The sequence below is a fragment of the Ectothiorhodospira marina genome, assembly GCF_900109495.1.
In the GTDB taxonomy this organism is placed as follows: Bacteria; Pseudomonadota; Gammaproteobacteria; order Ectothiorhodospirales; family Ectothiorhodospiraceae; genus Ectothiorhodospira; species Ectothiorhodospira marina.
Genome location: NZ_FOAA01000010.1, coordinates 1 through 56,584, shown reverse-complemented (window position 1 = coordinate 56,584; position 56,584 = coordinate 1). Strand labels below are relative to the sequence as shown.

55 protein-coding genes (1 of these 55 cut by a window edge) are annotated in these 56,584 nt (G+C 61.9%); 36 read left to right on the top strand and 19 right to left on the bottom strand.

Annotation, left to right across the window (positions count from 1 at the left end; genetic code table 11):
- The 23 genes from BMY52_RS09660 to BMY52_RS09550 form a co-directional block, all read left to right on the top strand.
- Positions 1–191, top strand: partial view of a flagellar basal body-associated FliL family protein gene (locus BMY52_RS09660; RefSeq protein WP_090253850.1) — the end only. Its footprint begins 325 nt before the window's first position; 191 of the gene's 516 nt are visible here — the last part of the coding sequence; the start codon falls outside the window, past its left edge; the stop codon is at positions 189–191.
- Between the two features lie 9 nt (positions 192–200).
- Positions 201–1,181: a flagellar motor switch protein FliM gene (gene fliM / locus BMY52_RS09655; RefSeq protein ID WP_090253848.1), complete on the top strand. Its 981-nt coding sequence runs from the start codon at positions 201–203 to the stop codon at positions 1,179–1,181.
- Between the two features lie 16 nt (positions 1,182–1,197).
- Entirely contained in the window at positions 1,198–1,785 is a 588-nt protein-coding gene (gene fliN / locus BMY52_RS09650; RefSeq protein ID WP_090253846.1) for a flagellar motor switch protein FliN, read from the top strand.
- Positions 1,786–1,793: 8 nt separating this feature from the next.
- The gene (gene fliO / locus BMY52_RS09645; RefSeq protein WP_218140418.1) at positions 1,794–2,243 is read left to right on the top strand and encodes a flagellar biosynthetic protein FliO; all 450 of its coding nucleotides are present in this window, start codon (positions 1,794–1,796) and stop codon (positions 2,241–2,243) included.
- Positions 2,240–2,992, top strand: coding sequence for a flagellar type III secretion system pore protein FliP (fliP, locus tag BMY52_RS09640; RefSeq protein ID WP_090253844.1), 753 nt, complete (start codon positions 2,240–2,242; stop codon positions 2,990–2,992). The genes fliO and fliP overlap by 4 nt, the downstream gene beginning before the upstream one ends.
- Before the next feature lie 12 nt (positions 2,993–3,004).
- Positions 3,005–3,274, top strand: coding sequence for a flagellar biosynthesis protein FliQ (gene fliQ, locus BMY52_RS09635; RefSeq protein WP_090253843.1), 270 nt, complete (start codon positions 3,005–3,007; stop codon positions 3,272–3,274).
- Between the two features lie 11 nt (positions 3,275–3,285).
- Positions 3,286–4,062 carry a flagellar biosynthetic protein FliR gene (fliR, locus tag BMY52_RS09630; RefSeq protein ID WP_090253841.1) on the top strand — a complete coding sequence of 259 codons (777 nt, stop codon included), beginning with the start codon at positions 3,286–3,288 and terminating at the stop codon, positions 4,060–4,062.
- A gap of 3 nt (positions 4,063–4,065) precedes the next feature.
- The gene (gene flhB, locus BMY52_RS09625; RefSeq protein WP_090253840.1) at positions 4,066–5,223 is read left to right on the top strand and encodes a flagellar biosynthesis protein FlhB; all 1,158 of its coding nucleotides are present in this window, start codon (positions 4,066–4,068) and stop codon (positions 5,221–5,223) included.
- The gene (gene flhA / locus BMY52_RS09620; RefSeq protein ID WP_090253838.1) at positions 5,224–7,314 is read left to right on the top strand and encodes a flagellar biosynthesis protein FlhA; all 2,091 of its coding nucleotides are present in this window, start codon (positions 5,224–5,226) and stop codon (positions 7,312–7,314) included.
- A 67-nt stretch (positions 7,315–7,381) separates the two neighbouring features.
- Entirely contained in the window at positions 7,382–8,890 is a 1,509-nt protein-coding gene (gene flhF / locus BMY52_RS09615) for a flagellar biosynthesis GTPase FlhF (RefSeq protein WP_090253836.1), read from the top strand.
- Positions 8,874–9,764, top strand: a complete 891-nt coding sequence (locus BMY52_RS09610; protein WP_090253834.1) for a MinD/ParA family protein — start codon at positions 8,874–8,876, stop codon at positions 9,762–9,764. Before flhF ends, BMY52_RS09610 begins: the two co-directional genes overlap by 17 nt.
- Before the next feature lie 11 nt (positions 9,765–9,775).
- A complete protein-coding gene (locus BMY52_RS09605; protein ID WP_177169925.1) occupies positions 9,776–10,498 on the top strand; it encodes an RNA polymerase sigma factor FliA in 723 nt (240 codons plus the stop codon).
- A 102-nt stretch (positions 10,499–10,600) separates the two neighbouring features.
- Positions 10,601–10,981: a chemotaxis response regulator CheY gene (locus BMY52_RS09600; protein WP_063465161.1), complete on the top strand. Its 381-nt coding sequence runs from the start codon at positions 10,601–10,603 to the stop codon at positions 10,979–10,981.
- 9 nt (positions 10,982–10,990) lie between these two features.
- A complete protein-coding gene (locus tag BMY52_RS09595; RefSeq protein ID WP_090253829.1) occupies positions 10,991–11,776 on the top strand; it encodes a protein phosphatase CheZ in 786 nt (261 codons plus the stop codon).
- 108 nt (positions 11,777–11,884) lie between these two features.
- The gene (locus tag BMY52_RS09590) at positions 11,885–14,005 is read left to right on the top strand and encodes a chemotaxis protein CheA (RefSeq protein ID WP_090253827.1); all 2,121 of its coding nucleotides are present in this window, start codon (positions 11,885–11,887) and stop codon (positions 14,003–14,005) included.
- A gap of 63 nt (positions 14,006–14,068) precedes the next feature.
- Entirely contained in the window at positions 14,069–15,193 is a 1,125-nt protein-coding gene (locus BMY52_RS09585; protein ID WP_090253826.1) for a protein-glutamate methylesterase/protein-glutamine glutaminase, read from the top strand.
- A 4-nt stretch (positions 15,194–15,197) separates the two neighbouring features.
- Positions 15,198–15,941, top strand: a complete 744-nt coding sequence (locus tag BMY52_RS09580) for a flagellar motor protein (RefSeq protein ID WP_090253824.1) — start codon at positions 15,198–15,200, stop codon at positions 15,939–15,941.
- Positions 15,942–15,979: 38 nt separating this feature from the next.
- Positions 15,980–16,867 carry a flagellar motor protein MotD gene (gene motD, locus BMY52_RS09575; RefSeq protein WP_090253821.1) on the top strand — a complete coding sequence of 296 codons (888 nt, stop codon included), beginning with the start codon at positions 15,980–15,982 and terminating at the stop codon, positions 16,865–16,867.
- A complete protein-coding gene (locus BMY52_RS09570) occupies positions 16,867–17,670 on the top strand; it encodes a ParA family protein (protein WP_090253820.1) in 804 nt (267 codons plus the stop codon). The genes motD and BMY52_RS09570 overlap by 1 nt, the downstream gene beginning before the upstream one ends.
- The gene (locus BMY52_RS09565; RefSeq protein ID WP_090253818.1) at positions 17,667–18,338 is read left to right on the top strand and encodes a chemotaxis protein CheW; all 672 of its coding nucleotides are present in this window, start codon (positions 17,667–17,669) and stop codon (positions 18,336–18,338) included. The genes BMY52_RS09570 and BMY52_RS09565 overlap by 4 nt, the downstream gene beginning before the upstream one ends.
- A gap of 114 nt (positions 18,339–18,452) precedes the next feature.
- The gene (locus BMY52_RS09560) at positions 18,453–18,932 is read left to right on the top strand and encodes a chemotaxis protein CheW (RefSeq protein ID WP_090253816.1); all 480 of its coding nucleotides are present in this window, start codon (positions 18,453–18,455) and stop codon (positions 18,930–18,932) included.
- A 162-nt stretch (positions 18,933–19,094) separates the two neighbouring features.
- Positions 19,095–19,301: a hypothetical protein gene (locus tag BMY52_RS09555; protein ID WP_090253814.1), complete on the top strand. Its 207-nt coding sequence runs from the start codon at positions 19,095–19,097 to the stop codon at positions 19,299–19,301.
- The gene (locus tag BMY52_RS09550; RefSeq protein WP_090253812.1) at positions 19,298–19,702 is read left to right on the top strand and encodes a DUF2802 domain-containing protein; all 405 of its coding nucleotides are present in this window, start codon (positions 19,298–19,300) and stop codon (positions 19,700–19,702) included. Before BMY52_RS09555 ends, BMY52_RS09550 begins: the two co-directional genes overlap by 4 nt.
- Here the strand turns inward: BMY52_RS09550 and BMY52_RS09545 are convergent.
- Positions 19,687–20,052, bottom strand: coding sequence for an EscU/YscU/HrcU family type III secretion system export apparatus switch protein (locus BMY52_RS09545; RefSeq protein ID WP_090253810.1), 366 nt, complete (start codon positions 20,050–20,052; stop codon positions 19,687–19,689). The two genes, BMY52_RS09550 and BMY52_RS09545, sit on opposite strands and share 16 nt — an antisense overlap.
- Positions 20,049–21,269: a flagellar hook-length control protein FliK gene (gene fliK, locus BMY52_RS09540; RefSeq protein WP_090253808.1), complete on the bottom strand. Its 1,221-nt coding sequence runs from the start codon at positions 21,267–21,269 to the stop codon at positions 20,049–20,051. The genes BMY52_RS09545 and fliK overlap by 4 nt, the downstream gene beginning before the upstream one ends.
- Before the next feature lie 222 nt (positions 21,270–21,491).
- On the opposite strand from fliK, the gene BMY52_RS09535 reads away from it, so the two are divergent.
- Positions 21,492–22,025: a low molecular weight protein-tyrosine-phosphatase gene (locus BMY52_RS09535; RefSeq protein WP_090253806.1), complete on the top strand. Its 534-nt coding sequence runs from the start codon at positions 21,492–21,494 to the stop codon at positions 22,023–22,025.
- Between the two features lie 58 nt (positions 22,026–22,083).
- Here BMY52_RS09535 and BMY52_RS09530 read toward each other — a convergent pair whose 3' ends face one another.
- The gene (locus BMY52_RS09530) at positions 22,084–25,083 is read right to left on the bottom strand and encodes an Rne/Rng family ribonuclease (protein WP_090253948.1); all 3,000 of its coding nucleotides are present in this window, start codon (positions 25,081–25,083) and stop codon (positions 22,084–22,086) included.
- A 426-nt stretch (positions 25,084–25,509) separates the two neighbouring features.
- Here BMY52_RS09530 and BMY52_RS09525 point away from each other — a divergent pair, with 426 nt between their 5' ends.
- From BMY52_RS09525 to BMY52_RS09515, 3 genes are read left to right on the top strand one after another with little or no spacing between them, the layout of a single operon-like run.
- The gene (locus BMY52_RS09525) at positions 25,510–26,463 is read left to right on the top strand and encodes an RluA family pseudouridine synthase (protein ID WP_238626654.1); all 954 of its coding nucleotides are present in this window, start codon (positions 25,510–25,512) and stop codon (positions 26,461–26,463) included.
- A 34-nt stretch (positions 26,464–26,497) separates the two neighbouring features.
- Positions 26,498–27,193, top strand: coding sequence for an HAD-IIIA family hydrolase (locus tag BMY52_RS09520; RefSeq protein ID WP_090253804.1), 696 nt, complete (start codon positions 26,498–26,500; stop codon positions 27,191–27,193).
- Positions 27,190–28,164 (top strand): S49 family peptidase, encoded by a 975-nt coding sequence (locus BMY52_RS09515; RefSeq protein ID WP_090253803.1) that lies wholly within the window; start codon positions 27,190–27,192, stop codon positions 28,162–28,164. Before BMY52_RS09520 ends, BMY52_RS09515 begins: the two co-directional genes overlap by 4 nt.
- 59 nt (positions 28,165–28,223) lie before the next feature.
- On the opposite strand, the gene BMY52_RS09510 is transcribed toward BMY52_RS09515, so the two are convergent.
- A complete protein-coding gene (locus tag BMY52_RS09510; RefSeq protein ID WP_090253801.1) occupies positions 28,224–28,817 on the bottom strand; it encodes a DUF502 domain-containing protein in 594 nt (197 codons plus the stop codon).
- A gap of 219 nt (positions 28,818–29,036) precedes the next feature.
- Here BMY52_RS09510 and BMY52_RS09505 point away from each other — a divergent pair, with 219 nt between their 5' ends.
- Positions 29,037–32,822 (top strand): magnesium chelatase subunit H, encoded by a 3,786-nt coding sequence (locus BMY52_RS09505; RefSeq protein ID WP_090253799.1) that lies wholly within the window; start codon positions 29,037–29,039, stop codon positions 32,820–32,822.
- 90 nt (positions 32,823–32,912) lie between these two features.
- On the opposite strand, the gene nspC is transcribed toward BMY52_RS09505, so the two are convergent.
- The 3 genes from nspC to BMY52_RS09490 form a co-directional block, all read right to left on the bottom strand.
- Positions 32,913–34,082 (bottom strand): carboxynorspermidine decarboxylase, encoded by a 1,170-nt coding sequence (nspC, locus tag BMY52_RS09500; protein ID WP_245740758.1) that lies wholly within the window; start codon positions 34,080–34,082, stop codon positions 32,913–32,915.
- The gene (locus BMY52_RS09495) at positions 34,079–35,278 is read right to left on the bottom strand and encodes a saccharopine dehydrogenase family protein (protein ID WP_090253796.1); all 1,200 of its coding nucleotides are present in this window, start codon (positions 35,276–35,278) and stop codon (positions 34,079–34,081) included. Before BMY52_RS09495 ends, nspC begins: the two co-directional genes overlap by 4 nt.
- A 93-nt stretch (positions 35,279–35,371) precedes the next feature.
- On the bottom strand, positions 35,372–36,067 hold the full coding sequence (locus BMY52_RS09490) for a hypothetical protein (protein WP_090253795.1): 696 nt from the start codon (positions 36,065–36,067) through the stop codon (positions 35,372–35,374).
- A 215-nt stretch (positions 36,068–36,282) separates the two neighbouring features.
- Here BMY52_RS09490 and BMY52_RS09485 point away from each other — a divergent pair, with 215 nt between their 5' ends.
- Entirely contained in the window at positions 36,283–37,119 is an 837-nt protein-coding gene (locus tag BMY52_RS09485; RefSeq protein WP_090253793.1) for an HDOD domain-containing protein, read from the top strand.
- A gap of 27 nt (positions 37,120–37,146) precedes the next feature.
- Here the strand turns inward: BMY52_RS09485 and BMY52_RS09480 are convergent, their stop codons facing one another.
- From BMY52_RS09480 to BMY52_RS09465, 4 genes are all read right to left on the bottom strand, one after another.
- Entirely contained in the window at positions 37,147–38,079 is a 933-nt protein-coding gene (locus tag BMY52_RS09480; RefSeq protein ID WP_090253792.1) for a 1-phosphofructokinase family hexose kinase, read from the bottom strand.
- 60 nt (positions 38,080–38,139) lie between these two features.
- Complete coding sequence (locus tag BMY52_RS09475; protein WP_090253789.1) at positions 38,140–39,714, bottom strand: alpha/beta hydrolase; 1,575 nt, start codon at positions 39,712–39,714, stop codon at positions 38,140–38,142.
- 4 nt (positions 39,715–39,718) lie between these two features.
- The gene (gene putP / locus BMY52_RS09470) at positions 39,719–41,203 is read right to left on the bottom strand and encodes a sodium/proline symporter PutP (protein ID WP_255705399.1); all 1,485 of its coding nucleotides are present in this window, start codon (positions 41,201–41,203) and stop codon (positions 39,719–39,721) included.
- Between the two features lie 196 nt (positions 41,204–41,399).
- On the bottom strand, positions 41,400–42,809 hold the full coding sequence (locus tag BMY52_RS09465) for a penicillin-binding protein activator (RefSeq protein ID WP_177169924.1): 1,410 nt from the start codon (positions 42,807–42,809) through the stop codon (positions 41,400–41,402).
- Positions 42,810–43,303: 494 nt separating this feature from the next.
- Here BMY52_RS09465 and BMY52_RS09460 point away from each other — a divergent pair, with 494 nt between their 5' ends.
- From BMY52_RS09460 to BMY52_RS09445, 4 genes are read left to right on the top strand one after another with little or no spacing between them, the layout of a single operon-like run.
- Positions 43,304–43,774, top strand: a complete 471-nt coding sequence (locus BMY52_RS09460) for an LPP20 family lipoprotein (protein ID WP_177169923.1) — start codon at positions 43,304–43,306, stop codon at positions 43,772–43,774.
- Positions 43,775–43,801: 27 nt separating this feature from the next.
- On the top strand, positions 43,802–44,683 hold the full coding sequence (locus BMY52_RS09455) for a flagellar assembly protein T N-terminal domain-containing protein (protein WP_177169922.1): 882 nt from the start codon (positions 43,802–43,804) through the stop codon (positions 44,681–44,683).
- Positions 44,680–45,387, top strand: coding sequence for an SDR family NAD(P)-dependent oxidoreductase (locus tag BMY52_RS09450; RefSeq protein WP_090253782.1), 708 nt, complete (start codon positions 44,680–44,682; stop codon positions 45,385–45,387). Before BMY52_RS09455 ends, BMY52_RS09450 begins: the two co-directional genes overlap by 4 nt.
- A gap of 5 nt (positions 45,388–45,392) precedes the next feature.
- Positions 45,393–46,682, top strand: a complete 1,290-nt coding sequence (locus BMY52_RS09445) for an HD domain-containing protein (RefSeq protein ID WP_090253780.1) — start codon at positions 45,393–45,395, stop codon at positions 46,680–46,682.
- Here the strand turns inward: BMY52_RS09445 and hepT are convergent.
- The 7 genes from hepT to BMY52_RS09410 all read right to left on the bottom strand — a co-directional run bounded on the left by hepT (position 46,675) and on the right by BMY52_RS09410 (position 51,748).
- Positions 46,675–47,088 carry a type VII toxin-antitoxin system HepT family RNase toxin gene (gene hepT / locus BMY52_RS09440; RefSeq protein WP_090253777.1) on the bottom strand — a complete coding sequence of 138 codons (414 nt, stop codon included), beginning with the start codon at positions 47,086–47,088 and terminating at the stop codon, positions 46,675–46,677. The two genes, BMY52_RS09445 and hepT, sit on opposite strands and share 8 nt — an antisense overlap.
- Positions 47,085–47,462, bottom strand: a complete 378-nt coding sequence (locus BMY52_RS09435; protein ID WP_238626730.1) for a nucleotidyltransferase family protein — start codon at positions 47,460–47,462, stop codon at positions 47,085–47,087. Before BMY52_RS09435 ends, hepT begins: the two co-directional genes overlap by 4 nt.
- Positions 47,452–47,955, bottom strand: coding sequence for an acyl-CoA thioesterase (locus BMY52_RS09430; RefSeq protein ID WP_090253773.1), 504 nt, complete (start codon positions 47,953–47,955; stop codon positions 47,452–47,454). The genes BMY52_RS09435 and BMY52_RS09430 overlap by 11 nt, the downstream gene beginning before the upstream one ends.
- Positions 47,956–47,971: 16 nt before the next feature.
- Positions 47,972–48,508 carry a DUF411 domain-containing protein gene (locus BMY52_RS09425; RefSeq protein ID WP_090253771.1) on the bottom strand — a complete coding sequence of 179 codons (537 nt, stop codon included), beginning with the start codon at positions 48,506–48,508 and terminating at the stop codon, positions 47,972–47,974.
- Positions 48,509–48,593: 85 nt separating this feature from the next.
- Positions 48,594–49,616 carry an NAD(P)-dependent oxidoreductase gene (locus tag BMY52_RS09420; protein ID WP_090253769.1) on the bottom strand — a complete coding sequence of 341 codons (1,023 nt, stop codon included), beginning with the start codon at positions 49,614–49,616 and terminating at the stop codon, positions 48,594–48,596.
- A gap of 4 nt (positions 49,617–49,620) precedes the next feature.
- Entirely contained in the window at positions 49,621–50,097 is a 477-nt protein-coding gene (locus tag BMY52_RS09415) for a DUF934 domain-containing protein (RefSeq protein WP_090253940.1), read from the bottom strand.
- Complete coding sequence (locus tag BMY52_RS09410) at positions 50,039–51,748, bottom strand: nitrite/sulfite reductase (protein WP_090253767.1); 1,710 nt, start codon at positions 51,746–51,748, stop codon at positions 50,039–50,041. The genes BMY52_RS09415 and BMY52_RS09410 overlap by 59 nt, the downstream gene beginning before the upstream one ends.
- Positions 51,749–51,987: 239 nt before the next feature.
- On the opposite strand from BMY52_RS09410, the gene BMY52_RS09405 reads away from it, so the two are divergent.
- Together BMY52_RS09405 and rnk are read left to right on the top strand one after the other, a co-directional pair.
- Positions 51,988–52,704, top strand: a complete 717-nt coding sequence (locus tag BMY52_RS09405; protein ID WP_090253937.1) for a phosphoadenylyl-sulfate reductase — start codon at positions 51,988–51,990, stop codon at positions 52,702–52,704.
- 327 nt (positions 52,705–53,031) lie between these two features.
- Entirely contained in the window at positions 53,032–53,445 is a 414-nt protein-coding gene (gene rnk, locus BMY52_RS09400) for a nucleoside diphosphate kinase regulator (RefSeq protein WP_090253935.1), read from the top strand.
- Between the two features lie 55 nt (positions 53,446–53,500).
- Here the strand turns inward: rnk and BMY52_RS09395 are convergent, their stop codons facing one another.
- The gene (locus BMY52_RS09395; protein WP_090253765.1) at positions 53,501–55,420 is read right to left on the bottom strand and encodes an SLC13 family permease; all 1,920 of its coding nucleotides are present in this window, start codon (positions 55,418–55,420) and stop codon (positions 53,501–53,503) included.
- A gap of 176 nt (positions 55,421–55,596) precedes the next feature.
- Here BMY52_RS09395 and BMY52_RS09390 point away from each other — a divergent pair, with 176 nt between their 5' ends.
- On the top strand, positions 55,597–56,502 hold the full coding sequence (locus tag BMY52_RS09390) for a hypothetical protein (protein WP_177169921.1): 906 nt from the start codon (positions 55,597–55,599) through the stop codon (positions 56,500–56,502).
- Positions 56,503–56,584 lie beyond the last annotated feature (82 nt).

Genomic DNA, 56,584 nt, shown 5'->3' with positions numbered 1-56,584 from the left:
GGCACATGCCGGTGATACGCAACAACCTGATGTTGTTGCTGAGCCAGAAGACGTATGACCAATTGGTCACCGCGGAAGGCAAGGAGATTTTACGCCAGGAAGTGCTGGAGGAAATTCGCAGCGTACTTGAGCAGCGCGGTGCGCCCGCGAACGTGGAAGCGATCTATTTCAATAACCTGGTGATGCAGTGAGGCTGGGCCATGCCGACCAATGATGTTCTTTCCCAGGACGAGATTGATGCCCTCTTGCACGGGGTCGATAGCGGGGCGGTGGAAACCGAGGAGGATTTCTTGGCCCATGATGGGGTGGCGCGTGGTTATGATCTGACCACCCAGGACCGCATCGTAAGGGGGCGGATGCCGACCCTGGACATGATCAACGAACGCTTCGCCCGGTATATGCGTATCGGTGTGTTTGAGCTGCTGCGCCGGTCCGCCGAGATTTCGGTGCTCGGATTGAAGATGATGAAGTTCGGTGAGTATGTCCACTCACTGTATCTGCCCACCAGCCTGAACATGGTTCGTGTCAAACCCTTGAGAGGGACAGCCCTGTTCGTGATTGATCCCAAGCTGGTCTTCATCCTGGTGGACAATTTTTTTGGTGGGGATGGACGTTACCCCGCCAAGATCGAAGGCCGGGAGTTCACGCCCACGGAACTGAGAGTGATCCGCATGCTGCTCGAGCAGGCTTTCAAGGATTACCAGCAGGCCTGGGCCCCGGTGATGGATCTGGAATTCGAATACAGCCGCTCGGAAGTCAATCCGCAGTTCGCCAATATCGTCAGTCCCACCGAAGTGGTCGTGGTCTGTTCCTTTCAGGTGGAACTGGATGGCGGTGGTGGGGAGTTCCACATCACCATGCCCTACGCAATGATCGAGCCGATCCGGGATCAGCTGGATACCGGCCTGCAAAGTGACCGCGCCGATGTGGATGATCGCTGGCCCAAGGCTCTTCGGGAAGAATTGAAAATGATCGAGGTGGAGATCAGCGCGACCCTGGCAGAGGCCGAGTTGACCGTGGCGGAGATGATCAACCTCAAGCCCGGTGACGTCATTCCCATCGAGATGCCTGAAAACATCATTCTCCGGGCAGAGGACGTGCCGGTCCTGCGGGGAGAGTTTGGCGTCTCCAATGGACTGAACGCCTTGAAGATTGCAGGGCAAGTGAAGCTCTCTAACTGATTATCAGGAGGCTACCATGAGTGAAAAGAACGATCAGGACAACGCGGCTGATGCCGAGGATCCCTGGGCTGCCGCTCTGGCGGAGCAGGCCGAAGCCGAGAGCAAGGAGCAGCCTGAGGGCAAGGAAGACGACCAGAATGCGCAGGATGATCTGGATCAGCTCCTGGCTGAACAGGAAGCCTCCATGAAGGACGCCGAGGAACAGAAAGCTGATGCCAAGGCGGCCAAAAAGGATGATTTCGAACATGCAGGTGAGAGCTCGGCGGCCATGGGGGCCAAGAAGGTCTCCCGGGCGGAGTTTGAGGATCTCATGGATGAATCCAAGAAAGGCAAAGGGGATCCGGACCTGAATCTGGACGTGATCCTGGACGTGCCGGTCACCATCTCCATGGAGATCGGCCGCACCAAGATACCCATCCGTAACCTCTTGCAATTGAACCAGGGGTCGGTGGTGGAACTGGACCGCCTGGCCGGTGAACCCCTGGATGTCATGGTCAACGGCACATTGGTGGCCCATGGCGAAGTGGTGGTGGTCAACGAGAAATTCGGCATTCGGCTCACTGATGTCATCAGCCCGGCGGAACGGGTGAGAAAGCTCAAGTGAGGTTCACCATGCGCACTGCAACACAAATCGTGATGGCCCTGGGGCTGCTGTGTCTGCCTTGGCTGCTGGCGGCCGAGGAGGCTCCCCGTGGCGCGCCGGGTCTGGGTATGACCGGCGACGGTGGCGCGTATTTACTGCAATTGGTGCTGGGCCTGATGGTGGTGGTGGTGGCCATTGTGGCGCTGGGCTTTGTGCTGCGCCGCATTCATGGTTTGTCCGGTGGACTCTCCAGTGAATTCCGTGTGCTTGGTAGTGTCTCGCTGGGTTCCCGGGAGCGCATGGTGCTGGTGCAGGTTGGTGATGTGCAGATGGTGGTGGGGGTGGCCCCGGGCCGCGTGCAGACGCTGCACGTGCTGGAGCGGCCCATTGAGGTGAACCCCGCGGCGGCCAAGGGCGCCGATCCCTCTTTCGCCCAGCGTTTGCGGACCGCCATGAGCGGTCAGGGGACGTCGTCATGAAACCCCGTGTCGGGTGGGCCCTGTGGTTGCCACTACTGGCCCTGTTGCCCCTGGATACGGCCCTGGCCCAGGCAGGATTCGACATCCTGACCGTGGAGCCTGACGCCAATGGTGGTGAGACCTATTCGGTCACCCTGCAGATCCTGATCCTGATGACCTTGATGAGCCTGCTGCCGGCGGCGCTCATCATGCTGACGTCCTTCACGCGCATCATCATCGTGCTGGGTATTCTGCGTCAGGGCATCGGTACCACCCAGACGCCTTCCAACCAGATCCTCATCGGTCTGGCGCTGTTTCTCACCTTCTTCATCATGGCGCCGGTCTTTCAGGCCGTGAATGAGGAGGCCATCCAGCCCTTCGTGGCAGAAGAAATCTCTCAGGAAGAGCTGGTGCAGCGGGCCTGGGGGCCCATGCGGGACTTCATGCTGGAGCAGACCCGGGAAACGGATATCGCCATGTTTGCCCGGATAGGCGGGTATGAGAGTTTCGAGACACCCGAGGATGTACCGTTCTCGGTGCTGGTGCCCTCATTCGTCACCAGTGAACTCAAGACCGCCTTCCAGATCGGCTTCCTGATCCTGATTCCGTTCCTGATCATAGACCTGGTGGTGGCCAGCGTGCTGATGTCCATGGGGATGATGATGCTCTCGCCACTGATCATCTCGTTGCCCTTCAAGATCATGCTGTTCGTGCTGGTGGACGGTTGGGCCCTGATCATGGGCACCCTGGCGACCAGTTTTTTTGCCTGAGAGGAGGCCGATATGACCCCCGAAACCGTCGTTGAAGTGGGCCAGGAAGCCATTATGACCATCATCATGCTCTCTGCCCCGGTACTTCTTGCCGGGCTGGGTATCGGGTTGTTCATCGGCATGATCCAGGCTGCCACCTCCATCCAGGAGATGACCCTGTCGTTCATTCCCAAGCTATTGGGCATGTTCGCCGCCTTGATCGTCTTTGGAAGCTGGATGCTGGATCTTCTGGTCAATTACGTGACCCGCCTCTACGACGCCATCCCCGGCCTGATCGGATAGGTGGCGGCCCCATGTTCAGTTTCACCGAAACCGAACTCATTGCCCTGGTCGCCGCTTTCGTATGGCCTTTCGTGCGCATCAGCGCCATGTTGCTGGCGGCCCCCATCTTTGGTGCAGGCACGGTCCCGGTCCGGATTCGTATCGTGCTGGCCCTGGTGTTGGCGCTGATGGTGGCCCCCCTGCTGCCCGAACCACCTTCCGTGTCGCCGTTCAGTCTGGAGGGGCTGGTGGTCACCGCCCAACAGGTGCTGATTGGCGTCACCATGGGTTTCATCATGCAGATGGTATTGAGTGCCCTGACCATGGCAGGTGAATCCATCGCCCTGTCCATGGGGCTGGGTTATGCCTCCATGGTGGATCCGGCAATGGGCGTTCAGGTACCGGTGGTGTCGCAGTTCTTCGTGATCATGGGCACTTTGATCTTTCTGGCGATGAATGGTCATCTGGTGATGCTGGAGATGATCGTGCGGAGCTTTGAGTTGATGCCGGTGGCGGTGGACGGCCTGAACCGGGTGGATATGTGGACCGTGGTGCAGTTCGGCTCGACCATGTATGTGGGGGCCCTGCTGGTGGGCCTGCCCATTGTGTCCGCCATGCTCATGGTCAATTTATCCATGGGAGTGATTACCCGTGCCTCGCCGCAGTTGAACATCTTTGCGGTGGGATTCCCCATGATGATCCTGTTGGGGTTCATTCTCATCATGTTCACGTTGCCCGCGCTCATCCCTCGAATCGAGGATCTGGCCATGGCGGCATTCACTGTGATCACACGGATGCTGGGGAGTTAGCTCATGGCTGAAAACGAGACTTCTCAGGAGAAAACCGAAGAACCCACCCCCAAACGTCTGCGTGATGCCCAGGATAAGGGGCAGGTGGCCAGTTCCAAGGAACTCAACACCACCTTGGTGTTGCTGGCGGGTTCGGGGACGCTGCTGATGCTCGGTGGCGACATGCTCAATCGGATTCAGGAACTGATCCGACGCAGCTTCATGGTGGATCGGGCGCGCATCTTTGATCCCGCCTTCATGTTGACAGCCCTTGAGCACCGCATTGCCGAAGCCCTGCTGGTGCTGGCACCCATGATGGTTATCCTGGTGGTGGCGGCCATCGTCGGGCCGGTGGTGATGGGAGGTGGGCGTTTCCGGCCCCAGGGCATGGCGCCCAAGCCGGATAAACTGAGCCCCATCAAGGGTATCAAACGGATCTTTGGCCCCCAGGGCGCCATGGAGCTGGGCAAGACTCTGGCGAAGTTTTCGCTGATCTCTGCCGTGGCCTCCTTGCTGTTGTGGACCCTCTCCGGACGCATCGTCGGCCTGGGCGCCCAAGACATGGTGCCAGGGGTGGTCCATGCCGGTTATCTGATTGCCTGGACCTTTGTGGTCTTGAGTGTCTCGATGATCCTGGTGACGATCATTGATGTGCCGTTTCAGATCTGGAATCACCAGCGGCAATTGCGCATGACCAAGCAGGAGGTCAAGGACGAGTTCAAGGAGACGGAAGGCAAGCCGGAGGTGAAGAGCAAGATCCGCCAGACACAGCAGGAAATCTCCCAGCGGCGCATGATGGGGGAGGTGCCCAAGGCGGATGTGGTGGTGACCAACCCCACCCACTATGCGGTGGCACTGAAGTATGACCAGTCAAAAATGGGCGCGCCCAGGGTGGTGGCCAGGGGCGTGGACGAAGTGGCTGCCGAGATCCGTCAGACGGCGCGGGTGCATCGGGTGCCCCTGTTCTCCGCGCCTCCGCTGGCACGAGCGCTATTTTTTAGCACGCGTCTGGATCAGGAGATCCCGGCGGGACTTTATGTGGCCGTGGCGCAGGTTCTGGCCTATGTCTATCAACTGCGTCATGCCCACCGCCAGGGAGCTGAAGAGCCGCCGCCGCCCGATGATCTGCCGGTGCCCAGTGAATTTCTCAAGCGCGATCCCACACGTGGGGAGGAACAGTAAATGAGTGCCCTGATGGAAGCCCTGCGCAGTATCCGGCAGTCGGGCCTGGGCGCGCCGATGCTGCTGATGGCGCTGCTGACGATGATGGTGATCCCGCTGCCGCCGTTGGCGCTGGATCTGCTGTTCACGTTCAATATCGCCCTGTCATTGGTGGTGATCATGGTGGCCGTTTACACGCCAAGGCCGCTGGAGTTTGCCGTTTTCCCCACGGTGCTGCTGTTGGCCACCCTGCTGCGTCTGGCCCTGAACGTGGCCTCGACCCGGGTGATCCTGCTGGAGGGCCATACCGGCACCGATGCGGCGGGCAATGTCATCGGGGCCTTTGGTGACTTCGTGGTGGGCGGCAACTACGCCGTTGGCCTGGTGGTCTTCGCCATCCTGGTGATCATCAACTTTGTGGTGGTGACCAAGGGCGCGGGGCGCGTCTCGGAGGTGAGTGCCCGTTTCACACTGGATGCCATGCCTGGCAAACAGATGGCCATCGATGCCGATCTCAATTCCGGGCTCATCTCCCAGGATGAGGCCCGCCGCCGACGCGAAGAGGTGTCTCAGGAGGCGGATTTCTATGGTTCCATGGATGGTGCCAGCAAGTTTGTGCGCGGTGATGCCATTGCCGGCATCCTGATCCTGTTTATCAATATCATTGGTGGACTGGTCATTGGCACCCTGCAGCAGGGCATGAGCGTGGGGGATGCCGCCACCAACTATATCCTGCTGACCATCGGTGATGGTCTCGTGGCGCAGATCCCATCGCTGTTGTTGTCCTCGGCCACGGCAATCATCGTTACACGCGTATCGACCGCCCAGGATATGGGCCAGCAGGTGCTCAGCCAGTTGTTTGGCGCACCACGGGCGCTGTATGTGGCAGCGGGCATTGTGGGGGCTTTGGGCATGGTGCCCGGCATGCCCAATATGGTCTTCCTGAGTCTGGCCCTGCTGATGGCGACGAGTGGGTACTTCATGATGCAGCGACGCAAGGCGCTGGAGTTGGCCCAGGCCGACGAACTGGAAACCGAAGCACCGCCGCCGAGCCCGGAGATGAAGGAACTCACCTGGGACGATGTCCCTCCCGTGGATCTGGTCGGGCTGGAGGTGGGCTATCGCCTGATCCCCCTGGTCGATCGCTCCCAGGGAGGGCAGCTCATGGGGCGTATCAAGGGCGTGCGTCGCAAGCTATCCCAGGAACTGGGCTTTCTCATTCAGCCGGTGCACATCCGTGACAATCTGGATCTGGGTCCCAATCACTATCGCATCACCCTGATGGGGGTGACGGTGGGGGAGGGCGAAGTCTTCACTGACCGGGAGATGGCGATCAATCCCGGGCAGGTCTTCGGCGAGGTGAAAGGCACACCCACCAAGGATCCCACCTTCGGTCTGGATGCCCTGTGGATCGATCCCGCGCAGCGGGAAGAGGCCCAGGGACTGGGCTACACCGTGGTGGATGCCGGGACGGTGGTGGCGACCCATCTGTCACAGATCCTCAGGGATCATGCACATGAGTTGCTGGGTCATGAGGAGGTGCAGCACCTCCTGGATACCCTGGGCAAGCATTCGCCCAAGCTGGTGGAGAACCTGGTGCCCAAGACCCTGAACCTGGGCGTGGTGCTCAAGGTCATGCAGAACCTGTTGGCGGAACAGATCCCCATTCGTGACATGCGCACGATCGCCGAAACCTTGGCGGAGCATGGTCCGCGCAGTCAGGATCCCGACGTTCTGACGGCGGCCGTGCGGGTGTCGCTGTCCCGTTCCATCGTGCAGAACATCATCGGAACGGCCTCGGAGTTGCCTTTGCTGGCCATTGATCCTTCGTTGGAACAGATTTTGCAGAAGTCTTCGCAAGGGGCCTCGGGAGCGGGGTTGGGCATCGAGCCGGGGCTGGCTGAACGCCTGCAACGCTCCATCGCCGAGGCCTCCAAGCGCCAGGAAATGTCCGGAGAACCCTCCGTCCTGGTGGTCTCGCCCGACATCCGGCCCTGGATGGCCCGCTGGTTACGCAGTGCTGTACGGGGGCTGAATGTACTGGCCTACACCGAGATACCGGATAACAAGCAGATCCGGGTGGTGGCCACCGTGGGACGGGAAGAGACCTGACGGGTGAAATGCAGACCGGCCTGGGTCATGTGCCGGGGTCGGGATAAAACGGATAACGGGTATCGACATGAAGATTAAACGCTATTTTGCACCCGACATGCGCCAGGCGATTCGTCAGGTGCGTGACAGCCAGGGTCCGGATGCGGTGATCCTCTCAAGTCGCAGCGTGGACGGAGGGATCGAACTGATCGCCGCCATCGATTACGACGAGGACCTGGTGACGGAGATGGCGGATCAGGCAGGTCATGAGGAAGATCCGCGGGCTGCCTCGGGATCTGAATCCTCGCCGCGGGACGATGGGCTCGAGGAGGACCTGCTCTCGTTGAGTGTCGATACGACCTCGACGCCTCGAGGGCGGACCACCCCCTCGCGTCATGGAGACTCCTGGGCCCGTAGACCTCGGGATACGGACTCCCCCGGGAACACGATGGAGTCGTCGGGTGATGACCCCTTGAGCGCGATGATGACACCTCTGGTTGAGCCGCCGGCCAAGGCCAAGGGCCGTCCCTCCCGCAAGACGGAGGCGGGTCCGGCCAAGGCCGGGACAGCAGCTCAGGGTGACCCCGAGGATGCTGCCTTCAAGGCCATGCGCAAGGAAATTCAGGGTTTGCGCGGGTTGTTGCAGGAGCAGCTTTCGGTACTGATGGATCAGGAATTTGCCCGTTCCGAGCCCTGGCGTGCCGCCATTGTTCAGCGCCTGGCCTCCATGGGGGTGGATCACGAAGTCGCCAGGACAGTGGCCAGTGCAGTGGAGTTGGATGAGGCTCCTGGTGCCGGTCGGTTCGAGCCCGTGGAGGGCTGGTCCGAGGCCCTGCGCCAGTTGGCGGCCCTGCTGCCCATCGCGGACGATGATCTGCTGGATCACAATGGTATCATTGCCTTTGTGGGTCCCAGCGGCGTGGGTAAGACCACAACGCTGGCCAAACTGGCGGCGCTGGTCAGCCTGCGGCACGGGCAGGAGTCCATCGCGATCATCACCACCGATGTCTATCGTCTGGGCGCTCATCGTCAGTTGCAGACCATCGGTCAGTTACTGGGAGTGACCGTTCATCTGGCGCAGACAGAGCAGCAACTCAAGGATATGCTTAGGCGGGTGAAGTCCAAAAGGCTTGTATTGATCGACACGACCGGAACCAATCAGCGTGACAAGGACATGCTCGATGAGCTTGCCCGGGTGACGTCGACGTCTGCTGCCCGGGTGATGCTGGTCATGGCGGCCAACGTGCAAAAGGCAGTGGTGGACGAGACCCTGAGCGGATTCAGCGGGTTGCAGCCCCAGGGTTGCATCTTGACCAAGATGGATGAAGCCGCCAGCCTGGGCGAGGTGTTGTCCGCCCTGATCTCATCCCGGCTGCCGCTTAATTTCATCAGTGCAGGCCAGAGGATCCCCGAGGATTTGCTGGCCGCCAGTGCCCCGCGGCTGGTTCAGATGGCGGCGGCGGCGCTTGAGGCCCCGGAGAGGTATTCCGAGCGTCGGCCTCGTTCCCTGTCGCGGGCACGGCAATCGCACGTGACCCCGCGTCCTGACAGTGTCAACGATCTTAGCGCCAGGTTTACCCATGCCTTCACCCAGTGAGAATCAAAGCAGCGCCTCGGGGCGTCGGGATACGTCCCGGCCGGTTCGGGTGATTGCCGTGTCCAGCGGCAAGGGGGGGGTGGGCAAGACCAATGTGTCGGTGAACCTGTGTGCCGCCATGGCGCGTGCAGGCAAGCACGTCATGCTCATGGATGCGGACCTGGGGCTGGCCAATGTGGATCTGCTGTTGGGGTTGCAGCCCAAGAGGAATCTGTCTCACGTACTGGAGGGACATTGTTCTCTGGACGAGGTGGTGGTGGAGGGCCCCAACGGTATACTGATTGTGCCGGCAGCTTCGGGTATCGCCGATATGGCTGACCTGGGTCGCGCTCAGCATGTAGGCATCATCCATGCCTTCAGTGAACTCACTCACCCGCTGGATGTGTTGGTGGTGGATACCGCCGCCGGTCTCCATGACAGCGTGACCAGTTTCTGTCGGGCCGCCCATGAGGTGTTGGTGGTGGTCTGTGATGAACCGGCTTCCATCACGGATGCCTATGCACTGATCAAGGTCCTGTATCGGGACCACGGGGTGATGCGGTTTCGCATCCTGGCCAACATGGTGCGCAATGAGCAGGAAGACGAGGGGCGGAGTCTGTTCCGCAAACTGGTCGCCGTCTGTGACCGTTTTCTCGACGATGTCATGCTCGACTATGTGGGCTCGATTCCTTACGACGATTATCTTCGCAAGGCGGTGCAACGTCGTCAGTCCGTGGTTGAGGCCTTTCCTTCATCACCGGCTGCTCGATCCTTCAGGGCCTTGCCCTCGCGCATTGAGCAGTGGCCCATGCCGCGGGGGGCCCGGGGGGGGATCGAATTTTTCGTGGAACGTCTGATCAATACCGATCAGAGTGACCTGGAGCCAGCGCCATAAGCGGTCTTGCCATGTATGCCAGCCAACAGTTGGACCCCAATACCCTGGTGGATGAGCATGTCACCTTGGTGAAGCGTATTGCCTATCACCTGCTGGCGCGCCTGCCTTCCAATGTTCAGGTCGATGATCTGATTCAGTCAGGCATTATCGGCCTGCTGGAGGCTGCCCGTCAGTATGATCCATCCCAGGGTGCCAGTTTCGAGACCTATGCCGGTATCCGCATTCGCGGCGCCATGCTGGATGAGGTCCGTCGCAGTGACTGGACGCCCCGTTCCGTCCATCGACACTCGCGACGGATCAGCGAGGTGATCCGTCAGATCGAGAATCGGGAGGGACGGGAGGCCTCGGCGGCGGAGATTGCGGAGGCGCTCGGTGTGGACATGACCACCTATCAGGATATGCTCCGCGATGCAGTCTCAAGCCGGGTGCTGGGCTTTGACGACCTGGGGGATGCGGATTCCTCGGTAGACAACCTGCTGACCTCCGATGGGCCGGATCCCCTGATGGATCTGACGCGAACCGATTTCAAGAAGGCCCTGGTGGACAACATCGGCGAGTTGCCGGAACGGGAAAGACTCGTGTTGTCCCTGTATTATGACGAGGAATTGAACCTGCGAGAGATTGGCCAGGTGTTGGGGGTCAGCGAATCCCGGGTTTGCCAACTCCATGGTCAGGCGCTGATGCGACTGAAGGCACGCATGGGCGACTGGGTAGGGGATGGCGTCCGGGTCTGAGACGCCCTCAAGGCTGCCGAAGTCTGGAACACGTATTCATTCTGCGCGGTGGACGCGCAGCTAACGATTTGCGCATCACTGGAGGTTTTTGTGGATAAGAATATGAAGATCCTCATTGTGGATGACTTTTCCACAATGCGTCGCATCATCAAGAACTTGCTGCGGGATCTTGGGTACAACAACACCTCCGAGGCGGATGACGGACATACGGCGTTACCCATGCTGCAAAATGGTAACTTCGATTTTCTGGTCACCGATTGGAACATGCCCATCATGCCCGGTATTGATCTGCTACGGGCGGTCCGGGCGGATCCCCGCATCAAGGACATGCCGGTGCTCATGGTGACCGCGGAAGCCAAGCGTGAACAGATCGTGGAGGCGGCCCAGGCGGGCGTGAACGGCTACATCGTCAAGCCGTTCACGGCCGAAACCCTGCGGGAAAAGATCGACAGGATCTTCGAACGCCTCGAGCAAAACGGTTGATCATTCCCCATGGATACTCGCCAAGACAGTGACAAAGAGGCCCTGTTCAGGAAGGAACAACTGGAACGGGCCCGGGAACTGGTTCAGATGATGGAAGCCGGTCACGAAGACAAGGCCGGCCATCTGATCGAGGAACTGGGCCGCATGCACGAGAGCATGCTGTTCCAGGAACTGGGCAAACTGACCCGTGATCTGCATGAGGCGCTTAACAGCTTCCGCCTGGATACTCGCCTGTCTGAACTCACTCATCAGGACATTCCCGATGCCAAGGAGCGTCTGAACTACGTGGTGGCCATGACCGAGCAGGCGGCCCACCGTACGCTCAATGCAGTGGAGGACAACCTGCCCGTGGCCGAGTCGCTGGCCAGTCGAGCCGGAGAGTTGGGTGGGGAATGGGCGCGCTTTCGCCAGCGCGAGATGTCCCTTGAGGAATTCAGACAGGTGAGCCAGCAATTGAGCGATTTTCTCGCGGATACGGAGCGGGATGCGGAGAAGCTGCGCAAGGGGCTGTCCGAAGTGCTCATGGCCCAGGATTTTCAGGATCTGACCGGTCAGGTGATTCGCCGGGTCATGACCCTGGTGCAGGACCTGGAGGATAACCTAGTTGGGCTTGTCAAGGTTTCAGGACAGCGACTTACCAAACCCGACAGTGACAGGAAGTCGGCAGATCCCGGTGACAATACCGGTCCCGCCAGTGCCGGGACCGGACCGGCGGTCTCAGGGACTTCCGACAAGGGAGAAGTGGTCAGCGGGCAGGATGATGTGGACGATCTGCTCTCCAGCCTGGGCTTTTGAACGGTTCCAAGGGCCCACACCCCGGGTGTATGCCCATTTCAGAATTCCCGGAGTTGGCCGCCAACCTGGGAGTGAGAAGGGCATCCGCACGACGCGCGAGAACAAGGCATGACTCTGGACACCGACGACGAAATCCTGAACGACTTTCTCATTGAGGCCAGCGAGATCCTGGACGCCCTCGGTGAGCAGTTGGTGCAGTTGGAGCGAACGCCTGAAGATAAGGATCTGCTGAACTCCGTCTTTCGGAGTTTTCACACCATCAAGGGCGGCGCGGGGTTCCTGAACCTGGAGAACCTGGTCAAGATCTGTCACCGCGCCGAGGATGTATTCAATCTGTTGCGCCAGGGACAGCGACGTGCCGACAGCAACCTGATGGATATCATCCTGCAGGTGCTGGATGTCCTCAATCGGATGTTCGATGAGTTGCGCGCTGGTCAGATGCCCGAACCGGCACCTGATCACCTGCTGGCAGCCCTGGAGCCCCTGACCTATCCCGAGGGGGAAGAGCCGGCACATCTGTCACCCCCTGCCGCTGCAGCGCCTGAGGTGATCGCCGAGCCAGAACCTGCCCCGGCGGAGCCAGCCCCGCAGGACGCAAATGCGGCTGATGGGGATATCACTGACGAGGAGTTCGAGGCGCTCCTGGACGCCATGCAGGAAGGTAAGGACAACGGAGGGTCCGGAACGGCCACGGGGGGGGGTGTCCCGCCGAAAGCATCCGCCACCCAAGGATCTGATCAAGGCAGCGATGAGATCACGGACGCAGAGTTCGAGCAGTTACTGGACGAACTTCAGGGCAAGGGCGGCCAGCCGGACGGGCCAGCCGCCGTGCCGACGACTGGCAAGGGCGGGGATGATCTGATCTCCGAGGACGAATTCGAGAATTTGCTGGATCAGTTGCATGGCAAGGGCCAGAGCCCTCAATCCGGGCAACCGCCGGGCAGTCAGTCAGATCAGGCCGGGGCCCAGGCGGCCAGGTCCGTGCCACCGGCCAAGGCGGCCTCCGGTGGCGACAGCACTCCGCCGCCCGCGGCTGCGCCAGCGCCAGCCAAAGCGGCGCCCCCGGAGACTTCAGTGCGGGTGGATACCAAGCGCCTGGATGACATCATGAACCTGGTGGGTGAGTTGGTCCTGGTGCGCAACCGCCTGGCCACGCTGCGCTCACGCATGAAGGATGAGCAGGTCTCCAAGGCGGTGACCAACCTGGACGTGGTGACCGCGGACCTGCAGGCGGCCGTCATGAAAACCCGGATGCAACCCATCAAGAAGGTGTTTGGTCGTTTCCCCCGGGTGGTCCGTGATCTGGCGCGTACGCTCAAGAAAGAGATCAACCTGGAGCTGGAGGGAGAGGATACCGATCTGGACAAGAATCTGGTGGAGGCGCTGGCCGATCCTCTGGTGCATCTGGTACGCAATGCGGTTGACCATGGCATCGAGTCTCCCGATGAGCGCGAGGCGGTGGGCAAGCCACGGGCTGGCCGGGTTGTTCTGTCGGCCAACCAGGAAGGGGACCATATCCTGCTGACCATCTCTGATGACGGCAAGGGCATGGATCCCGACGTGTTGCGGGCGAAGGCCGTCGAGAAGGGTATGATGGATGAGGACGCAGCCGGGCGCCTGACGGATCATGATGCCTTCAACCTGATCTTCAGGGCGGGCTTTTCCACCAAGACGGAGATCTCCGACGTCTCGGGTCGCGGCGTGGGCATGGATGTGGTCAAGACCCGCATCGCCCAACTCAACGGTCGCGTGGAGATCACCTCGGCACCGGGGCAGGGCAGCACGCTCAGTATCCGCCTGCCCCTGACCCTGGCCATCCTGCCCACGTTGATGGTGGTGCTGGGCAAGCAGCGTTTTGCATTGCCGCTGGCCAATGTCAGCGAGATCTTTGATCTGGATCTGTCGCGCACCAACCGAGTGGATGACCAGGAGGTCATCATGGTGCGCAACCGTTCCTTGCCGCTTTACTACCTGCGGCGCTGGCTGATCTCCGGCGACGCGCCTGCTGGAGAGGGTGTGGGGCATGTGGTGGTGGTCTTTGCGGGTAACCAGCGTGTGGGGTTCGTGGTGGATAGCCTCATCGGTCAGGAAGAAGTGGTGATCAAGCCACTGGGGAATGTCCTGCATGGAGTGCCCGGTCTGGCCGGGGCCACCATCACCGGCGATGGGGGGATTGCCCTGATCCTGGATGTGCCCGGTCTGTTGAAAAGTTACGCCCGGCGTTTGTGAATGTCGGGTTCTTCTGTAGCATTGCGGCCCGCTGGATGGGCTCATGGATAACGGAGGCAGTGAATGGCGGTTCGCGTTCTGGTGGTGGATGATTCCGGCTTCTTCCGGCGTCGCATCGTGGATATCCTGAATGCGGATCCGTCTCTTGAGGTGGTGGGTACGGCCAGCAATGGCCAGGAAGCCATCGATCAGGTGGTTGCCCTCAAGCCCGATGTGGTGACCATGGATATCGAGATGCCGGTGATGGATGGCATCACGGCGGTGCGACGTATCATGGCGCGCCAGCCCACGGCCATTCTCATGTTTTCGTCGCTCACCTTTGAGGGGGCCAAGGCCACCCTGGATGCGCTGGAAGCCGGTGCCGTGGATTTTCTGCCCAAGCGTTTTGAGGATATTGCCCGCGATCAGCAGGAGGCCCGGGATGTCCTCTGTCGTCGGGTGCGTGCCATTGGCCGCCGCGCATCTGTCAGATCAGGACGCGACCTGGGTGCCCGCGCCCCAGCGCCAGCGCCACGGTCGGCGCCCGCCCCGACGGCGCGACAGGGGGTTCCCCCGCCCGCCACAACAACAGCCCGTACAGCACCCCGGGGAAGCGGTGACCGGGCGCCACCGGTGCTGAGCGATTTCAAGGTGGTCTTGATTGGCACCTCAACGGGGGGGCCCCTGGCGTTGCAGAAGGTGCTTGCGGCCCTGCCGGCCCATTTTCCACTCCCCTTGCTGCTGGTGCAGCATATGCCGGCCAGTTTTACGCCGGCCTTTGCGCAGCGTCTGGATCAACTCTGCAAAATCCGTGTCAAGGAGGCGGAGGATGGTGATGCCCTGCAGCCAGGGCTGGCCTTGCTTGCCCCTGGGGGGCAACAGATGCAGGTGGAGTGTCGGGGCGGGCAATCACGGGTGCGAATCACCGAGAGTGCGGCCGATCAGCATTATCGGCCCTGCGTGGACGTCACCTTCAATTCCGCGGCTGCCTGTTTCCGCGGCGATGCCCTGGCCATCGTGATGACCGGCATGGGGGCGGATGGTCGTGAAGGTGCCCGCTTGTTGAAGCGGTGCGGTTCCACGGTCTGGGCACAGGACGAGGCCACCTGCGTGGTCTATGGGATGCCCGCGGCGATAGCCGAGGCGGGATTGGCGGACCGGATATTACCTTTGCCCCAGATTGGCAAGTTGTTGGCGGAGGCCAGTTGATATCATGGATATCCTCACCCTCATCGGTGTAATGCTTGCCCTGGTGGCGCTGCTGGGGGGGACCATTGCCAAGGGCAGTGGTCTGGCTGCCTTGTGGAACGCGGCAGCATTCATCATCGTGATCCTGGGTACGATTGCGGCGGCCCTGGTGCAGACCCGTCCAGCGGTGTTCATGCGCGCCTTTCGCATTCTTCCCTGGGTGTTCGTGCAGCCACGGCTCGAGCCCGAGGCGACAATCGAGAAGATCGTCAATTGGAGCCAGGTGGCCCGCAAGGAAGGCTTGCTGGGCCTGGAGTCCCTCGCTGAGGAAGAGACGGATGTGTTTGCCAGGAAGGGCCTGCAACTGCTGGTGGATGGCACGGAACCAGACAATATTCGCACGATCCTCGAGGTGGAAATGGGCACCAAGGAGGACTTCGATACCCAGGCGGCCAAGGTGTTCGAGAGCATGGGCATCTACGCACCCACCATGGGCATTATCGGGGCGGTCATGGGCCTGATGGCCGTGATGCAGAATCTTTCGGATCCGAGTCGGCTGGGATCCGGTATTGCCGCGGCCTTCGTTGCTACAATCTATGGTATCGCTTCGGCCAATCTGTTCTTTCTCCCCATGAGTAACAAGCTCAAGACCACGGTTCAGAATCAGACTGCCCACCGGGAAATGATCGTGGAGGGCATCATCTCCATCGCGGAAGGAGAGAATCCACGTAATATCGAGACCAAGCTGCAAGGTTATCTGCAGCGCTAGGGCCTTGAGAAAATTGCTTTTATGCCGATATTGACACTATGGCCAGACGCCGCAAAAAACATGAGGACCACGTGAATCACGAGGCATGGGCCATTCCCTATGCGGATCTGCTCGTGCTGTTGTTGGCCTTTTTTGTGGTGATGTACGCCATTTCCTCGGTGAACGAGGGTAAATATCGGGTGTTGTCGGAATCTCTCGTGAATGCCTTCGGCGCCCCCCCTCGGGCTGTGGACCCGATTCAGGTGGGTGAGCCTGTCCGTTCACCACGCCCCGCGATTCTCGAGACCCCACCGTTGACCGCCCCCATCGAAATGCCGGAGATGACCCGCAGCCTGGAATCCATGCTGGCGGATGTGGATGTGGAGGGTCTTGCGGAGGCCGTGGCCGGGATCAATTTCATGGCCGATGAAATCAGTGAGGCCATGCGACCCTTGATCGAGGCCGGAATGATCGACGTGGGGCGGGATCGTTTGTGGATCGAGGTCCAGATCAATACCAGCATCCTGTTTACCAGCGGCAGTGCGGACCTGGCCGTGGAGGCCATACCGGTGCTGGAAACGCTGGCCGGGATCCTCAGTCGTTTCCCGGTGCGTGTCCATGTGGAAGGGCATACGGATAATGTTCCCATCAGCAGTCCCGTGTATCCGTCCAACTGGGAGCTTTCTTCCGGACGGGCGGCGACAGTGGTGAACTTGCTGGCGCGCAATGGCCTGGACCCGGACCAGATGGCCGCCATCGGTTTTGGTGAATATCGACCCATTGCCACCAATGAGACGCCGGAGGGTCGGCGGGAAAACCGGCGAGTGACCATCGTCATCCTGGCCGGTCAGCGCCCGCGTGCCGAGGATGGGGATCCGCCCGAGATGCTCAGGGAGGACATGGAGATGTTGCTGGAGCGGCGTCGCGTGAGTCCGGAGGGGTTCTGATGAGTACCGTGACCTGGGCTGTAGCCAATCAAAAGGGCGGTGTGGGGAAGACCACGACCACCGTGACCCTGGGGGGGCTTCTTGCTTTGCGGGGACACGACACCCTGCTGGTGGATCTGGATCCCCATGGTTCCCTGACAGCCTATTTCGGCTTCGATCCCGAAGGCGCCACCGGGGGTGTCTACAGCCTTTATCAGCGTTCTGCCGAGCGCAAGCCGCTGGATGCCTATGCCGCCGTGCGCCAGACCCGCTATGAGCACCTGTACGTGATGCCGGCATCCACGGCTCAGGCCACCTTGGACCGGCAGCTGGGGACTCGTGAAGGAATGGGATTGGTCATCAAGCGTGCCATTGCCAGCATGCAGGATCGCTTTGATTTCGTGCTGCTGGACTGTCCACCCATGCTTGGCGTATTGATGGTGAATGCGCTGGCGGCCTGTGACCGATTGTTGATCCCCGTACAGACGGAGTTTCTTGCCATTCGCGGCCTCGATCGCATGCTCCATACCCTGCAAATGGTCCAGAAGTCACGCAAACAGCCCCTGGAGTACCTGGTAGTGCCCACTTTATTTGATCGCCGCACGCGGGCCTCCACCCAGGCACTCTGGGAATTGCGGGATCAATACCGCGATTGCCTGTGGCCCGGTGTGATCACCGTGGACACCAAGTTCCGCGAGGCCAGCGTGGCCGGAGAGCCCCTGCCCGTGATGATGCCCGAGGCGCGGGGGAGTCAGGCCTATGCACGATTGCTGGACTGGTTGCTCAATTCCGTCAGCCACTACCAGCAGAAGGCCGTGTCATGAAGGAGCGTTCCCAGAAAACCCTGGTCGTGGAAGAGCAGCAGGCCCTGACTGCCTATCTGGACGGACTGCTCCAGGAGATTGCCCTCGACGAGGTAGACTCCGAGCCCACAGACGTCAGGGTGGAAGCGCCCCCCCGGGTGATGACCCGGGCGAAGCTGGTATCCGTGCCTGATGTGCCTCCTCCGGTGCCTGCTGTCCAGGTTGCCTCGCGGCAAGCCATGCCCCCTGACTGGGCCCATGGCGCCTTCCAGTGTCTGCTGTTCCGGCTGGCTGGATTGCCGCTGTCGGTGCCTTTGATCAAGCTCAACGGCATCATGGAAATGCCCGAGAAGATTACGCCCATGCCAGGTCATAGTCCGCTGTTCATGGGGCTGGTGAATCGTCACGGGCGCAAGGTGAAGGTGGTGGACATTACCCAATTGGTGATGCCCCGGGACCGGATTCCCGAGCGTGCCCCCCCGCGCAATCTCATCCTGATTGATGACGCTCGATGGGGGCTGGCCTGCGACAGGGTTGAAGAAACCCTGACCGTCACGGCGGATCAGGTACGCTGGCGATCGGCTCAGGGCAAGAGGCCCTGGTTGGCGGGCACCATGATCCAGCATCTGTGTGCCATCCTGGATGTCGATTATCTGGCGTCTTCCCTGGAAGACGGCAACTGGGGTTGAGCACTCAACGGATTCAGAATCACCTGACAGGCTGCTGTGTTGGTGGGTTCCGGGCAGGCGTCGGAACCGGCAGCTTCAGGTCACGTAAAAAACAGACTGAGGTTCAACTCTCTCATGGCCAAAGAATCCCAATCCGCCTCCGCGACCCACGCCACCCAGTACGTTACGTTCCGGCTGGCCGAGGAAACCTATGCGATCAATGTCATGCAGGTACAGGAGGTGCTGCGGGTCGCCGAGATTGCCCCGGTGCCTGGGGCGCCACACTATGTTTTGGGTATTATCAATCTGCGCGGCAATGTGGTGACAGTGATCGATGCCCGGCGGCGTATGGGGTTGATGGATAAGGAATCGGATGATTCCTCCAGAGTGGTGATCATTGAAGTGAGTGGACAGGTCATCGGTATCCTGGTGGACAGTGTTGCGGAGGTGATCGAACTGGCCGAAAAGGATGTGGATCCGGCGCCCAATGTGGGTAATGATGAGAGTTCCAAATACATTCAGGGCGTGGCCAGTCGCGAAGGCGAATTGACTATTGTGGTGGATCTGAACAAACTGCTCACCGACGACGAATGGGCAGAGGTGGCGAATCTCTAGTGGGCCACTCGCTTGGGCCTTGCCTGAGCGGCCTCCCGATGAGGCTGTATGTCTCCGAGTGCCGTCATGCACGGCATTTCCTGGGGGATTCAGCGTTCTGATGGGTGAACCCGAAGGCCCCGTGGGCCTTTCTCAGGTACTTTTTCAAGGGGGAAGGTCACGATGGCGGCTGAAACTCCGATTGCCCCGATTCAGCCCGGTATTCCGGCTCGCCCGGTTCTCGAAGACGGGGATGATCACCGGCGTCATCCCCGTCGCCGACCCGAGCGAAAAGAACCGGAGGGCGGTGGGGATGATATCCAGGACAAGGGCCGCCCCCCGCCACCGCCCAAGGATCAGGATCCCGATCACATCGACGAGTACGCATGACCCTAACAATAGCAATTGGCGGCGTATTGATACTGGCCCTGACCCTCTCCGTGGCCAGCATGCTGACGTGCGTCTGGCAGTTCCAAAGAATCAAGGATCTGCGAGCGCGCCTGGAGACTCAGGAGCGTTCCCTGGGGGCTTTGCGTGGCGCCCTGAGCGCCCTGCATGTGGAGGACCAGCATGCCGAGGAGTATCGTGCGCGGATTGAGCGCCAGATCGCACGGCTGGCTGAAAAGCAGGAAGACATGTTGCTGAGGGTGCCGGATGAGGGGGCCTATCAGCATGCCCTGAGACTGGCGCGGCAGGGGGCCGGGCGCGAGGCGTTGGTGGAACAATGTGGTCTGTCGGTGGGTGAGGCTGAACTTCTGCTGGCCATGCGCCGGGATCAGTCGCCTTCCTGAGAGCTTCGGTCCCGTCTCGGCGTGACTGATACAACATCCTTGTCCTTATCAGGGGCCTGTTCGGGTTGGAGGTCGCCGGGTCGGCGGCCGCTGAGCATGTAGACGAAGGCCAGCACCTCGGCCACGGCCACGTAAAGGTTTTCCGGGATTTCATCGCCGAGAGGGATCTGGGCCAGTGCCGAGGTCAGAGCGGCATCCTCGTGTATCGGCACCCCATGCTCATCGGCCAGATCGAGAATCTGCCGGGCGATGTCCCCGGCACCCTTGGCGGTCAACCGGGGTGCCCCCTTGCCGGTGTATTTCAGGGCAATGGCCTGTCGGGAGTCGGGTCTGGACTCCTTGCCGTTCATGCGTGTCCATCCACAATGGGGCCGCGTGTCGGGGTGGCCGCGGGGGACGGAGGGTCCTTCGGGGGCTCCCCTTCACGGCAACTCATGTTCAGCACCTGAAGATCCCGGGATTCCAGGTTCTGGCGCAGCTGGGGCAGGGCGGTCTGGATGGTCTCCCGGGCATTCTCGGAATCCGACCAGAACTGGGTGCTGACGTGATCCCCGCGCACCACCACGCGGATGTTGAGCGGGCCGAGTTCCGGGAGATGCAGGGCCAGGTCGGCGCGCCAGGAACGCTCTTCGGCGTCCTTGTCCCGTCGAGTGTCGCGGTCCAGACGCAGGTGCACCAGATCGGTGTTCTGCCCATTGCGCAGCGCCAATTCCATCAGCCAGCGGGGCGTCGCTTCCTCGGGCTTTTCAGCGCTGGACAGCTGATGCATCACCATGCGCGCCAGAGAGCGTTCCACTTGCTGACGCAGCGTATCCAGCAAGGGTTCAGGCATCAGGCCGGCCAGTTGTGCCGGCGCCGCACGTGCCTGGGCCACGGGGGGTGTGTCCCGCAGGGGGGGCGGAGTATCGCCGGAAGGGAGGCGTGCCTGGCGGTGGAGCACGGGAGTGGAACGCAGTTGCTCCGCCAGGGATAACAGGCGGGCCTTGAGGTCTTGATGGATGATGCCCCGTGGATCCGTGCCGGTGGTGGCTGCGCCGGCCAGGCGGGCCTCCAGGAACAGGCCTGAGTCACGGATTGTCTGTTTAAGCCCTTCGCCGGTCATGGCCCGTTCCCGGTTGGGCATGGCCTGCCAGAGAGCTTCCAGTGCCTGTCGCACTGCTGGCGGGAGTTGCTGAGCAGCCGGGCTTCCAGTCTGATTCAGTTGTTGCAAAGAGGCCATCAGCGGGCCTTGGCTGCCTTGTTGAGGAGCCCACTGACGTAGCAATGGGGGGAGCGGGTTGTTCATGCTTGGGCCGGCGCCACGGAGCCCGTCACGCATCAGGGCCAGTTCCAACCGGGGCTTGACGCTGGCCACTTGCAGTCGCAGGCTATCGCCGGTTTGCACAGGCGCGGGCAGACGCGCCTCGATCGTCTGCCCGCCCAGTCTCAATTGCACCGGCTGACCCGCCATGGCGGGCTGCCCTACCACGCGGGCCTGAAGCACCTGTCCCACCTGCAGGGGGCGCTGGGTCATGATGCCAGAGTCGGCTAGCTGGACCCGAGGCAGGTTGGTGGGGATGTCGATCATTGAATCGGATGGACCTGAGCTGACATGGAATCCCTGGATGGGAACATGGTCAATGGAATACGGATGCAATGTCCCCGGTGGAGGGGACTTGTTCTCATGTCCGGGGCGCTGAAGTCAACTCCCCTTGGCCGGGGTTGGAAGGCACGGCAGACGCCATGGGTGCGCAGGGCGGCCCCAGCCCCGGTGTTTACTGATGATTTAATCGGCAAAGAAGATCGACTCATGAGATGGTTTCAGCGTGTATTACAGTCCGAATCCGAGCAGGGTGGCAGCAGTTCCCGGGTGGGGGTGCTGTTCGTGTGTCTGGGCAATATCTGCCGCTCACCCACAGCACAGGGTGTGTTCGAGCATCTATTGGCGGAACAGGGGATGACGGATCGGATTCACGTGGATTCCGCCGGCACCCATGCGTATCACGTGGGGGAGCCGCCGGATGATCGTGCCCGCAAGGCGGCCATGAATCGTGGCATTGATCTGAGTCGCCAGAGGGCCCGTCGTTTGGAGGCTGGGGATCTGCAGCGTTTTCATTACGTGTTGGCCATGGATCGCGATAATCTCGCGAACATCCGGGCGCTGATGAAAACGACCCCGATGGGGCAGGTGGGTCTGATGATGGAGCACTCGCGGGCCTGGACGGAGAAAGAGGTGCCTGATCCCTATTACGGGGGCACCCATGGTTTTGAGCGCGTGCTGGATATGATCGATGATGCGTCGCGGGGTCTGCTGGCGCAGATCCGCCGCGAGCATGGTTTCTAGGGCCGGGGCGCTGCCTCCGTGGGTGGGGTGGGCCGCCAGGGCCCACCCCAGTACTGCCTCACTGGTCCGGCTTCCGCGAGTCTGAGGTCTCGCTGGGAGGCTGGTCGGACTGGGTCTGTGATTCCTCAGGGGTGGAAGCGGCCTGCTTGGCCACGGCCTGGAGTTTTTCCATCTCTTCCCGCGATACCCGGCGCTCGCCGCCGCCAGCACCCTGGCCTTCGTCATGACGTTCACTACGTCCTGAACTTCTCCGGCTGCCCCGGGCACGCCCGGATGAACCACTCTTCTCCTGCCCTTTCGGGGCATCCGCCTTTGCCTTCTCTTCGGAGTCACCGTCACCGGTTGCCGAGGTGGATGTGTCGGCCGTGCGCGTGGTGCTTGCCTCTTCGTCCGGCTTTTGCAGGGCGCGGGCGTGAGGTACGGCGTCCTCGTGGGTCAGTTTTGCCACCTCTGGCGTGTCCCCGGTGCCTGACCGGGCCTTGGTGGGTGCCCTTTGACCTCCCCTATCTCCAGAAGCCTCATCACTCGTCTGCGTCTCGGCCTTGCCTGCGGCTGACTTTTCCCCTGGGGCGTCGGAGCGTTCCCGTTGATCGGCACCCTGCCGCTTGGGGGGCTGTTCGGCGCTGGATCTGGCATCGTCCGATTCGCCTTCACCCGGGACACTGGACTCGTTCCCATCCTGTTGCCCATCCGTATTGCCGGTGTTGCTACGGCGACGGCGACGGCCCCCGCGACGACCCCGACTGCGACCACTGCTGCTGCGGTTACCGCCGTTTGAGCCTTCCTTCTCCCGCGGTTGATCGCTGCTGCCCTCTTGTGGTGTGGCCTCGGCCGGGGATGGATCAGTCTGTGCCTCGCTGGCCTCATGGGAGCGGTTCTCGGGCTGCGTCCTGGCGGTCTGGCTGCCCTTTTCACGACGCCGGGCGTCATCGTTCTGACCATTTTGACCGCCTTTGGTATCGCTGGCCTGCGGGCCCTTGTCGGTCTCGGCGGACTTGGCCTGCGGGGCTTCGTCAGTGGCGTCGGGTTGTGTGTTGCGGTTCTGGTTCTTGTCCTCGTTCAGGCTCTCGTTGCCATCGCGGGTGCCTCGGCGCGTACGGCTGCCACTGCGGCGTGTGCGGTTGCTGCGGCTGCCGTTGCCGCTCTCCTTCTCCTTCTCCTTGTCCTTGTCCTTGTCCGCTTGCGGACGCTCGCGACGTTGGGGGCCGCCGGGAGCCACGTTGCGGGTGCGTGCGGGGCGTTGCCCGCTGCCGGTGCGTGTGCCTTGCCCGGAGGAGGCGGTGCGCTGAGGGGGGCGAGAAGCGCGGCTGTCGCCATCAATGCTGCGGGACTCGGGGCGTTGGCCGCCATTGGAGAACAGGCTGGTCCAGATGCGGCTGAAAAGGCCGGGGAGCGAGACGGGAGAAACCGGCTTTTTCTGCTCGGGGGGCGCGTCGGTCCGTGTTGGCGTCTCCGCCGGGGCTGGAGTGGGCGGTGAAATGGTCTGCACCAAGGCCTTTTCCAGGCGTGCTGCCCGTGGCTGGCTGACCAGTTCGGGCTCCTCCTCCGACAGCAGTTGGTGGCTGCTCTTGTCGCCGATTTCGTCGGCGGTTTCGTCATCACGCATGCGACGCACGGTGAAATGGGGCGTGAGGAGATTGGGGCTGGGAATCAGCGTGATGTCCACGTGATAGCGGGACTCGATGGTGGAGATCACCTGACGCTTTTCGTTGAGCAGGAAGGTGGAAACATCCACCGGCAGGTGTGCCAGCACCCGGTTGGTTTTCTCCTTCATGGCCTCTTCCTCCACCAGTCGCAGCACCGATAAGGAGAGGGATTCCACGCTGCGGATGTGGCCGTGGCCATTGCAGCGGGGACAGACGTTCTGACTGGATTCTCCCAGAGAAGGTCGCAGGCGTTGGCGGGACATCTCGAGCAGGCCAAAGCGGGAAATCCGCCCCACTTGTACCCGGGCGCGATCCATTTCCAGGGCCGACCGAAGTCGATTTTCCACTTCCCGCTGGTTCTTGTTGGGGGCCATGTCAATGAAGTCGATGACGATCAGGCCACCCAGGTCCCGCAGACGCAGTTGCCGGGCGATTTCCTCGGCGGCCTCCAGGTTGGTGTTCAGGGCGGTTTCTTCGATGTCACTGCCCTTGGTGGCGCGGGCCGAGTTCACGTCAATGGAGATCAGCGCTTCCGTATGATCGATGACGATGGCGCCGCCGGAGGGCAGGGTGACGTCACGCTGGAAGGCTGCCTCGATCTGGCTCTCGATCTGATAACGGTTGAAGAGGGGAACATGGTCTTCGTAAAGCTTGAGCTTGCGCAGATTGTTGGGCATCACCTGCTGCATGAAATCCTGGGCTTGGGAGAAGACCTTGGGATCGTCCACAACAATTTCAGCGATGTCATTGCGCATGTGATCCCGCAGGGTGCGGATGATCACGTTACTTTCCTGGTAGATCAGGAAAGGCCCCTTGTGGCTCTGTGCGGCTTCATCGATGGAAGTCCAGAGAGTCTTGAGGTATTCCAGATCCCATTGGAGTTCCTCGACGCTGCGGCCCACCCCGGCCGTGCGGGCAATGAGGCCCATGCCCTGGGGGACTTCCAGCTGCGCGAGGGACTCGCGGATCTCGCTGCGCTCTTCGCCTTCGATACGGCGGGAGACACCCCCGGCACGGGGATTATTGGGCATCAGCACCAGATACCGTCCGGCCAGGCTGACGAAAGTGGTCAGCGCCGCGCCCTTGGTGCCGCGCTCTTCCTTTTCCACCTGAACGATGAGCTCCATGCCCTCCTTGAGGCCGGTCCTGGGCGAGACCTCGCCGTCTTCGCCCTGGGGCAGGTAGCTGCGGGCGATTTCCTTGAAGGGCAGGAACCCGTGGCGGTCGGCCCCATAATTGATGAACGCGGCCTCAAGGCTGGGTTCAACCCGGGTGATGACCCCTTTGTAGACGTTCGCCTTTTTCTGTTCTCGTGAGGGGAGTTCGATATCCAGATCGAAGAGCTTCTGGCCGTCCACCATGGCCACACGCAGCTCTTCGGGCTGCGTGGCGTTGACAAGAATTCGTTTCATGAAGTGTGTCTCGAGTGCATGGCCCAGCCACGCCCGGGCGGTGACCCGGCGTCGGCGGTGCTGCATGGGAGGGGCGCGCGGCGCTGAATAGCAGCGCCCACGCGCACAACCATGGGAACACTACGCCCGCGCGGTGTTCGCGCCGGGGCGTGGGGGCAAGGTTGTCCAAAAATCCGCTCAGAATCATCAAGTTATGTTGGCGTTTCGTGAGCGATTGTCCGTGGAGGGAGACGTGACTTGCCGTTGGCAGGCGTCTCCCGGTGGTGTTCTGTTGAGTCGCGGGGTGGGGCGATCCGGGCGGGCAGCAGACACTGCCGGGCCGATCCGATATCTGCCGAGTCAACCCAGCGCGACACGGTATGATAGCAATGTTGCAAAAGGGCATCAAACCTTTGAATGACCTGTTATTATCCGCGCATGCCAGAAATGCCTCAAAGCCCCGCCTCGCGGGTCGTCCATGCCCAGGTGACTCGGGACGAGGATGGCCAGCGCGTGGACAACTTTCTCATGCGCCGCCTGAAAGGCGTGCCCCGTAGTCGCATCTACCGCCTTTTGCGCAAGGGAGAGGTGCGGGTCAACAAGGGCCGCTGCAAGCCGGATTACCGCCTCAGTGTGGGCGATGTGGTGCGCATCCCGCCAGTGACCCGCAGTGAGAAGAAACTGGAAGATCTGCCCTTGCCGGAGGGGCTGGCGCGAACCCTGGCCGAGTCCGTATTACTGGAAGACGATGACCTGCTCATCCTGAACAAGCCGGCGGGTCTGCCGGTGCATGGGGGCAGTGGCGTTCCGGTGGGGGTCATCGAAGGCCTGCGGCGGCTCAGGCCCGAGGCGGGGTTTCTGGAACTGGCCCATCGCCTGGACCGGGAGACCAGTGGTTGCCTGGTGCTGGCACGCAATCGTCCGGCCCTGCTGGCCTTTCATGAACTGTTGCGTCATGGCGGAGTCGATAAGGTTTACCACACCCTGGTGGCCGGTCATTGGCAGGGAGGGCCGCGGCGCGTGGTTCAGAGTCTGTCGCGCACGGAGCGTCGTGGCGAGGTGCGCCTGGTGCAGGTGGATGAGGAGGGGCAGGATGCGGATAGCTTCTTTACACCACGCCAGGGGTTTGCCGAGGCCACGCTCATGGATGTGCAGATCGGCACGGGCCGTACTCACCAGATCCGGGTTCATGCCGCCCATGAAGGGCACCCCGTGGCGGGTGACCGGCATTACGGTGATTTCGAGTTCAATCGGCGCATGAGGCGTCTGGGCCTCAAGAGGCAGTTTCTTCATGCCGCGTCTCTGCGCTTTACCCTGCCCACCCGCGGCTGTGCGTACGATGTGGTAGCGCCGCTGGATCCCGCCCTGGAACAGGTGCTGGAGAAGCTGGAACCCCGCTGATCCGGGTTTTATCGACAACAGACCAACAGTATTTATGGCCAATCCCTATCAATTACTCATCTTCGACTGGGATGGAACCCTCATGGATTCCATCGGGCGCATTATTGCCTGCCTGCAGGGGGCGATCACTGCCTTGCAACTGGAAACCCGGCCGCCGGATGAGTTGCGCCACGTCATCGGGCTGGGCATGCCGGAGGCGATTCTGCAACTGTATCCGCAGGCAGACGAGGCCCTGATTCAAGCATTCACGACCGCTTACCGGGAGCGTTTCCTCTACACGGACAAGACACCCGCACAGTTGTTCACTGGCGTGCCTGCCTTGCTGGATGAACTGGCGGAGCAGGGGTATTGGCTGGCGATAGCCACCGGAAAGTCCCGGGTGGGGCTTGACCGGGTGTTGGAGGATACCGGTCTCCAGAGACGGTTTCTGGCCACACGCTGTGCTGACGAGAGCTTCTCAAAGCCTCATCCCCAAATGCTCGAATCCATCCTTGATGAACTGGGTGTGGCTCCGGCTGACGCCCTGATGGTGGGGGACAGCCATCTGGATCTGCTCATGGCGGCCAATGCCGGTGCGCATGGGCTGGGGGTCACCTCGGGCGTGCACGATGCCCGGGAACTGTCGCTGCATCGGCCCTTGGCCGTGTTGAACGGGGTGGCGCAGTTACCGGCCTGGCTGGGGAATGAACAGATGCAACATCAACCACTGAGCAAGGATTCCACACCATGAGTGACGAAAATCAAGCCACCAGCCAACGCGGCTCGGATCAGGCCCCGGAAAACTGGGAGCGGGAGGCCCTGCGTGAGATCGCCCTGGCAGGCGTCAAGGAACGTCGGTCGGCCCGGCGCTGGGGTATCTTTTTCAAGACACTGGGCTTTCTTTACCTTTTCTTCCTGCTGTTCACCTTCATGGATGGTATGTCCGCGGGGGATGTTGATCGCAAGGGCAGTCACACGGCCTTGGTGGATGTGCAAGGGATTATCAGTGAAGGCAGTGCCGCCAGTGCCGATCGGGTGGTGGGCTCCCTCAAGGCCGCCTTTGAGAGCAGCCAGACCCAGGCCGTCATCATCCGCATCAATAGCCCGGGCGGCAGTCCGGTACAGGCGGGTTACATCAATGATGCCATTGGCCATCTCAAGGAGAAGCACCCGGATATTCCGGTCTATGCGGTCATCTCGGATGTGGGCGCCTCGGGGGGGTACTATATCGCCGCCGCTGCGGATCAGATCTACGCTGACAAGGCCAGTATCGTCGGTTCCATCGGCGTGCGCCTGGATGGTTTCGGGTTCGATGAGGCCATTGATCGTCTGGGTATTGAGCGGCGCCTGCTCACTGCCGGGGGCAACAAGGGTCTGATGGACCCCTTTCTGCCAGTCAAGGAAGAAGAACAGGCCCATTTGCAGGCCATGCTGGATGGCATCCATGACCAGTTCGTGGATACGGTGAAGAAAGGACGAGGGGATCGCCTTGTGGATGATCCGGAGATCTTCTCCGGGCTGGTCTGGACCGGCGAGCAGAGCCTGGAGTTGGGTCTGGTGGACGGTCTTGGCAGTAGCGGCTACGTGGCCCGGGAAGTGATTGGTGAGCCCGATATCGTGGATTTCACCCGCAAGCAGGATCTGTTCTCCCGTCTGGCGGATGGTCTGGGTGTGGCCTTGCTGCGCGTGGTTGAGCAGTGGGGGCAGGCCAGCCTGCGATAACCGGGTCTTCGGGATGAGCCTGGGCGGACCGTCGGGTCCGCCCATTGCCAGACCAGCGGTCAGTCCTCACGTCGCGCGGAAACGCCCGCTGTGAGGGTGTAGCGCATGGCATCCTCCAGCGACAGATTCAACGGCTCCACCCGGTCGCGGGGCAGCATCAGTGTATAACCACCGATCTGGTAGCTCATGGGTAGATAGACCGCAACAGTGCCCTGGGTGCCCAGATTGTCTGGCAGGCCCTCGAAATCACTGCGGGTCACGAACCCCACCAGGCGAAATTCCAAGCCCGGCAGCGTGACGAGCACCGCCTCGCCAAAGCGCTCATGAATCTCCCCGGAAAATAGCTGGGTCACGTCCCGCACCACACCATGAATGGTCTTGACCACCGGGATGCGCTCCATCCAGCTTTCCAACCAATGGAAGACCCCCTGTACCAGATAAACCCGAAGCAACACCCCCAGCGCGAAGATCAGCAGGATGCCGATGAGCAGGCCCATGCCGGGGAAGTAAAGTACATCCGGCAACACGGCCTTGAGAATGGCGCCCAGCACCTGCTCCAGGGTGTTACTCAGCCAGAGCACCAGCGTGACGGTGACGACGATCGGCAGGATGGCAGCCAGGCCGGCGAGAAATGTGCGGGTCAATCCTTTCAAGACTTACCTCCAGGCCGCGGCACACTATAATGTGCGGCTACGGCGGTTGGAATTGGGTGGGGAGTGTCCGGGGCTTGAAGCACGATCAGTGCCCGGATGCGCGAGCCGGATGTCCACCTTGGTTGACACCCGCCGCGGGTCGATCTAATTTGACACGCATCCCAAGGGTGAATCCAGATCCGCGCCCGAAAAAACCCAAGTCGACAGGCACCTGAATCTATGGCATCCAAGCCCTCGTCAGCAGTTGATCAGACCCCCATACGGGTGGTGATCGTGACCATGGACACCCACTTGGCCAGCGCCGCCGACCGGGCCCGCGCCGAACTCAAGCATGAGTTGCCCGGGTTGCACTTCTCGCTTCATGCCGCTTCCGAGTGGGCTGCCGATGAAGAGGCCCTGGAGCAGTGCAAGGCCGATGTGGCCCAGGCCGATATCATTATCACCACCATGCTGTTCCTGGAGGATCAATTTCAGCAGATCCTGCCGGATCTGCAGGCCCGACGCGATGACTGCGACGCCATGGTGTGTGCCATGTCGGCCGGAGATGTGACCAAGCTGACCCGCATGGGCAGCTTTGACATGTCCAAGCCGAGCAGCGGACCCATGTCGTTGCTCAAACGGCTGCGGGGCAAAAAGGAAGGCGATTCCAAGGCCAGCGCGGGCGCTCAGCAGATGAAGATGCTGCGCCGGATTCCGCAGTTGCTGCGATTCATCCCGGGTACGGCCCAGGATGTGCGCGCCTATTTCATCACCCTGCAGTACTGGCTGGGCGGCTCGGAAGAGAACATGGCCAACATGATCCGCTTCCTGGTGGATCGCTATGCGGATGGCCCGCGTCGCGGTGTGCGAGGCAAGCTGACCATCGCTTCACCCGCCGAATATCCCGAGGTGGGTGTATACCATCCGGACATGAAAAAGCGTCTTTCAGATCGCTTGCAGGATCTGCCGGGCAAGGTGTCCGGACGCGGTGCGCAGGGTCGCGTGGGGGTGCTGCTGCTGCGCTCCTATGTGCTGGCGGGTAATTCTGGGCATTACGACCCGGTGATCCGGGGTCTGGAGGAGGCCGGCCTGCAGGTGGTGCCTGCATTTGCCTCGGGCCTGGATTCACGTCCCGCCATTGAGGCATTCTTCATGGAGGACGGTCGTCCCACGGTGGATGCCGTGGTCTCCCTGACCGGATTCTCCCTGGTGGGTGGCCCGGCCTACAACGATGCCAATGCTGCGCAGGAAATCCTCTCCAGGCTGGATGTGCCCTATATCGCCGCCCATCCGGTGGAATTCCAGACCCTGGATCAATGGGGCAACTCTGAGCGTGGCCTGCTGCCCGTGGAGAGCACCATCATGGTGGCCATTCCGGAGCTGGACGGCTGCATCGCCCCCATGGTGTACGGCGGACGCCCAGGCCCGGAAGGCGCCATCTGCGCCGGTTGCGAACGCCATTGCAAGTTCACCGATTCCGAGAACACCCAGGATATGTTCACCTGTCCGGAGCGTACCGGCATGCTGGTATCCCGCGTCCGGCGTCTGGTGGAGTTGCGGCGCGCCGAGCGGGCCCAGCGCAAGGTGGCCATCGTCCTGTTCAACTATCCGCCCAATGCCGGTAACACCGGTACCGCCGCCTACCTGGGGGTGTTTGAGTCGCTGCTCAACACCCTGAAGACGATGAAGGAAGAGGGGTATCAGGTGGAGGTGCCCGACAGCGTGGATGAACTGCGGGACAGCATCATCAACGGCAACAAGGATCAGTACGGCGCCGATGCCAACGTACACACCATGATTCCCGCCGAGGATCATGTGCGCCGTGAGCGCTGGCTCAAGCAGATCGAGGGTCAGTGGGGGCCGGCGCCGGGGAAGGTGCTGACCAACGGCAGTTCCATCTTTGTGCTGGGCCGGCAGTTTGGCAATGTGCTAGTGATGGTGCAGCCCTCATTCGGCTACGAGGGCGATCCCATGCGCCTGCTGTTTGAGCGCGGCTTTGCCCCCACCCATGCCTTCTCCGCCTTCTATCGTTACCTGCGCGAGGACTTCAAGGCCCATGCGGTGCTGCATTTTGGCACCCACGGGGCACTGGAGTTCATGCCGGGCAAGCAGGTGGGCATGTCCGGAGCCTGCTGGCCCGATCGCCTCATTGGCGATATCCCGAACATGTACCTGTATGCCTCCAATAACCCCTCCGAGGGTGCCATTGCCAAGCGACGCTCCGGGGCCACCCTGATCAGCTACCTGACGCCGCCGGTGTCCCATGCGGGGCTGTATCGTGGGTTGCTGGACCTGAAGAGCTCCATTGATCGCTGGCGCGGTCTCGAGCCTTCTCAGGAGCATGAGCGTGGTGAACTGGCCGAACTGATCCAGTCCCAGGCCGCCGAGCTGGAACTGGCCAAGCCCGAGCCCCTCTGGGACGTGCCCGGTGGCGAGGCCGAGGAAAGGGTACGCAAGCTGGGCGAGGAGATCCTGGAGCTGGAGTACACCCTGATCCCCTACGGTTTGCATGTGGTGGGCACTCCTCTGAGCGAGGACGAGCGTATCGATATGCTGGTCGCCATGGCTGAGGCCTCTCAGGACACCCGCCTGGAGCGCTCCGTGGTGGAAACCCTGGTGAAAACCGGCTCGGTGGACAATGCCCTTCAGGAGGCCGGGTTCCAGAATGACGACGAGCGCCGCGAGCAGTTCGAGCAGCTGGCCCGCTCCAATGAACTCATGTCCCGGGATACGGAACTGGAGGGTATCCTCAAGGCCCTGGACGGTCGCTTCATCAAGCCCGCCCCTGGTGGGGACGTAATGCGACAGCCCGATGTGCTGCCCACCGGTCGTAACCTCCACGGCTTCGATCCCTTCCGCATCCCCAGCGCTTTTGCGTTGAAGGATGGGGCCATGCAGGCTGAACGCCTGCTGGCCCGCCATGTGGAGGATGGCAACGGCCTGCCCGAATCCGTGGCGATGGTGCTGTGGGGCAGTGACAACCTCAAGACCGAGGGCAGCCAGATCGGTCAGGTCCTGGGTCTGCTGGGCGCCAAACCCCGCTTCGATAACTACGGCCGCCTGGCTGGTGCCACGCTGATTCCGCTGGAGGAGCTGGGGCGCCCGCGGGTGGACGTGCTCATCACCCTGTCCGGCATCTTCCGGGATCTGCTGCCTCTGCAGATCAAGCTGCTGGCCGAGGCCACCTTCCTGGCCGCGTCGGCAGACGAGCCGCCGGAACAGAACTTCGTGCGTGCCCACACCCTGGAATACATGAAGGAGCACGGCTGCGACCTGGAGACGGCCGCCCTGCGTGTCTATGGCAACGCGGATGGGGCCTATGGTTCCAACGTCAATAATCTGGTGGAGAATGGTCGTTGGGACGATGAGGATGAACTTGCCAACACCTATACCCAGCGCAAGGGCTTTGCTTATGGGCGCAGTGGCCGGCCCATGAAGCAGGACACCCTGCTCAAGAGCATGCTCAAGGATGTGCAACTCACTTACCAGAACCTGGATTCGGTGGAGTTGGGCGTGACCACCATCGATAACTACTTCGATACCCTGGGTGGCATCAGCCGAGCTGTTCGCCAGGCCCGCGGAGGCCAGGACGCCCCCGTGTATATCGGCGACCAGACCAAGGGTGATGGCACGGTGCGCACACTCTCCGAGCAGGTCTCTCTCGAGACCCGCACCCGGATGCTCAATCCCAAGTGGTACGAGGGTGCCCTCAAGCATGGTTACGAGGGGGTGCGCCAGATCGAGGTGCATATCACCAACACCATGGGCTGGTCAGCCACCACCGGTCAGGTTCAGCCCTGGGTGTACCAGAAGCTGTCCGAGACCTTCGTGCTGGATCCGGAGATGCGCGAGCGACTGGCACAGCTCAACCCAACGGCTTCCGCGAAGATGGCCAACCGCCTCCTGGAGGCCTCGGATCGCAACTACTGGCAGCCGGATGATGAGACCCTGGAAGCCCTGCGGCGCGCCGGAGAGGAGCTGGAGGATCGTCTGGAGGGCATCGAGCAGGAGACGCCAGCGGCTTGAGTCCGGCCGGCTCGTGCGGGGTTTGGGCCCGCCCCCTCTCCGAGGCATGGGGGAAGGGGCGGGGTGACCTGCGTGCCTTGCAAATTGCTGTTAACTCAAACGTTCCTTGTAGGCCTCGTAGCCGAAGCGCTTGACCACCCGCACCTCCCGCGTGTCGGCATCCACCCGGCAGATGGCCGGCAGGCGCATGCCGTTGAAGGTGTTGGTCTTCACCATGGAGTAGTGGGCCATGTCGGTGAACACCAGGCGGTCGCCGATCTTCAGCGGGCGGTCGAAGGAATAGGCCCCGATCATGTCTCCCGCCAGGCAGGTGAGACCGCCCAGGCGGTAGGTGTGGGCCTTTTCCTCGGGCATGCCGGCGCCGATGATCTCGGGTCGGTAGGGCATTTCCAGTACGTCCGGCATGTGGGCCGTGGCCGAGGTGTCCAGAATGGCGATGGGGCCTTCGTTATCGATGATGTCCAGCACCGTGGTCACCAGATAGCCGGTGTTCAGGGCGATGGCCTCGCCAGGCTCCAGGTATACCGGGATGCCGTTGTGACGCTCCCGAAAGCCGCGTACCAGTTTGATCAGGCGCTCGATATCGTAATCGGGCCGGGTGATGTGGTGCCCCCCGCCGAAGTTCACCCACTTGAGACCGGGCAGATATTGCCCGAAGCGGGCCTCGAAGGCCCCCAGGGTGCGCTCCAGCGCATCGCTGTTCTGTTCGCACAGGGTGTGAAAATGCAATCCTTCCAGGCCGGTGAGATCCACCCCTTCCAGATCCCGGACTCGGGTGCCCAGGCGTGATCCCGGTGTGCAGGGGTCATACAGCGCCACGGTGCCTTCCGAATGTTCGGGATTGACCCGCAGGCCACAGGAGATGGTCCGGGGGTGGGCCGCAACACGCTCCCGGTGGTGCAACCACTGCCCGGGGGAGTTGAAGCTGATGTGGTCGGCGTACTGGAGCACCACCTCCATCTCGCTGTCGGAGAAGGCCGGGGAGAAGCAGTGCACCTCGCCGCCAAAGGTTTCCGCGCCCAGCCGCGCCTCATCCTGGCCGCTGGCAGTGGTGCCCACCAGGTACTGGCGGATCAGGGGGAAGGTGTCCCACATGGCGAAGCCCTTGAGGGCCAGGAGAATGCGGGCCCCGCTGTCCTCCTGGACCTGCCGCAGCAGCTCCAGGTTGCGGATCAGCAGGGCATCATCCACCACAAAGGCTGGCGTGGGGCAGGCCTGAATATCGAACGGGTGGTCCATGGCCTCGATCGCGCGGCTCAAGCCAGCGGATCCGCGTCGGGATCCAGTTCCTTCATCTGCCAGGGCAGGCCCATGTCGCCGATGCGCTCCATGAAGGGGTCGGGGTCCATCTGTTCCACGTTGAATACGCCAGCCCCCTTCCAGATGCCCTGCAGCATGAGCATGGCACCGGTGACGGCGGGCACGCCGGTGGTGTAGGACACGGCCTGGGACTGCACCTCGCGGTAGCAGGCCTGGTGATCGCAGATGTTGTAGATGTGCACCTTGCGGCGCTTGCCATCCTTGATGCCATCCAGGATGACGCCGATGTTGGTCTTGCCCTTGGTGCGCGGCCCCAGGGAGGCCGGGTCGGGCAGCACGGATTTGAGGAATTGCAGAGGAATCACTTCCTTGCCTTCGTACATGACCGGTTCGATGCCTGTCATGCCCACGTTCTCCAGTACCTTCAGGTGCGTGAGGTATTGCTGTGAGAAGGTCATCCAGAACCGGATGCGCTTGAGCCCCCGGATGTTCTGCACCAGGGATTCCAGTTCCTCGTGGTAGAGCAGATAGATGTCCTTGGGGCCGATCTCATCAAAATCGAAGGCCCGCTTCTCCGAGAGGGGCGGGATCTCCTTCCACTCACCATTCTCCCAGTAACGACCATTGGCCGTGACCTCGCGGATATTGATCTCCGGGTTGAAGTTGGTGGCGAAGGGATATCCATGGTCGCCGCCATTGGCGTCCAGGATGTCGATCTGGTGGATCTCGTCGAAGAGGTTCTTCTGGCCCCAGGCGCAGTAGATATTGGTCATGCCGGGGTCAAAACCGCAGCCCAGGGTGGCCATGAGGCCGGCCTTTTCATAGCGGTCCTGGAAGGCCCACTGTTCCTTGTATTCGAACTTGGCCTCGTCCGGGTGCTCGTAATTGGCCGTATCCAGGTAGGGCACGCCGGTCTTCAGGCAGGCCTCCATGATGGTGAGGTCCTGATAGGGCAGGGCCACGTGAATCAGTAGATCCGGCTTGAAGGACTCGATCAGGTGAACCAGGGCATCCACGTCATCCGCATCCACCTGTGCCGTCTGGATGGGGCGATCCAGTCTGGCGGCGATGTCCCGGCACTTGGCTTCATTGCGGCTTGCCAGGCAGATATCCGAGAAGACTTCGGGATGCTGGGCGCACTTGTGGGTAACCACGCTGCCGACGCCACCGGCGCCGATAATCAGGACTTTGCTCATAGGCCTCGATTCAGGAATCTGGATGGGTGAAAGAAGAAAGCGCCAGGGGCGCCTGGGGACGCGTGCGATGATGCCCCCTTGTGAGTGTCGGGTTCAAGCCCTCTCGACCGCAAAGCTCACGGCATAGCGCCGGCTTTTGCCGAACAGCAGCGCCAGACGACCTTCCCCCTGCGTGTCCAGGCCCAGTGCCGAGGCACGGTGAAGACCGCCGGAACGATTCAGGCGGCGCAGGGAGGTTTCGATGCTGCCCTTGTGGCGGCGGATGTAAAGATCCAGATCCGGTCGCACGCGAGCCTGAATGTCGTGCTCCTGACCCAGCACTTCCAGATGGGTGTGGGCAGGCCCCAGGTCCTGGCCGGGCAATTTGAACAGACGTTCCAGGATACGATGCATGCCATCCACCGGTTCTTCGCCCAGGTAGAGGTTCCACAGGAACCGACCGATGCCGTATTCGTCGCTCCACCATTGGGTTTTTGGGTTGAGCACATGTACGCCGACCGGTACCAGCCGATAGCTGCCCAGACCCGGATCATCGGTCAGGATCTCGAAACTCACCTGCCGGCAACCCAGGTGTTTTTTGTCTCCCTTGACCATCAGTGCAGCATTGCGGGGGGTAAGCAGCTTGAGGGCCATGCGATCCCGGGGTTGCAGGGGGCGCCCCCGTTGCCGGGCGACGGTCTGAATCACATCCAGGGCACAGGAAGTGATCAGGCCCTGCTCACGAACCAGGTGGCCTTGAGCCTGCTCATGGCCTTGTTCCTGCCGAAATTGTTCATGGGTGGTGCTCATGTCAGTAAAATAAGCATTTTTCGTGCCGAGCCAGCAGGCCCGCTCTTCAGGTGATCTGCGTCGGTTTTTTGACGAATAAGGGCGTGTCGGGATCGACGGATACCCCCCTTTGTTGCGCCGCAAAGTTCTGGCGCCGACAATAATGACTTCATCGGTTGTGCCTTACAGCAAGCCACGCGCTACGGGTGTCCGCCCGGGCTAAAGGATGCATCATCATGGCTGATCTGGTTATGTCCCAAGAGGAAGAACGGATGATGGGGCAACTCATGATCCCATCCCAGCCCACCGTGCTGCGCGCCATCGCGGCCGAGACGGACAATGAGCATGGGGACCTGGCCCGGGTAGCCAGACTGGTCTCGGAGGATGTCAGCATCTCCGGGGGCATCCTGCTGGTGGTGAACTCTCCATTGTTTCGCCGCCGCCGCGAGATCGGTTCCATTCGCGAGGCTGTCATGCTACTGGGGCTCAAGCGGGTCTATTCGGTGGCACGCACCGTGGCCCTGCGTAACGCCTTGTCTCACTTGCCGCGGATGCACGAGTTCTGGAAGTCCAGCGTCACCTTGGCGGAAGCCTGTGGTGGGGCGGCGCGATTGTTGAAGCGTCCGGATCTGGTGGATGATGCCTACCTTCTGGGGCTGTTTCATCTGGTTGGGGTACCGGCATTGCGTAGCGTGTTGGGCGAGGCCTACGAAACTGTGGAGCGCCAGGCAGATTTGAGTGGTTGGCAGTCCAGCGTTCACGAAGAACAGCGACGTTATGGGGTCAGTCACGATCGTCTGGGTGCGCTGATCACTCAGCGGTGGCGTGCGCCGACAAGCGTTATCCAGGCAACGGCCCATCAATACCAGGTGGCGCGTCTGGACAGGTTGGTGACGCTGCACCCGGATGCGCCTGATCTGCTGGTCATGCTCAAGCTCGCGCTTCGGGCGACCGCTGCTGTTGACCCGGCACGCATGACCTATGCGGACTGGGAGACCACGCAGGATCTGCTGGCCGACTACCTGGCCCTGGATGTGCAGTCACTGGACGGTCTGGTGGAAGAGTTGGCATAGACGCAAACCTTTTACCGGTCGGTTCAGTCATTCACTGGTGAGCAGCAGTTTCCAGAAATGTTCGATATCCGATTGATGGCACAACTCCGTGCCGGATGTCAGCACGGTCGCGGTACCTGCGGCCACACCCAGGGCGAAGGCGCGCCGGACATCCTCTCCTCGGGAAAGACCAAAAGCCATGCCGGCGACAAAGCTATCGCCGGCGCCGACGGCGCTGCGGGCCGTTACTTTCGGGGTGGCGAGGCGATGAATGCCATCCTGGGTGGCCAGCATCGCGCCGTCATGCCCCAGGGTGATGGCCAGTAGTTCCGCCCCTCCTGCGGCCACCTGCTCCTGCGCGGCCTCTTCCAGGTCCTTTGGGTCTTCCAGGTTCCGGCCCACCAGGCCCGCGAATTCACCGCGGCTGGGTTTGGCCATGTATACCCCTTCCTCCAGGGCCGCCGCCAGGGCGGGCCCCGACGTGTCCAGGATCAGCCGACCGCCACGACGCTTCACGGACACGGCAAGTCGGGCGTAAACATCCTCGGGCACGCCTCGGGGCAGGCTGCCGCTGGCCACCACATAGTCAAAATCCAGCATTTCGATGAAGTCCAGGGCCGCCTGCCATTCGCTGCGCCGGATCTGCGGTCCCTCGGGCGTGAAGCGAAACTCCTGTCCCGAACTCTCCTCGAACACCACGTGGCTCATCCGTGTGGATTCCAGAATATGTACCCGATGGGACATCACACCTGCCTGTGTGATGAGTTCATCCAGCACATCCCCTGGCCGTCCACCTGCCAGGTAGACGGCGAAGCTACCGGCCCCCAGCTCGTTGAGCACGCGTGCCACGTTGATGCCACCGCCGCCAGGGTCATAGCGCTCATTGGTGGTACGCACCTTGTGAATGGCCTTCACCTTGTCGGCCGTGCATGAGGAATCCACGGCCGGGTTCAAGGTCAGTGTGACGATTCGCTTATGCATCAAGGAACTCCCTGTGGAGCTGGCGTTCAGTGTGATGTGACAGGGGACAGGCCACTGGGGTCAGTCGCCTACCAGGGGAAAGGTGACGCTCATGCCCCAGGCCAGGGAAAAGGCCACGGCGATGGCGCCCACCAGGGGATGACCGGTTGCCGTGAATGTCCAGCGGGCCAGCAGGCCGTAGACCAGCAGGAAGACGGCGATGGCCGGGAAGATGATGATCAGGAAGAACAGTTCCTCGAGACGCAGGCCCACGGCCCCGACCAAGGAAAGCAGGAAAAGCATCTTGGTGAAGAAATAGGCACCCGTCGTGCCGGTTTCTCCCCGAGTGAGCCACTCATCGGCACTGAAGAACAGCAGCGTGCCCAGGAAGATCACCGGTAACCACACCAGGCGTTCGGGGATGGGCAGATAACCGGTGACGAAGGCATGGATGGGCAGCCCCACGGCCAGGGTGCCGTAAGTTGTGGCCAGGCATACCGCCACGAGAAGAGCGCCCCATGCCGTGCGGCCCGGGAAGGGACCGAAGACATTGCCGCGACGGCGCTGCAGCAGCCAGAGCCCCACCCAGGTGAGTAGCCCATATACCGCGAAGTGCATGGTCAGGTAATCAGACAGCAGCAGCGGCAGCCCCCCCAGCGGTACTTGCCAGAGCAACAGGGGGGTGAGCACCGCTGGGACAACCGCCACCGGCCAGAGTGGCCGCCATGGCATATCCGAACCTCGCGGCGGATCGGTAACGCGGGGCAGGGCGCGCATCAGGGGCCAGGCCAGGGCGATGATGCCCAGAAACAACAGACCCAGCCAGGGGCCTCTGGCATCCACAAAGGGCGCATCCAACTCGGAGGGATCCACGCCCTCCATCCAGGCCAGGGCCTCCAGTAAGGTTTGCCGGGCGTGGATGATTCCCATGTGCTCGGCCCCCTCGGCGATGACCAGGCGGCGGGCATGGCCCTGGGTGAAGTCACCATAGGTCATGCCGGGCTGTACCTGGGCTGTATCGTGAGGTTCAAAAGCGGGCAGGGCCGGTTCCCGCAAGGCCGCAGGCTCCAGTTCCCCGAAAATGAACAGCAGGTTGTCCAGCCCCTCCATGCGGGTGTCTTCGGCAATGAACGGGGATATCAACACCATGGAGCGCACCTGGCCGGGGTGTTGCTGGCCATGGTTCAGCATGATGTCGCCCGCCATGGAATGCCCCATCAAGGTGATACGGCCATCGCTGGCGGGATGCGCGCGGGCATGGTCCACGACATGTTCCAGGGCACCGCCCAGCAATTGGCGGCGCCGTTCCAGGTCCATGATATCCGGCACAAAGGGTTTGGGGTTGGCCCCATGGCCTGGGAAGTCCAGGGTGATGGCCAGATAGCCTTGGCGGGCCAGGGTGATGGCCAGGGGCTGCATCATCTGCCGGGAACCGGTAAAACCATGGGCGATGACCGCCACCGGTCGCGGCTCGGTGGTCACCGGATTGAACACGGTGATGGGCACCCCCTCCACCCGTTCATGGGTAATTTGCAGGCCCTGGGGCGCCGACATGAGCTGCCAAAGGGCCACTGCAATGGCCAGGGTGGCCAGTAGTGCGGTCAATCCCCGGGCGATCCGGGAGAACGGGCTTCCTGCGGTCTTGGCCTGGGTCATCGGATCATCGCCGCCGCATCTCAGCCTGAACCTGGTCAAACTCCCTCAGCATGTCCTCCGTGGGTCCCTTGCCCACGCGGCTGAACAGGATGATGGCCAGGGACGCCAGAATGAAGCCAGGCAGGATCTCGTACATATCGAACAGACCCCCTTCGAAGCGATCCCAAATCAGCACTGTCAGCGCGCCGGTCACAATCCCGGCCAGGGCGCCATTGCGGTTCATGCCACGCCAGAAAACCGAGAGGATGATCACCGGACCGAAGGCGGCGCCGAAACCGGCCCAGGCATAGGCCACCAGGTCCAGCACGGCGGCTTCCGGGTTCAGGGCCAGCAGGGTGGCCAGCACGCCGATACCCAGAACCGTGCCACGTCCGATCCACACCAATTCGGTGTCACTGGCCTGAGGGCGGAAAAAGCGTTTGTAGAAGTCTTCCGAAAGCGCTGACGAGGACACCAGCAACTGGGAGTCGATGGTGCTCATGATGGCTGCCAGGACAGCCGCAATGAGACAGCCCGCCACCCAGGGGTTGAACAGGGTCTGGATGAGGAGAATGAACACGGTCTCGGGATTATCCAGGCCCGTTTCGCCAAAGAAGGCCATGCCGGCAAACCCGGTGAAGATGGCGCCGAACAGCGCCACCACCATCCAGGTCACGCCGATGAAGCGTGCCAGGGGGATATCCCGGGGATTGTGGATGGCCATGAAGCGGGTGAGTACATGTGGCTGACCGAAATAACCCAGCCCCCAGGCCATCAGGGAGATGATCCCGAACAACGTCATGTCATGGAAGGCATCCAGGGCCCCGGGCTCCAGTTCACCGACCATCCGGGTGGTTTCGGTCCAGCCGCCCAGGTTCATGACGGTGATGACAGGCACCAGGATCAGGGCCAGGAACATCAGGATGCCCTGGATGAAATCGGTCCAGCTGACCGCCAGGAATCCTCCCAGCAGGGTGTACACCAGGATGACAGCCGCACCCACCGCCAGTGCCAGGCGGTAATCCATGTCGAAGGTGCCCTCGAACAGGGTGCCCGCCGCCACCAGGCCCGCGGAGGTGTAAAACGTGAAAAACACCAGGATCACCAGTGCCGAAACCACCCGCAGGGCTGAGGTATCGTCTCGAAAGCGGTTTTCGAAATAGGCCGGAATGGTGATGGAGTCCCGCGCCGCCCAGGTGAGTCGTCTCAGACGGTCAGCCACGAACTGCCAGTTGAGATAGGCGCCGATGGTCAGGCCCACGGCGATCCAGATCTGGTTCATGCCCGCGGCATATACCGCGCCAGGCAGGCCCAGAAGCAGCCAGCCGCTCATGTCCGAGGCCCCGGCAGACAGGGCGGCCGTGCCAGCCCCCAGGCGCCGCCCACCCAGGATGTAGTCGGACAGGTTGGTGGTGACCCGGTAGGCCAGCATCCCCACCAGAACCATGAGAATCAGGTAGGCAACCAGGGTCGCCAGCAGGGCAAAATTCACATCCACTTCCGTGCTCATCACCGGGCTCCCCGCAGGCTGTGCAACATCAGGCTCACCAGCGAAAACAGCACCAACAGCAACATCGGTACCAGTAGCCAGAACCAGGTGGCGGTGGTGAGGGTATGATCCATGGGATCTCCTTGTGGTTTTTGTTTGGGCACTCGACCGTATTTTTGCCCGAGTATAAGACACATGGGGGCTCACCCACCAAGGATCATGAGCCGTCCTGGTGCGCCTGCAGGGGGGCAGGCCGCCCGTTGCGGAAATGGGCCCAGTCGAATTCCCGTACCAGGCGTCCCTGTGAATCCAGGCTCAGGTGACCCGTCAGCCCCGTGTGGGTCGCCTGTGGATCCCGCTGCAGGCGGTCAAGTTCAGGGATCAGGGTAAAGGCATCAATGCCCATGGCGACAAGGTGGGGCCATGCTGGATTGCCATGAAGTAACCGCCTGTCATCTCCTTGAGCACCTTGCCGGCTGAGCATTGCCGGCATCTCCGGAAAGATGATGCCCTCCAGATCCGGATCCTGTTCGTGCCGGTTCTGGACCTCAAAGAGATGGGATGTGGCGTAGACCGGTAGATGACCGGCATGCAGGTAACGCAATTGGGGCTGGATCATCCTGGCTTGCTCCGGACTTGCGACCAGAAACAGCATGTCCACGTTCCGAGCCAGGATCCTGCGCAGCAGGACCTGAAAATCCGTGGCTGCCGGGGCATAGTGCTGGACGGAGATCACGTGCCCGCCCTGCTGAGTGAACTGATGATTGAAGGCGCTTGCCAGGCGATCCCCCAGCGACGACCGCGGGGCCATGATCGCGGCACGTCGGTGACCCCGGGTGTAGGCCAGGTGGGCCACCTGGGCGGTTTCGTGTTCAGGTTTCAGGGCAAACTGGATGACCTGCGCTGTGCTCGTGAAGTCGTCTCCCGGCTGATTGAGCAAGAGCAGCGGTACAGGCAGCGAGGGTCGCTCAGTGAATTGCGCCGCGGCTTCCCGGGTGAGGGGGCCAATGATGATTTCTGCGCCAGCTTCGACAGCTTCCTGGTATTTCTGCCAGGCGGATTCCGGGGGCTCGCCCATGTCGTAAATGCTGAGTTGCGGACGCTGAGACGAGGCCAAGTCCCTGTGGGATGCCTTCACACCCCTTAATACAGCCTCGGCCAGGTTCCCATAGCGACCGGATAGCGGCAGGATGACGGCAACGTGTTCCGGATAGACACCTTGAGGAAGCTCCTTTACGCTCCCGGGGCCGGTCAATCTCCGAAAACTCCGCTCGGGATGATCGGCGTCGGGTTGGGCATCATTCAGCCAGTGCAGGGTCGCGGGGTTTCGGGCACGCTGTTTCAGTGCCCTGATATCCCCCGGGGGGAGGCCCCGAAGCATGGCCTGTATGGATCGGCGCGCGTGTGCGGAATGCTCGGGGCTGATCCTGGCCGTGTAAAGAATGTGCCAGGTCTTGATGGCGTCCATCGTCCGGCCCAGAGCCGCTTCACTGCCTGCCTGAATGTCCAGCGCCTGCGCACGCAGTTCGTCTGGCAGGGCTTCAAGGTGCCAGGGTAATTGGCGAAGGGCTTCCAGTGGCTTGCCGGCATCCAGGCGGGCCCGTGCTTCGGCCAGTACCTGTGCCATCTCTCTGTTCGAACCGGGATCGTGGGTGTTTGCAAGTGCCAGTGGATCATGCGCGTGATGGGCATGACCGCCCCCCGGGCGTTCCAGCGCCATGGTTGGCAAGGGCGCGAGGATCAGGGCTGCGAGAATGAGTGGCAGGCGAGGCATTTTCAAGAGATTGGCCGTGATGCCTAAAGTCCTTGGTGGTGGTTGCCGATACGAACCATAAGGGCCGCTTCTGCAAAGCTTGGGGCTCCAGTCCAGTCTGTCCTCGGGCAATGGCCCGCTGTGTCATCTGTGACCATGGAATCCGACGGTCTGAGCGCTTCTGGAATGACTAAGGCTGGTTATCCTCACGGAGAAATAAAATGAAAAAAATGGCGTATGTGCTTGTGGCTTTGGGTGTTATAACGTTAACAGGGGGCTGTGCCCACTCCTATCAAGTGCCTGTTCAAGGGTATCAATACACGGCAATGGAAGAGCGTACCATTCGGGTCAGGGGGCATGGCACCAGTGTGCCAAGATCCGACCTGACGCAGTCGCAGCAGAAACTCATGGCCATCCGGGCCAGTCGTCTCGATGCCTATCGCAATCTCGCCGAGGAACTGTATGGCCTCCAGTTGGAGAGCGGCAGTAGCTTGCGTGACATGGCGGGTGAGCGTGATAGAGTGAGATCCTACATTGACAAGAAGATTCGGGGGGCGCGCGTCATCGACGTGGTGCTCATTGAAGATGATATCTACGAGACCACGCTTGAGTACACCGTGGGTCAGGATTTCTATCGATGCGTTGCCGCACCGCACCTCTGCCAGCCGGCCAGACCCGTGGCTCCCCCTCAGCCTGTGGTCACGCAACAGTATTGCGGTGCAAGTCCCTGTCCGCCCACCCGCGTGGTGCCTTTGCAGCCTGCAAGGCAACGGGTTCCTGACTGGCAGCACTGCACCGAGCCCTATTGCTCACAGGCACCCTATTATTACTACCAGTGATCACGAAGGGATCTCATGAGAGGGTTTGTGCTCATCGTGCTCTTGTGGTGGCCTGCCCTCGTGGTTGGAGAGGCCATTGTGGCCGAGGGGGTCGCTTCAACCACGATCCAGAGTGTTCCGGAGGCCCGTAGGGAGGCGTTGAAGGACGCTCTCTGGTCTGCTTCGTCGCAATCGGGCACCACCATCCGGGGAGAGATTCGTCTCAGTCAGGGTGTGGTGGTGTCCGATGACTCGCGGTTTCGGATTGGAACCCATGTGTCTCGCTACGAGGTGATCAGCGAGGGCCAGGAAGGTGATCTCTATCGCGTTCAGGTTCGTGTGGAGGAGACTCAGACTGGCTGTGGGGCCCTTGCAGGGATGCGGATCGGCGCTGTGAGTTTCCCGCTCCTGAAGCCCCATCAGCACACCCTGATGGGCGTTACAGGGGTGGAGATGGGCGTTCCGAATGAGATCCTGCACCGGGTGGGAGTGAACACGCCGTTGGAGGTTCATCGCGCCGCGCATCGCCGTCTGTTCCCCCCCCTCAACGGCAACCTTCCCAATCCACGCTCTGACCGCGTCCGGGAACGGGCCAGGGGGATTGCGGCAGAGTTGGGAGTGGATTTTCTGGTGGCTGGCCTCGTGCTCGATATTGGGTATGAAAGCGTGGGCATGCTGAGGAACCGGCACAGCCGTCGGGCAGAGGTGGAGGTGTATCTGTTCAAAGCCGAGTCTGGTGAGTTGATGGGCCAGCGGCGCGCGGCCCGAGAGTCCCGGGGAGATGTGCTGGTGAGTTCACGTGTCAGTTTTGGCAGCCAGCGTTTTTACGAGTCGGATTACGGTGAAGGTTTTGGCTGGGTGATGGATACCCTTTCCCAGGAGATCCTGTCCACCCTGAATTGTCCACCAAGGCGGGATAGCCAACGATGAATATCCTTATCATCGGCGCATCCGGCGGTATCGGATCCGCTTTCGTACAGACACTGGCGGCACGGGGGTCGGTTCAGCGTGTGGTGGCCACTTACCGCAGCACACAACCTGCATGGGAGGACGCCAAGGTAGATTGGGTTTCTCTGGATGTGACTGATGAGTCGGACGTGGCCCGATTGGCGCAGGAGATGGGCGAGATCGACTGGCTGATCAACGCCGCGGGGCTGTTGCATGAAGGGACGCACGGTCCCGAGAAGCGTGTGGCCCAGGTGGACCCCGAGTTCGTGATGCAGAACTTTCGCGTCAACACCTTGCCCACGCTGCTGCTGGCCAAGCACATGACGCCGCTCATGCGCCATGGTCGCCCGGCGCTCTTTGCCACGGTGTCCGCGCGCCTGGGCAGCATCGGCGAGAATGCCCTGGGAGGTTGGTACAGCTACCGGGCCTCCAAGGCGGCCTTGAACATGGTGATCAGGAACCTTGCGATTGAGATGCGACGCACCCACCCACAACTCACCCTGGCCTCAGTGCATCCCGGCACCACGGATACGTCCCTCTCCAGGCCCTTCCAACGCAATGTGCCCGCCGATGCCCTGTTTACGCCTGCCTACAGTGTGAATTGCATGCTGCAGGTTCTGGAGGGGCTGACTCCCGAAGACAGCGGTGGTTTCTGGTCTTTCGATGGCGAGGCTCTGCCCTGGTGAGGGGCGTGCAGGGCCGCCTCAAACCCATGGTGATCCGGGATCCGGTCCATGGGGATATCGAGTTGAGCGCGCTCGAACAGGCTGTGCTGGACTTGCGGGATGTTCAGCGACTTAGAGGTATCAAGCAGCTGGGTACCGCCAACTACGTCTATCCGGGGGCTCTGCACACCCGTTTTGACCACTCCCTGGGGGCCTGCGCCCTGGCGCATCGGATGATCGATGGCTTACGCCGCGAGGGCACGCCGGTGCCTTCGGAGCTGGAGGATTTGATCGGTGTGGGGGCCCTGCTGCACGACGTCACCCATATTCCGTTCGGGCACACCCTGGAAGATGAACGGCGCTTGTTTCCGCGTCACGACAAGGGTGATCGAATGGCGAGATTGCTGAAAGGAGCGCTTGGGGCCGAGCTGGAGCGGCTGGGGGTTCATGCGCAGGTGGCAGGGCTACTGGGCGAGACCCCCAGCGATCTGCCCACCTGGGCCCGGGAGGTGATTGCCTCCACGCTGGATGCGGACCTACTGGATTACCTGCGCCGCGACAGCCTGTTCACCGGCCTGACCCAGGATTTCGATGACCGGGTGTTTCGCTACTTCACCGTGGCCGATGATCACCTGGCCCTGCGCATGGCCCGCCATGGCATGGACCGACCCGATGCCCGCTCCGAGGTGGTGCAGTTGCTGCGAATGCGCTATTTCCTCACCGAACGCGTGTACTACCACCACACCAAGGTGGTGGCGGGAGCCATGATCTCCAAGGCGGTGGAACTGGCCCTGCAGGCCCGGTGGCTGAGCGAGCCCGAGTTGCTGCATCTCAACGACTGGACCCTGCTGGACCGGCTGGAACAGCCCGGCGCACCAGCGGGAGCGCGTCACCTGGCGCAACGCCTGGCAGGGCGGCGCCTGCTCAAGCGTGCCTATGTGTTGTCCGCCGACAGTCTGGAGCCGGCCGGACGCGCGGCACTGGTGGCGCATTATCATGACTCCGGCAGCCGACGCGCCGAGGCGGAGGCGGTGTTTGCCGCGGACCTTGGGGTATCGCCGGAGGAGGTGATCGTCTATTGCCCAGCCCTGACGGTGATGAAGGAGGCACGGGCCTGGGTGGAGACCGCCTCCGGTCTGCGTCGCCTCAATGACCCGGCCAGCGCCGCCTGCGCCGAGATCTCGGCCCTGGAGGCGCGTTACGCCAGCCTGTGGCGATTTTATGTGTTCACACCGGAGGCGGTGGCCGGCAGGGCGGCAGAGCTGGCTTCCGGGTATTTTGGCCATCCCGGTGAATACAGGCCGACCTTCAGGTGATCCTCCCTGACACCCATTGCTCGAAACGCCCGTAGACTTCCAGCGCGGGTTCAATGGTAGTGATCACGCGATCGATATCGATCGTATCGTACAGGTGAGTGAGGAGGTTGCGCATGGCACAGGCGTCCATCAGTGAGCTGGCCAGTTCTTCCGGTAGATCCAGACGATCACGAAGCACTGCAAAGACTTCCCGATAGCTGGATGCCAGCGAGTGTCCTTCCATGCGGAGCAACTGCAGGCCAATATCCGCTGAAGACTCGCAGAGGAGTTGGAGCAGGCGCTCCACGGCGTAGTGCTCCTTGCGTCGGCCCGGTACATCCAGGGCCGCATAATGATCCATATCCGTGAGGAATTGTCTCAACAGCTTGAGCTTTCGCTGGATGATTTCCTGGCGATCCGGGGTCATGATTTCAGCGGCTCCTCGGCGTGTTTCAGAAACTGAACCGAGTCGGCATAGAGGAAAAAGGCCCGGTCCTGCTCACGGTGGAACCGGCCGGGTTCATCCTCGTAGAGGCACTGCCCGTCACGGAATATGTGGAAACGGATCAATGGCCCCGTACCATCATGCACCACCAAAAGATCCACCGGTCCGGGCAGGATCTCTTCCAGTTGCCTGAACCAACGTGCCTGAGTCATGAAGTCCGGCACGTTTTTTGGCAATACGGCCAGATCGATATCCCGCCCCGCGCCCTCCCGGGCAGTGGAACCGTACAGAACCGCCAGATACCAACCATGGCGCCGCGCCAGGTCCTGGATGGCACGGGAGTGTTCAGGGGCGATCGTCACTGGGGCCATGGGTCTTGCGGATTTCTGCGTTGCGCCGTTCGATTTCGCGACGGAATTCCCGGCGCAAGGCGGCGTTTTCATACCGCCTGCGTTCGGTGGGGGTTTCGATTTCCAGCGGGCGCACCTTCATCGGGCGTCCATGCTCGTCCACCGCCACCATGGTGAAATAGGAGGTCATCACATGGCGCTCGTTCTGGTGAATGATGTCCTCGGCGTTCACCCGGATGCCCACCTCCATGGAGCTGTTGCCCGTGTAGTTGACGGAGGCCAGAAAGGTGACCAGTTCACCCACCCGCAGGGGCTCGCGGAAAAACACCTGGTCCACCGAGAGGGTGACCACATAGTTGTGGGCGTAGCGGGCGGCGCAGGCGTAGGCCACCTGGTCCAGCAGCTTGAGGGTGGCCCCGCCGTGCACATGGCCGGTGAAGTTGGCCATGTCCGGTGTCATGAGCACGCTCATGGTGAGGGTCTTGTTCTGTTTTTCCATTGAGGCGGCGAGGTCTCTAGTCCTGATTGTGCTGAGAAAATACCCCGCTTTGGCCACTGCGATCAAAGGTTATGACGTCGAAGGGATCAAAACGGTCACCCATCTCCATGCCGGGAGAGCCCGCGGGCATGCCGGGCACCGCCAGTCCGGCCACATCCGGTTGTTGCTCCAGCAGGCGGCGCACGTCGCTGGCGGGCACATGGCCCTCGAGGAGATAGCCGTCGATGAAGGCCGTGTGGCAGGAGCCCATCCCTGGTTGAAGCCCGCCATGGTATTTGAGTCGATTGAGCTCTTCCTGGCTCACGTCCACGGCCTCGACGCTGAAACCTTCCTGTTCCATATGGGTGACCCAGTCATTGCAACAGCCGCAGTACGGGGTCTTGAAGACCTTGACGTCCTTGTCGGTGGTGATCAGTTGCCCTAGTGGCGAGGATGCACTGACGCGATGATCGGAGGCCAGTGCGGTGACGGGCAGCAGGAACAGGGCCGTCAGCAGGCAGAGCAGTAATCGGAACCGGTGGGTCGAAAGGGTGAGCGGGGGGGATGGGGGCATGATGGATTTCCTCTTGATCAGTCGCTGGGGTGGCCTATATTGACAATACGCAAGATGCAGGGTTTCAAGCGGCGCGTGATCTGGGTCAACTGGCCATCGCCTGTGTGATGCTTTCGGTCGGGCCCGAGACGCCCGGTACCGGGAAGGCCCGGATGCCCAGTTGGCCAAGGGTGGCGCGCTCGGAAGCGAAGGGATTGCGGGGGTCTGTTCGGCCAATGCGCACCACCCGGGCACCGTTGCGCACGTGGCGCATCATGATCGGCAGCATGGGGCTGTGGGGCACGCCATTGAGGTCATTGCAGTGGCCTGCCGGGATCAGTTCCGCCTCCCGGCGCGCATAATCCAGGACCGGGGCCGGTGTGCCCGGGTCATGAAGGATCACATCCGCGTGCTGCAGGAGTCGCAGGGCCTGGATGGTCAGTTGCTCCGGTTCATCCCCGGGGCAGGGGATGAACGCCACCTCGCCCTCGGCCTTTTGTGTCTTGTGCCAGGTGTTGAGCAGGCGGGAGAAGTCCTCGTCACGGGGCTGTTTCTCCATGCCCGGCTGCCACACCCCCCCAAGCAGTGCCTCCCAGAACCGTCGACGTTGACCCGGCTCCGGCAGGGTCTGGGCCACCCGATCGCGCCAGCCGCCCGCCAGCTGCGCCAACGCGCCCAGATTCCGCGGCAGCAGTACCTCCAGGCGGGCGCGTAGCGCCCGGGCCAGGACCGGCGCAGCACCCCCGGTGCCGATGGCCACGAGCAGCGGGCTGCGATCCACCACCGCCGGCATGATGAAGCTGCACAGCGTCGGCCTGTCGGCCACGTTCACCAGGACGCCCCGCTGCCGGGCCGCGTCGTAGACCGCCCGGTTCACGGTCTCATCGTCCGTGGCGGCGATGACCAGGGTCATGCCTTCCACGGCCTCGGGATGAAATCGGCCTGCCTGATGCTCGAACAGCCCCTGATCCACGGCCTCGGCCAGGGAGGGTGTCAGGTGCGGGGTGAGCAGGTGCACGCGGGCCCCTGCCTGTTGCAGACGCCGGGCCTTGCGGGCCGCCACCCGACCGCCGCCCACCACCAGGCAGGGGCGTTCGCGCAGATCCAGGAAGATGGGGAAATGATCCATGGGCTTATCCTGGTACGGGGGCAGGGTCCTGCCAGTGCGGGTAGGCACGGGGGCCCTGCAGATACCTCGCCGCCTGCAGGGCGAGATCGTTTGTCGAGAGCTCGAAGCTGTCGAAGCCGCAGCGTCGCATGGCGGCCAGCTGATCCACCTGGATATCGCCCACCGCCCTAAGCTCCCCTTTATAGCCGTCACGCCAACGCAGTTGTCGGGCCATGCTGTAGGGGCGCCCATCACCGGCCTTGGGAAAGTTCAGGGCCACCAGATGCAGGCGGTCCAGCCAGGGGAGGAGATCGGTGAGCGTATCCTGGGGCTGCAGGAGTACGCCATCCACGCCCTCGGGGACAGCCTCATTGCCCACCGTTTCTCTCCATTGATGCAGGTCGAGCAGGACGTCCCGCGGTCTGCCTTCGGCCTGGTGTCCTTCAGGCGTCTGCCGCCGCGGGTCGGGCACGATCTGCACGTCGAGAGTGATCAGGGCCATACAGGTGCTCCTTGAAAGGTTTGAGACCGATGCGCTGCACCGTATCCAGAAAGGGTTCGTCGGATTGGCGTTGATCCAGGTAGAACCTGAGTAGCCTGTCCAGAGTTTCCACCACCTTGTCGGCGGGCACGGCGGGTCCAAGGACCTTGCCGAGCCGGGCCTGCTCGCCGGAGGATCCTCCCAGCTGGATCTGGTACCAGGAGGCCCCGTGCTTTTCCACGCCCAGCAGGCCGATGTGGCCCACATGATGGTGGGCGCAGGCATTCATGCACCCGGAGATCTTCAGTTGCACGTCGCCCAGGTCATGCAGGTAGTCCAGATCGTCGAAGTGCCGCTGTATGTCCCGGGCCAGTGGTAGCGTTGCGGCGTTGGCCAGATTGCAGTAATCCAGTCCTGGGCAGGCGATCATGTCCGTGAGGGTGCCGATATGGGCATGGGCCAATCCCAGGGCCTCCAGGGCCTGCCACAGGGCGGGCAGGTCCGCCAGGGGGACATCCGGGAGCAGCAGATTCTGATCATGGGTGCTGCGCAGCACGCCAAAACCATGGCGTTCGGCCAGGTCGGCCAGGGTGTCCATCTCCTGGTCGGTGAGGTCCCCGGGGGCTCGTTCGGGCCCCTTCAATGGGATGAAGACCACCCGGTAGCCGGATTGCCGGTGTTCATGAGTGTTGAACTTGAGCCAGCGGCCATAGGCGGTTGCCTGTTCGGTGCTCGCGCCGGCCGGCAGGGCAGGGGGTCGGGATGGGCCACCCTCTCTATAGGCGGGCGTGACCAAGCGTTCGCTCACACGGCGGTGGGCCTCCAGGGCGGATACCGGTTGTTCCCGGTGGATGTGTGCCCATTCCGACTCCACCTGCCCCTTGAAGGCCTGAAGGCCCAGGCTGTTCACCAGCACCTTGATACGCGCCTTGTAGAGGTTGTCCCGGCGCCCGTTCAGGTTGTATACGCGCAGGATGGCGGTGAGGTAGTCCAGCAGGTCGTCGGCCGGCAGGAAGTCGCGCAGGGTCCTGGCCAGATGGGGGTCGCGACCCAGACCGCCACCGACGCGGATGCGAAAGCCCAGTGTACCCGCGGGATCCCTCACCAATTGCAGACCCACGTCATGGATCCGGGTGGCGGCCCGGTCCTGGGGGCTGGCGGTGACCGCGATCTTGAATTTTCTCGGCAGATAGCTGAACTCCGGGTGCAGCGTGGCCCACTGACGTACGACCTCGCACCAGGCGAGTGGATCATCCACCTCCTCGGGCGTCAGCCCGGCCAGGGGGTCGCAGGTGACATTGCGGATGCAGTTGCCGCTGGTCTGGATGGCATGCAGGCCCACCTCGGCCAGGGATGCGAGCACCTCGGGGACCTGCTCCAGCGTGAGCCAGTTGAACTGGATGTTCTGACGGGTGGTGAAGTGCCCGAAACCCCGGTCGTGGTCACGCGCCACCCGGGCCAGGCCCCTTAGTTGCGTGCTGCTGAGAAGGCCGTAGGGGATGGCCACTCGCAGCATGGGGGCATGGCGCTGGAGGTACAGGCCGTTCATCAGCCGCAGTGGCCGATAGGCCTCATCGCTCAACTGCCCGGACAGGAAGCGGTGGGTCTGGTCGCGGAATTGTTCCACGCGCTCCCGGAGCAGGGCCTGATCCCATTCGCTGTACTGATACATGCTCATCCTCGGTTTCTGAAGGGGGCGCGGCTGAGAGCCACTGGGTGGTCAAGATAATGCGAAATATCAATAGCGAAAAAGAATTTATGAGAATGGATCTAGATCAATCAGAGATAAATGCTGCCAACCTAAAAAGAACTGGATGGAATCGATAAAAAACTATTCATTCTTTTTTGCGTAATCTCAATCTTGGTTAAGGTAGGGCCATGTTCAACACCCACACCAAGAGGATCGGTCCCATGCAAGCGCCCCATCGGATCTCAGGCGATCGCGACACCCTGGAGAGGGTTAACCGTGAATTGGAACCCATGGACGCAAGCGCCCGGGTGAATTGGGCCCTGGGCTGCTTCGGGAAGCGCATCGTACTCAGTTCCAGCTTCGGGGCTCAGGCGGCTGTCATGCTCCATCTGGTGACCCAGGCGCGACCCGGGATCCCCGTCATCCTGGTGGACACGGGCCACCTCTTCCCGGAGACCTACCGTTTTGTGGATGAACTGACGGAGCAGCTCGATCTGAACCTTCAGGTGTACCGCTCCCCCTTGTCATCCGCCTGGCAGGAGGCCCGGTTCGGGCGCCTGTGGGAACAGGGGCTGGAAGGGCTCAAACACTACAACCGCATCAACAAGGTTGAACCCATGCAGCGGGCCCTGAATGAGCAGGGGGCGGATGCCTGGCTGGCTGGCCTGCGCCGTCAGCAGTCCGAGACCCGTGCCGGGCTTGAGGTGGTGGCCTGGCAGAACGGAAGGGCCAAGATACATCCCATCATCGACTGGACCGACCGCGACGTGCATCAGTACCTCACCCGACACGGGTTGCCCTACCACCCGCTATGGCACCAGGGGTATCTCTCCATCGGTGATGTGCACAGCACCCGGTCGGTTCACGAGATTGAAAACTCCGAGCAGATGCGGTTTTTTGGCCTCAAGCGTGAGTGCGGTCTGCATGAGCATGCCTGAGACCCTCAGTCATCCACAGAACCTGTGGATAACCTTGTGGGCAAAATGTCATGAACGTGTCACAGGCCGCGGCGGTCCGCGGCCTGTGAACAGATTGGTCAAAAAGTAGCCAGGCTCTGTAACTGCTTGTTTCCTGGTTAAAAGAGGTGTTCCTGAAAGTCTTGATCTGTCAAGTCTTGACACGGCGTTTTCACACCACGATTTCGACGAAGGGTATTTCAGGTCTGGGGACATCTTCACACTGGCCGCCTGCGGTCAAGGCAGCTTTTCCCGTCCGCCAAGGCTACAATGAGGGTTTGTTAAACGCCTTTTTCCAAGAGTGTGGACGTGACAGATAAACCCAAGGTTATTGTCTCCAGCCAGGATTATGATCGCCTGGATACCCTGATGGCTTCCCTCCCGGCAGACAGTTTCCCGGGGCGTGCCGCCCTGCAGGCAGAACTGGATCGGGCCGAGGTGGTCGAGCCCCATGAGATGCCCGCTGATGTGGTGACCATGAACAGCACGGTGCGTTTCGTCATGGAGTCCACCGGCGAGTCTTTCGAGATGACCCTGGTTTATCCGCGCGATAGCACCGGGGAGCCTGACCGCATCTCTATCGTGGCGCCTGTGGGCAGTGCCCTCTTGGGCTTGTCGGTGGGAGAGAGCATCGAATGGCCCCGCCCCGGTGGCGGTATCATCCGCGTACGTATCGACAAGATCCTCTATCAGCCCGAGAGTGCGGGCGATCTGCATCGTTGAGGGAGGACGTCGGGCCGTGAGTGTATGTCATCCCGGGTGGGCGACCGCGAAGCGGCTATAACGGCCACACCAGCAACAGCAAGGGAATGCTGACGGTGATCACCAGTAGATCTACCGGGAGGCCCATGCGCCAGTAGTCTCCGAAACGAAAGCCCCCTGGCCCCAGAATCAGGGTGTTGTTCTGGTGGCCGATGGGCGTGAGGAAGGCGCAGGACGCGCCGATGGCCACGGCCATCAGGAAGGTGTCCGGGTTGACCCCCAGTTGCAAGGCGGCCCCCAGTCCGATCGGCGCCATGACCGCCGCCGTGGCAGCGTTGTTCATCAGATCGGTGAGGATCATGGTGGTGATCAGGATCACCGCCAGACCCAGAATGGCATGGCCCTGGGCCAGGTTTTCCAGGAGGATATGGGCAATCAGGTCCGCCGTGCCGGTGCTCTGCATGGCCCCGGCCACTGGGAGCAGGGAGGCCAGCAGGACGATCACCGGCCAGTCCACTGAGGCATACACGGATCGAGGTGGCACCGTGCGCAAGGCCATGGAGGCCAGCACCCCAGCGGCAAAGGTCACCGCCGCCGGCAACAGGCCCATCGCTGCCACGCCCACCGCCGCCAGCATGATGCCCGTGGCGGCGATGGCCTTGCGTTTGTCCGGGATGCGAAGTTCCCGCTTGGCCAGAGGTACGCAACCAAAATCTGCGGCGAACTCAGTGATGGTGTCAGATGGCCCCTGCATCAGCAGCAGGTCACCCGCCCGGATCTTCAGAGTACGCAAACGGGCCTTGGTGCGCGCGCCATCCCGGGAGACGGCCAACATATTCAGCCCATAACGGGACCGCAGCAGGATATCCTTGGCGGAGCGGCCCTCCAGCGATGACTCCGGCCTGACCACCAGTTCGACGAGGACGATGTCGTCGCTGCGTTCCGCCGATTTGTCGGACTCCTCCTCGTCTGTTTTGTCCTTGCTCTTGTCCGTGGCTGAGTTTTCAGCCGCGGCTTTTTTTGATGCCACAGTCTTATCCTTGCCCTGACTGGCATCCCTTTGCATCTCGCCATGAGCGTCGTCATCCTCCGACTCATCGTTTGAATCGGCCTCCTCCAGTGTCAGGCCCAGGGTGCCGAGCACGTTGGACAGCGCTTCCACTTCGGCCTCAATCACGAGGATATCCCCCGGCTTGACCAACCGGCCGCCGCTGGGGGCACTCATCTTCACTTCATTACGGATCAGACCAATGACCTGGGCATCGGCCTCATCCAGCACGGATTCAATCTCATGCAGGCGCATATCCGCGGCCTTGCTGCCTTCAGGCACCCGCGCCTCCGTGGTGTAGGCGCCGGTGTCGAAGCCGGACACCCCTGGCTGTTCGCGACGCGGCACCAGGCGCCAGCCGATCAGGACAATGAACAGCACACCCACCAGCGCCAGCGGCAGGCCCACGCCAATGAAGTCGAACATCGCGAACCCTCCGAGATCCTCCCGGTCGGCCCGAAACCCCGATACGATCAGATTGGGCGGTGTTCCAATCAGCGTCATGGTGCCACCCAGGATGGACCCGAAGGCCAGCGGCATGAGCACCTTGCCGGGGGTGAGATCCAGACGGCCCGCCAGTTGCACCGCCACGGGCATGAGCAATGCCAGGGCACCCACATTGTTCATGAACCCGGACAGGACTGCGGCCAGGGTGACCAGGGCAGCAATACTGAGTGTGGGGCCCGCCCGGGTGGGCAATACCGCGCGACTGAGCACATCCACTGCGCCAGAGAGTTGCAGCCCGCGGCTGAGTACCAGTACACAAGCCACGGTGATCACCGCCGGATGCCCAAACCCGGCAAAGGCCTCCGCCGGTACCACCAGGCCGAACAGCACGCAGGCCAGCAGGGCGCCCACCGCCACCATGTCATGCCGCCATCGTCCCCACAGGAACATGCTGATGGTGGCGAGCAGGATCGTGAGAATCAGGGTCTGTTCGTGGGTCACGGTTTTTTCGCCGCTGGTGGGGGGGGGGTGTCGGTCTCGTCATGATGTCCGCTGGGGTGCCATCAAGTCGAGGGAGGGCACGAGAAAACGGGCGCGTTGATCCTGCCGTTGGCCTGGGCGCAGAATGGTCCGGCAGTGCCGAACGTGCCGCGCCCACCCAGGTCAGGAGTCTCCCCATGGCCGTCTTTCCAAATCCGCATCATGGCCCGATCGCCCGGGTGGATGACAGCACCCAGGAGGGGCTGCGAGTCCACCAGCATGCTGCCTGTGGCGTGGGCGTGCTGGCCCACTTGGATGGGCACGCCAGCCATGAGCTGATCGAGGATGGCTTCGAATGCCTGGAAAACCTGGATCACCGGGGCGCCCGGGGCGCGGAGGAGAACACCGGTGATGGTGCCGGCATGCTGCTGCAAAAGCCCCATGCCTTCCTCTCCACTCTGGTGCCGGGGCTGGGTGATCCTGATGATTATGGGGTGGCCCAGGTCTTCATGCCCCGGGACGGGGATCACCGGGCGGCCATCCGGACGCTGATTGCCCGGCGCTGCCAGGCTGAGGGCTTCGATCTCATCGGCTGGCGGCAGGTGCCCACGCAGAACGAAGGGCTGGGCCAGACCGCGCTGAACAGCGAGCCGCAGACCTGGCAGTGCTTCGTCCGGCCGAAACAGGCGTTGGAACCCAAGGCCATGGATGTGCGGCTCTATGTCCTGCGGCGTGCCATCGAGAATGAGGTGCTATACCGCAACCTGGTGGGTGCCGGGCAGCAGACGTTCTACATCTGCTCCCTGTCGCGCACCACAGTGGTGTACAAGGGCTTGCTCACCTGCGGTCAGTTCCGATGTTATTTCCCTGATCTGTCCGATACGCGGGTGACCTCTTCGCTGGTGCTGGTGCATGCCCTGCGCATGCTGATTCCAGAGGCCTGGGAGAAGCATCCCGGGCTGGCGGCGGATCGCCGGGACTCCTATGAATACCACAGCACCGTTCCATCATACCTACCCAAAACTATTCAGAAGTATCTAAACAGGTTCAGTGCTGATTTCCTGCTTCACAGAGGCCGGTTTCACTCCGATCTTGCGACCTGAGCCAGCGCCTTCCTCTCCACAGGCTGACACCGTGGAACTCACGGCGTAATAAGCAAGATTTCTTGCCGCATTCACATCCCGG

Bases quoted from the DNA above. Each gene is read 5' to 3' on its own strand.
- BMY52_RS09425 (WP_090253771.1), bottom strand. From the start codon at position 48,508: ATGCCCCCATCCCCCCCGCTCACCCTTTCGACCCACCGGTTCCGATTA.
- BMY52_RS09485 (WP_090253793.1), top strand. From the start codon at position 36,283: ATGGCTGATCTGGTTATGTCCCAAGAGGAAGAACGGATGATGGGGCAA.
- BMY52_RS09520 (WP_090253804.1), top strand. From the start codon at position 26,498: ATGGCCAATCCCTATCAATTACTCATCTTCGACTGGGATGGAACCCTC.
- fliM (WP_090253848.1), top strand. From the start codon at position 201: ATGCCGACCAATGATGTTCTTTCCCAGGACGAGATTGATGCCCTCTTG.
- BMY52_RS09560 (WP_090253816.1), top strand. From the start codon at position 18,453: ATGGCCAAAGAATCCCAATCCGCCTCCGCGACCCACGCCACCCAGTAC.
- BMY52_RS09555 (WP_090253814.1), top strand. From the start codon at position 19,095: ATGGCGGCTGAAACTCCGATTGCCCCGATTCAGCCCGGTATTCCGGCT.
- hepT (WP_090253777.1), bottom strand. From the start codon at position 47,088: ATGACCCCGGATCGCCAGGAAATCATCCAGCGAAAGCTCAAGCTGTTG.
- fliN (WP_090253846.1), top strand. From the start codon at position 1,198: ATGAGTGAAAAGAACGATCAGGACAACGCGGCTGATGCCGAGGATCCC.
- BMY52_RS09595 (WP_090253829.1), top strand. From the start codon at position 10,991: ATGGATACTCGCCAAGACAGTGACAAAGAGGCCCTGTTCAGGAAGGAA.
- fliO (WP_218140418.1), top strand. From the start codon at position 1,794: ATGCGCACTGCAACACAAATCGTGATGGCCCTGGGGCTGCTGTGTCTG.
- BMY52_RS09605 (WP_177169925.1), top strand. From the start codon at position 9,776: ATGTATGCCAGCCAACAGTTGGACCCCAATACCCTGGTGGATGAGCAT.
- BMY52_RS09390 (WP_177169921.1), top strand. From the start codon at position 55,597: ATGGCCGTCTTTCCAAATCCGCATCATGGCCCGATCGCCCGGGTGGAT.
- BMY52_RS09580 (WP_090253824.1), top strand. From the start codon at position 15,198: ATGGATATCCTCACCCTCATCGGTGTAATGCTTGCCCTGGTGGCGCTG.
- fliP (WP_090253844.1), top strand. From the start codon at position 2,240: ATGAAACCCCGTGTCGGGTGGGCCCTGTGGTTGCCACTACTGGCCCTG.
- BMY52_RS09600 (WP_063465161.1), top strand. From the start codon at position 10,601: ATGAAGATCCTCATTGTGGATGACTTTTCCACAATGCGTCGCATCATC.
- BMY52_RS09410 (WP_090253767.1), bottom strand. From the start codon at position 51,748: ATGTATCAGTACAGCGAATGGGATCAGGCCCTGCTCCGGGAGCGCGTG.
- fliQ (WP_090253843.1), top strand. From the start codon at position 3,005: ATGACCCCCGAAACCGTCGTTGAAGTGGGCCAGGAAGCCATTATGACC.
- BMY52_RS09525 (WP_238626654.1), top strand. From the start codon at position 25,510: ATGCCTCAAAGCCCCGCCTCGCGGGTCGTCCATGCCCAGGTGACTCGG.
- BMY52_RS09495 (WP_090253796.1), bottom strand. From the start codon at position 35,278: ATGAGCAAAGTCCTGATTATCGGCGCCGGTGGCGTCGGCAGCGTGGTT.
- BMY52_RS09430 (WP_090253773.1), bottom strand. From the start codon at position 47,955: ATGGAAAAACAGAACAAGACCCTCACCATGAGCGTGCTCATGACACCG.
- BMY52_RS09505 (WP_090253799.1), top strand. From the start codon at position 29,037: ATGGCATCCAAGCCCTCGTCAGCAGTTGATCAGACCCCCATACGGGTG.
- BMY52_RS09585 (WP_090253826.1), top strand. From the start codon at position 14,069: ATGGCGGTTCGCGTTCTGGTGGTGGATGATTCCGGCTTCTTCCGGCGT.
- BMY52_RS09565 (WP_090253818.1), top strand. From the start codon at position 17,667: ATGAAGGAGCGTTCCCAGAAAACCCTGGTCGTGGAAGAGCAGCAGGCC.
- flhA (WP_090253838.1), top strand. From the start codon at position 5,224: ATGAGTGCCCTGATGGAAGCCCTGCGCAGTATCCGGCAGTCGGGCCTG.
- fliR (WP_090253841.1), top strand. From the start codon at position 3,286: ATGTTCAGTTTCACCGAAACCGAACTCATTGCCCTGGTCGCCGCTTTC.
- BMY52_RS09590 (WP_090253827.1), top strand. From the start codon at position 11,885: ATGACTCTGGACACCGACGACGAAATCCTGAACGACTTTCTCATTGAG.
- BMY52_RS09450 (WP_090253782.1), top strand. From the start codon at position 44,680: ATGAATATCCTTATCATCGGCGCATCCGGCGGTATCGGATCCGCTTTC.
- fliK (WP_090253808.1), bottom strand. From the start codon at position 21,269: ATGATCGACATCCCCACCAACCTGCCTCGGGTCCAGCTAGCCGACTCT.
- BMY52_RS09570 (WP_090253820.1), top strand. From the start codon at position 16,867: ATGAGTACCGTGACCTGGGCTGTAGCCAATCAAAAGGGCGGTGTGGGG.
- BMY52_RS09415 (WP_090253940.1), bottom strand. From the start codon at position 50,097: ATGGCCCTGATCACTCTCGACGTGCAGATCGTGCCCGACCCGCGGCGG.
- motD (WP_090253821.1), top strand. From the start codon at position 15,980: ATGGCCAGACGCCGCAAAAAACATGAGGACCACGTGAATCACGAGGCA.
- BMY52_RS09490 (WP_090253795.1), bottom strand. From the start codon at position 36,067: ATGAGCACCACCCATGAACAATTTCGGCAGGAACAAGGCCATGAGCAG.
- BMY52_RS09535 (WP_090253806.1), top strand. From the start codon at position 21,492: ATGAGATGGTTTCAGCGTGTATTACAGTCCGAATCCGAGCAGGGTGGC.
- BMY52_RS09550 (WP_090253812.1), top strand. From the start codon at position 19,298: ATGACCCTAACAATAGCAATTGGCGGCGTATTGATACTGGCCCTGACC.
- BMY52_RS09530 (WP_090253948.1), bottom strand. From the start codon at position 25,083: ATGAAACGAATTCTTGTCAACGCCACGCAGCCCGAAGAGCTGCGTGTG.
- BMY52_RS09420 (WP_090253769.1), bottom strand. From the start codon at position 49,616: ATGGATCATTTCCCCATCTTCCTGGATCTGCGCGAACGCCCCTGCCTG.
- putP (WP_255705399.1), bottom strand. From the start codon at position 41,203: ATGAGCACGGAAGTGGATGTGAATTTTGCCCTGCTGGCGACCCTGGTT.
- BMY52_RS09465 (WP_177169924.1), bottom strand. From the start codon at position 42,809: ATGGCACAGGTACTGGCCGAAGCACGGGCCCGCCTGGATGCCGGCAAG.
- flhF (WP_090253836.1), top strand. From the start codon at position 7,382: ATGAAGATTAAACGCTATTTTGCACCCGACATGCGCCAGGCGATTCGT.
- BMY52_RS09475 (WP_090253789.1), bottom strand. From the start codon at position 39,714: ATGACCCAGGCCAAGACCGCAGGAAGCCCGTTCTCCCGGATCGCCCGG.
- BMY52_RS09610 (WP_090253834.1), top strand. From the start codon at position 8,874: ATGCCTTCACCCAGTGAGAATCAAAGCAGCGCCTCGGGGCGTCGGGAT.
- BMY52_RS09515 (WP_090253803.1), top strand. From the start codon at position 27,190: ATGAGTGACGAAAATCAAGCCACCAGCCAACGCGGCTCGGATCAGGCC.
- BMY52_RS09480 (WP_090253792.1), bottom strand. From the start codon at position 38,079: ATGCATAAGCGAATCGTCACACTGACCTTGAACCCGGCCGTGGATTCC.
- flhB (WP_090253840.1), top strand. From the start codon at position 4,066: ATGGCTGAAAACGAGACTTCTCAGGAGAAAACCGAAGAACCCACCCCC.
- BMY52_RS09545 (WP_090253810.1), bottom strand. From the start codon at position 20,052: ATGAACGGCAAGGAGTCCAGACCCGACTCCCGACAGGCCATTGCCCTG.
- BMY52_RS09405 (WP_090253937.1), top strand. From the start codon at position 51,988: ATGCAAGCGCCCCATCGGATCTCAGGCGATCGCGACACCCTGGAGAGG.